The organism is Amycolatopsis sp. FDAARGOS 1241 (genome assembly GCF_016889705.1).
In the GTDB taxonomy this organism is placed as follows: Bacteria; Actinomycetota; Actinomycetes; order Mycobacteriales; family Pseudonocardiaceae; genus Amycolatopsis.
Map to the genome: position 1 here is coordinate 6,223,022 of NZ_CP069526.1, position 57,671 is coordinate 6,280,692.

The window sequence follows — 57,671 nt, forward strand, 5'->3', positions numbered from 1 at the left end:
GCCGAGGAGGCCGCCCACGCGCGGAGCCTCAACATCATCACGTGCAACAGCGGCCAGCGGGTGGAGACGGAGGCGTCGTACCTCTCGATGCTCGCCGAGCAACGCGTGCGCGGGGTGCTGCTGAGCCCGGTCGACACGGCCGGCGACGCGATGCAGGCGTTCCGCCGCAGCGGCATCCCGTACGTGTTCGTCGACCGCAAGGTGTCGGCGGACGACGCGAGCTCCGTGTCGGTCGACGACGTCGCCGGCGGCGCGCTCGCGGCGCGGCACCTGCTCGAGACCGGGCACCGGCACATCGGGTTCGTGAACGGTCCCATGATCCTCACGCAGTGCCGCGACCGTGACCAGGGCGTGCGCTCGGCGCTCACCGGCTCGGGCGCGCAGCTGTCGGTGGTGGAGGCGATCGGCCTCGACGTCGCCTCCGGCCGCGACGCCGGTGCGCGCCTGCTCGGCATGAGCCCCCGTCCGACGGCCGTGTTCTGCGCCAACGACCTGCTCGCCCTCGGCGTCCTGCAGGCCATGGTCGGCGCGGGCATCCGCGTCCCGCACGAGATGGCGATCGTCGGCTACGACGACATCGAGTTCGCCGGCGCCGCGGCCGTCCCGCTCACGTCCGTGCGCCAGCCGGCGCTGCGCCTGGGCCGCACGGCCGCCGAACAGCTGCTCGCCGAGACGGAAGAGGAGCCCGCGCCGCACCGCCAGGTGGTGTTCACGCCGGAGCTGGTCGTCCGGGAGTCCACGCGCGTCCGCCCCGCGTGACCTACCCCGACGTCGGTCGCTTCGACGCGCCAGGACGTACGACAACCCGGCGCTGCAAGGGTTCTGCGGCGCGGTGCATCGCGCCACACTGGCGGCCGTCGCTGGCTTGGCGCCCGCCCGCGTGCTCGACGTCGGCGCCCGCACGGGTGAACTGCTGAGGCTCACCCACGCCCGCTTCCCCGGCGCCGAATTGCACGGCGTGCATCCCGCCGCGCGCATGCTCGCGCGCGCCCGGGCTGAGCGCCGCGCCGGAACTGGAACGCATCGTGCACCTCGGCGGTCCGGGTGGACCCGGCCTTGCGTGCCGTGCTGACCGATCGCCACGGCCGAAGCCCTCCCCTACCCCGACGGCTGCTTCGACCTGGTCCTGTCGACGATGTCCTTCCACCACCGGACGGACCCCGCGCGCGGCCTCGCGGGGATCCACCGCGTCCTTGCCCCGGGCGGCACGGCGCTGCTCACTTCGCCCGCGGCCGGCTGCGCGTGCTGTTCCGCGTCCTGCCCCGACGCAACCGGACGGAGAACCTGGCGCACGTCGCTGCCCTCGCCCGCGCGGCCGGCCTCCACCCCACCGCGCGGACGAGCCCGCACTACCAGGCCACAACGTCGGAAAGCCCTGACGGTCGCACCGAAAATCGGCACCGCCCTCGGAAAGTGGGTGCCGGAGGTCGGGGCACCGGCACGCCGCCGGGAGTCCGTAGGCCGAACCCGGACCAGCACCCGGGCCGGAGGAAAACCGAGGGGCGGCACCGAAAACTGCACCGCCCCTCAGAAAGTGGGTTCCCCGCGGTGTGAGGGGGGAAGCGGGGCCCCGGCGGTGTGCCGGAGGTCGGGGCGCCGGCACACCGTCGGGAGTCTGTCAGCCGGAACCCGAACCCAGGTCAGAACCCGGTCCCAGAGCCAAAGCCACCGCGCCCAGCAGCGACGCGTCCTGGTCGAACCGAGCCGCCACGAGTTCAGGCGGGAACGGCACCGCCGCAGCCAGGCGGTCGCGCAAGGCGGGCAGCAGGACGTCCGCCGAACGCACCAGCCCGCCGCCGACGGCGATGCGCTCCGGGTCGAGCGCGATGGCCAAGTTGGCCACGTGCATGGACAACTCGTCGAGTGCCGCTGTGATGAGTTCCTCGGCTTGCGTGTTCGTCCGGGCCAGGGAGAACAGCTCCGCGGCCGTGACCGCGCGGCCCAGGAGCGAGCGCGCGCGGGTGGCGAGGCCGCGGCCCCCGACGGCTTCCTCCAGCGGCGCGGCGCCGCTGGCGAAGGCGTCGGTGTCCTGCGGGGCGCGGAGGTTGTAGCCGATCTCGCCGGCCGCCCCGTTGGCGCCGCCGAGCAGCACCCCGCCGACGAGGGCGGCGGCGGCGATGCCGGTGCCGAGCGAGAGGAACACCGCCGGGTCGGCGCCGGCGAGGGTGCCCCACCTCCACTCGGCCAGGGCGGCCGCCTTCGCGTCGGTGCCGGTGGTGATGGGCACGTCGGCGAATTCGGCGGCCACGAGCTGGGCCAGGTGCAGCCGCTCCCAGCCCGGCACGTTCGGCGCGAGCAGGATGCGGTCGGGCAGGACGATCCCGGGGCTGACGACACCGATGGCCCCGACGCGCGCGCCCTGGTCGGCCACCAGGGCCCTGGCCCCGGCGAGCGCGCGCGTCACGACCTGCTCGGCCCCCGCCTCGGCGTCGGTGTCCAGCCGGCGCGTGGCCAGCAGGGTTCCGGCGCGGTCGGCGAGCCCCAGCGCCACCTTGGTGCCGCCGAAGTCGATGCCCAGGGTCAGCTCTCCGTCCGTCACTCGCGAGTCCCCTCGACGAGCGGCGGGCGCACGCCGTGGTTGCCCCGCGAGGCGGGCACGACCACGCTGCCGGTGTTGAACCCGTCGACGGTGATCACGGCCGGCGCGCCGTGCAGGTCAGCCGAGCGGTAGGTCACCGTCAGCGTCTGCGACTCACCGGGCCACAGCGTGATGTCGTTGTCGTCCCATGTCGCCGCCGCCAGCTGGTTGTCCCCGAGCGCCACACCACCGGAAGCGGTGCCCCGGCGGACATCGGCGCGCAGGAAGAACCCGACAGTCGGCGTCTTCGACGTGTTCGTCACCGTCACGGTGGTCGCCGTGTCGGCGCCGTCCGGGCCGGCGACGCGCTTGGTCGAGGACTGCACGCCGACCTGCGCCTCAGGCAGGTCCCGCAGCGCGGACAGGTTGCTGTACTGGCTGAGCGTGGCCTGCGGCTCGCCCAGCGTCCTGTTCCAGTCCACGACGTCCTTCTGCGTCGAGAGCCAGTAGACGTTGCGGTCCACGACCTTCCCGCCCCGGCTCACCTGCAGTTCCACGAAGTACACCTGCGCCTTGGCCGGCGGCTTCGTCTCGGCGGGCACCTTCGGCTTGAGCAGACCGGTCACGACACCCTGCGAGTTCAGCGACACGTTCTGCGCCGTCTGCTCGTCGAGCACCTTGCCCGCGGTGTCGTAGACCTTGGCCTGCACCGAAAGCCCGGACTGCGTGCCGGCGCCGAGGTTGGCGACGGTCACCGACCCGTTGTCGTATCCGTAGCTCGCGTGCACCGGCTCGTTGGCCTTCTTGGCGCCGAAGAACGCACCCGGCTGGTCACCGTCGTCGTTGTAGAGCGACCACAGCAGCGTCGGCCAGCCCTTGTTCAGCTGCCAGTACACGACCCCGGTCGACGGGTTGTCCTTGTCCGTCGAGTGCGCGATGAACGACTCGAACTGCGAGCGCGTGTTCTCGTAGTTCGCGATCTGCGCGGACTCCACGTAGGACTCCAGCGAATCCCACTTGCCGTAGCGCTGGGTGATGGAGTTGTCCAACGTGTACAACGTCCCGAACGCGTAGCCGCCGTGGCCGGGCTCGAAGTTCGCGTGGTACTGGTTGTACTCCGGGTCCTGCCACAGCTTCGCCTGCTCCTCCGGGGAGAGGAACCGCTTCAGCGAGTCCAGAGTGGGCACGGTGTGGCCCGCGCTCTGCTCGCTCGCGAAGCCCCACGAACCACCCGCGTTGGTGCGGCTGGAGTCACCGGAGTCGAAGTGCGCCGTGTCGTACCAGTACGCCGGCGGAACCCAATCGTAGGGCCCTTCCTTCTCACCGGAGACACCGAGCGCCGGGGTGCTCTTGTACTCCGCCGATGCGATCACCGGCACCTGGAAGTCCGCGTCCGTGAACGCGGCGAGCGTCTCGCTCTCCTGCCGCGGGACCGGCTCGTTGTCGCTCCAGCCGTAGTTGAACACGCTCGGGTGGTTGCGCTCGCGCTGCGCGATCGAGTACGCGGAGTCGTGCATGATCCGGTAGTCGCGGTCGGTCAGCTTCGACGCGTCCTCGGGCTGCCAGGCGTCGCAGCACAGGAAGCCGCCGATCACCAGCAGACCCGCGCGGTCGGCCTGATCGTAGAAGTCCTGTGGCATGTCGTGGCCTTCGAGCCGCACGCCGGTGAGGCCCATGTTCTTGATGAGCGCCAGCTGGTGCGCGGTGTCGGCCTTGTCGTAGCGCAGGAACAGGTCCGGGGCGAACCCGCCGCCGCGGAACACGAAGTCCTTGCCGTTGATGGCGAACAGCCGCGCGCCCTGCGGCAGCGGCGCCGACTTACCGACCAGCTTCGAAGTCACCGTGCGGATGCCGAAGGTGTCCGAAGAGGACGTCGACACCACCCCGCCCTGCGTCACCGCGGTGTCCAGTGTGTACAGCGGCTGCGCGCCCATCGAGTACGGCCACCACACCTGCGGCTTGCGGATCTTCAGCGCGCCGAACGTCGCCGGCGTGAACGTCACGGTCTGCTTGGTGTGCGCCGGGACCGTCACCCGCTGTGCGACCACGATCGGCGAACCGGCGGACGGCGGGGTGATCGTGGCGGTCACGTCACCGGTCTGCGCGGACGCGGCGTCGTTGGTGACGTCGACCTTCACCGTGAGCGACGACGTCGACAGGTCGGCCGCGTTGTCCTGTACCACGTGGGCGTTGTCGCCGCTGAGCGCGTCGGACAGCTGCAGAGTGGGCGCATACTGGATGCCGGTGTTGTTGTCCGGCGGGATCTGGCCCCAGTCGACCTGGTCGAGGGTGTACATCGTCAGCGGGTTGTTGGGGTACACCTTGATCGCCAAGGTGTTCTCGCCCGGCTTCAGCAGCTTCGTGACGTCGAAGGTGTGCCCGGCGAACGCGCCACTCACCACGTCCTTGCCCGCGACCAGCGTGCCGTTGACCCACACGTCGCCCTCGCCGACGATCCCGGGGATCGTGAGCTTGGCGTTCTTGCCCTTGGTGAAGCCGGGATCGAAGTCCGTGCGGTACCACCACGGGTCGGCGAACGGCTTCGTGATCACCGGGCCCAGCTTGTCCACGTACCCGAAGCACTTGCGCAGGTTGTCCGAGTAGAACACGTTGGGACACTTGCCGTTCTGCACCAGCGCGGTGATTTCGGTGCCCGGTGCGCCCGCGTCGTCCGGCTTGACCGGCAGCCAGCCCTTCGTGGAGTACCGCGGCTGCGAGACGCGGTCACCGCCGTCCTTGACGCTCGCGGTGGTCAGCACCTGCCAGCCGGCGGTGCCGATCGTGGACAGCCCCTGCTCGCGGGGCTGGTGGTGCTGCGGCTGCGCGCCGGGCGCCTGCGCGGACGCCGTGGCGCTCACCACCCCGGGCACCAGGACCAGCGCGGCGGCCGCCGCGATCCCGGCGACGAGCGGTTTCTTCATCCCTCACGCCCCTTCGGTCTGCTGCTGCGCGAGGACGAACGCCTCGCGGATCTCCTTGGGCCCGAACGGCCACGTCTTCTCCGCCGCCGCGTAGATTCCGAACGCGATGACGCCGAGCACGATCCACGCGATCGACAGGATGATCGAGAGCGTCGTGGCCGAGACGTAGATGTAGACCCACCCGGCGAGCGCGATGATCGTCGGGATCGGGTAGAGGAACTGCCGGTACGGGCGGCGCAGCCGCGGCTGACGGCGGCGCAGCACCCAGATCGCGGCGACCTGCGCGAGCGACTGGATGATGACGAGCACGGTGACGGCCGCGTTGATCACGTCGGTCAGCGTGAACAGCGAACCGATCGCGGTGATCACCCCCATCGTCAGCACGCCGGCGGTGGGCAGGTTCAGCTTGGGGTGCAGCTTGCCGAACACCGGCAGGAACACCTTGTCGCGCGCGGCTTCGAACGGCACGCGCGAGCCGCCGAGCAGGCCGGCGAACACCGAGCCGATGGCCGCGATCACGATGAAGACCGTGATCACCTTGGCGGTGACCGAACCCCACGCCTGCTCGAGCACCGTCGAGGCGACCGACGTCGCGTTCTTCAGCTCCGCCAACGGGATCGAGCCGAGCACGCCCACCTGCAGCAGGAAGTACAACGACATGATGCCGAGGATCGAGAAGATGATCGACCTCGGGATCGTGCGGCCCGGGTCGCGCACCTCACCACCGAGGTACGCGCTGGTGTTGTACCCGAGGTAGTCGTAGATCGCGATCACGAGGCCGGCGCCGAGGCCGGTCCAGAACGCGCCGCCCGAACCGAACGCGCCGGGTGTGAAGGCGAACGCCTGGCCGCCGCTGAAGTGCGAGAAGGCGGCGATGATCACCGTGAGCACGGCGAACAGCATGATCACGAACAGGACGGTGGTGAGCTTGCCGATCTGGCCGATGCGGCGGAACAGGGCCAGCACGATCACGGCGATGATGACGATGCCGATGATCTTGCCGAGCGGGGTGACGGCGCCGTCGTCGACCACACCCGGGACCAGGTAACCGAGGTACTGGACGAGGCCGATGATCCCGGTGGACATGATCAGCGGGATGAACAGCACGGCGCTCCAGGCGAACAGGAACGGCATCAGGCGGCCGGTGCGGTACTGGAACGCTTCGCGGAGGTAGATGTAGGTGCCGCCCGCCCCGGGCAGCGCGGCGCCGAGCTCGGCCCAGACGAGGCCGTCGGCGAGCGCGATGATCGCGCCGACGATCCAGCCGAACATCGCTTGCGGGCCGCCCATGGTCGCGACCATCGCGGGGATCGTCACGAACGGGCCGATGCCGCACATCTGCGTCATGTTGATCGCGGTCGCCTGCAGCGGCCCGATCTTGCGTTCGAGGCCGGTGCGGGGCAGATCCGCCGTCCCGGAACCCCCCGAACGGGTGGGTGAGCTCACATCGCGCCTCCGTCCACTAGTTAGTAAAGATTCTTAACATAAGATGTGCGGGGCCGGAAGGGCTCCGTTCGCAAAGTTGTGGAAACACCGTCCGGGCGAGCGGTAGCACCATCGGCGGTCTCCGGTGACCATGCGCGAGCAGAACCAGCGGTTGGTGCTGCAGCGGCTGCGCGCCGGCGGTTCGGCGACGCGGCCGCGGATCGCCGCGGGCACCGGGCTGTCGAAGCCGACGGTGGGCCAGGCGTTGCCCGATCCGGAGCAGTGCCGGCTCGTCCGCGCGGTGGGCCGCCGCCCGGCCCATCCGAGGCGCTCCGCCGCCTCGTGTACCGCGCGGCGCCGGAGGCCAGCCACGTGGCGGGCGTGGACGTCGGCCGGCGCTCGATCCGCGTGGCGATCGCGGACCTCGGTGGAAGGGTCGTCGCGCGACCGGACGAACTGGACCGGTGCCGTTCGGGCAGCGCGCTCGTCCGGACGGTCGCCGACGTGGTGGCCCGCGCGGTCTCCTCGGTCCGGGGCTGTGCACCGAACACGCCCGGCTGGGACCGCACGGACCTGCCGCACGAACCGGCGGCGCGCCCGTGGACGGATCCGAGCTCCCGACGCGAACCTGTGGGCCGTCGGCGAGCACGGGCTGGGTGCGCTGCTCGGCGTGGAGGTGCTCGTGAGCCTCACGGTCGGGACGGGCATCGGGATGGGCGTGCTGGTGGGCGGCAAGCTGTTCCGCGGCGCGCACGGAGCGGCGGGCGGGCTCGCCGACCTCCCGACGGGCCATTCGACGAGCACCGCCGCGCCGGGCGCGCGGGCCCACCGCCTCGGCCCGGTGGAGGACGTCGCTTCGGAGCACGCGATCGTCGGGCACGCACACGCGCTGGCGTGACCGCCGCGCGGGCCGCCCAGGACGTCTTCGCGCCTCGCGCAGGGCAGCGATCCGGTGGCGATTGCGCGTGCTCGAGGACCAGGTGCGGCACCTCGCACACCTGGTCGCCGCCGTGACGGTGGTGCTCGATCCGGGGATGATCGTGCGGCCGGTGGCATCAGCGGCGACGAGCCGATGCGCCGAGCGCCAGTGTGCCCGCGGGCCGGCCGGTCTACAGCGTAGATCGACGAGGGGAACCCGATCGAGGGACACGCCGCAGCCAGGCCGTGGTGCCGACCGTCCACTGTGGCCGGTGGGAGGCTTCGATGAACACGGTTCACCCCGGCGCGCGGCGGAGGCGGTTGCCGATCGCGATCACGGACCCCATATCGTTGCGCGGCAGTCATCCGGAGGTGGAACGCGAACGTGCCCGAAGTCGACTACTACGCGGTGCTCGGCGTGGGGAAGACGGCGTCGCCCGCGGACATCAAAGCCGCCTACCGCCGGCTGGCGAAGACGCTGCACCCCGACGCCGGTGGCACCGTGGGCACGTTCCAGCTGCTGCGCGAGGCGTACGACACGCTGAGTGATCCCCGCGCTCGCGCTGGGTACGACGCGGGCATTCCGGCCGTGCACACGCGCCCGCCGGCCAAGCCGAAGCGCCGCCGGTTCAGCGAAGAGCCCGGGTTCGTGCCGGAGCCGCTGGACCTGGTGCCGGACGAGCTCGAGTGGTGGGAGTTCGCAGCACAGGATCCGCGCATGCGCCACGGGCGCCGCCGCGGGCCGGGGCACACGCCGGTCGTCGCGGCGGTCTCCGGGCTGGTGCTGGTGCTCGCGCCGCTGGTGTTCGGCGTGGACTTCACGCCGCCGGTGCTCGTGGTGTGGCTGCTGCTCACGGCGGGCACGGCGCTGCTCGTGCAGCGGCTGGCCCGCGGCTACCTCGCCGCGCGGCGCGCCCGCAGGGAGTTCGCGGCCGAGTTCGGCGGCGGTGCGGTGTTCGGCAGTCCGGGCGTCGAGGCCGACGAGCTCGCCGAACGGCTCACCGCCGACCTGCTCGAGCGGTACCTGACACGCCTGCCCGGCGCCCGCATCTTCCACGGCCTGGCCTGGCCGGGCTCCGTCTTCGCCGACGTCGACCACGCCGTGCTGTGCGGCAAGCGCCTCGTGCTCATCGAATCGAAGCAGTGGCTGCCCGGCCACTACGAAACCGCCGACGACGGCCGCCTGCTCCGCAACGGCCGCCCGTTCCGCGGCGGCGGCTCCCGCCTGGCCGAAAGCCTCGACGCCTACCGCACCCTGCTCCCCGGTGTGGCCCTGCGCGGCGCGATGATCGTCTACCCGAGCCACACGGGCGCCCTGACCACGGCCGAGCCGGGCCCCGAACCCGGCCCGCCGATGACGCCGGAGCAGTTCCTGCACGAGATCGGCACCTGGCTGTCCGCCGAACCATCCACTGTGGACCACGACGCGCTGCGGACGATGCGCGCGCAGGTCGTCGGGAGCGGCCGGGCCGCCTGACGGCCGGCAGCCGGGGCGTTGGTGCGCGAGCGCGGTGGCGGTGGCCGGAGCGCAGGAACCGATGACTTTCGCACAGACCGTAGCGAACCGATGCACGTCAAGCGCCCGCCCACGATCACCAAACCGTGCCCGAAACAACAGCACCCAACCGGCTTCCCCCATGCGGGGCCCGAACGGCCACCATGCTCACCGCCGCAACCGCCGCTGTCACCGAATGACGCCGACAGCGGCGATTCGAAAGTTGTTCAGCCACCACCCACCGCGCTCTCCGCCGTGCTGGGTGGCGGCGCGAGCACCCGAACCGGTGACTTTCGCACAGACCGTGCGGGGCAACGCACGTCGAGCGCCCGCGAACAGCCGGCGTTCGCAGAGCCGCGACGCGCACTTGCGCCGGCTGGACCCGGTGCCCACGGAGACCGGGCGCGCACCGCGACCGCCATACTCGGCACAGTGCTCCCCCATCACCTCACCAGGCCGGTGACCGCGTGAACACCGTGGCCACGCTCGGCACCGTGCTGCTCGGGCACGCACCCGCGGCCCTCACGCCGGGGCCGAACTTCGTGTTGATCGCGCACACGGCGGCCGCCGGGTCGAGGCGGGCGGCCCTCGCGGTGGCGTTGGGCGTAGTAGCGGCCGGCGGTTTGCTCGCAACGGTCGCGGTGTTCGGCCTGGGGACGTTGCTCGCGGCGACGCCGTGGCTGGCGACGGCGCTGCGCGTCGTCTGCGGGCTGTACCTGGCGTGGCTGGGCGTCCGGCTGTGGCTGAAAGCCCGGACGCCCGACGGGAAACCGCCGCCGGAGCGGGGGAACGCGTTCGGGCAGGGAATGCTGAGCAACGTCACCAACCCGAAGGCCGCGGTGTTCTTCGGGAGCGTCCTCACGGCCACGCTGCCCCCGACGGAACCCACCGCGACGAAGGTCGCGGCGATCTGCCTGATCGTGCTGGCCTCGGCGACGTGGCACCTGTCCGTGGCGCTGCTGTTCTCCTCCCCCGCCACGCAGCGCTGGTACGACCGGGCGCGGCCGGCGCTCAACCGCGTGGTCGGCACCGTCCTGGTCGTGCTCGGGGTGGCGCTGGCGGTCGCGGGGTGAGAGCGGCGCCCCCACCCCGCGAGTCGCGTCAGCGCCGCTTCGCCGCGCGTGCCGAGTCGGTGCAGACCTCACCGACGTCGACGGTCTGGCCGCGGTCGAGGTAGACGTCCGCGATGCCGGCCAGCTTGCCCTTCGGCGTGGTGCAGGTCAGCTGGTAGGCCTCCTTCGGCCCGTACGTCGGCGGCACCGGCGAAGCGAACGAAACGCCCCCGGTCCAGTCGTCCACCTGCGCCGGGTTGGCCTGCGCGTAGTTCACCATCACGGCCCGGTAGTCGCCGGCGGGCGGGTCGAACAGCACGGCGTGCTCGGACGTCGTGCCGCCGTTGGCCGACGACGTCACGAGGTTGCCCGCGGCGTCGTACACGTACAGGTCCCAGTCGGTGTCCGGGTTCACCCAGTTCACGTCTACGCTGAACCGCCCGTTGTCCACCTTGGGCAGTCCGTCGACGTGGAACGTGAAGCTCTCCGAGGCCAGGTCGTCCGGGTACGACTGGTTGATCGGCGGCACGCCCGCCGGGTTCGCCACCGCGTACCCGGCCTGCGCCGGGCCCTGCGGGTCGCGCCCGTAGCGGCCGGCGACGTACGGCCGCGTCGACGGGTTCACCGACCACGCGAACCGCCCGCCACGGGACGTGTACGTGGAGTTCAGGTTGTCGGTGACGTACAGCGGCGGCTTGGTCGAGCCGTCGGGTTGCACCACCGGCGACGTCGGGGTCTGGAACGTCTTGTGCAGCTTCAGCTGGTAGCCCTTCGGCGCCGTGCCGATCAGCGTCGAGTGCGCGGCCGGATCGGCGGTGTTGCGCAGCATTTCCACCAGCGCCGCGCTGTTGCCGCCCTTGCCCGCGCCGGACGACGGGGCCAAGCCCTCGTACTCGGCCACCACACCCACTTCGTACGGCGTGTGGAACCCGGCACCGCCGATCTCGATGGTGAAGCCCCAGCCTCCGGTGGCCCAGTAGGACCAGTCCTCCGTGGTGCCGGTGGTGTCGTACAGCATCCAGCTCGGTTCGTTCGTGTACCCATTGTGCGCGGCCAGCTTCGCACCCAGCGCCTCGTACGCCGGATCTTCGAGCGGCGGGCGGACGTCGGCCACACCCGGCGGGCGCAGGACGAGCGCCGCGTTGGTGTGGAACGTGATCAGGTTCGTGACCTGCTGCGACGACACGACCGAGCGGATGTTGCGCGACTCCGGTTCGCTGAACGGCGCCGAACCGCGGAACGTCTCACTGCTCCACGTCAGGCCCGCTCCCCCGCCGCCCCAGAAGCCGGCGTAGTTGCGGTTCGGGTCGGTGCCGCGCTGCGCGCCGCCGGGGTTGGCCTTGCACACGCCCGTCGCGTACTGCGGCGGGGAGTCGGCGGCGTTGCAGTTCTTGCGTTTCATCTCGTAGTCGAACCTCGTGAAGTCCCCACGGGGTTCGGCTTCGCGGGAGATCGAGAAGCCGTCGGGGTTCACGATCGGGACGACGATGTTGCGCGTCTTGCTGACCAGGCCGCGCAGCTCGCTGTCGTGGGCATAGCCGTTGATCAGCTGGTAGGCCCACTCCATCGCGGTCTCGCCGGCCGGCCATTCGCGCGCGTGGTGCACACCCATGGTGAAGTCGACCGGCTTGCCGTCGGCGGTGTTGGCTACGTCCGTTCCGATCTCGAGACCGACGACGTCACGGCCTTCCCACGTGGGCTCGGGCAGCGTGAACGCCTTGACCAGCTTGGGGTTCTTGCGCGCGAGCTCCTTCATCTCGTACTCGTAGTCGTAGAGGTGGCGGTAGCTCGTCCGGCCGGACGGCAGCGCCGACGCGGCCGTCTTGGCGGCGTACTCGCGGTCGGCTTTGGCGTCACGGATCGACTTCGCCGACAGGTCCGCCTCGACGACGGTGGATTTGAGCCCGCTCGCGGCGAGCGTGCGGCGGTCGGCGTCGCCGGCGAGCACGACCTCGACGCCCGTGGCGTCGCCCTTCTCGGTGACGTCGAGGCCGAGGCCGAGCAGCTTGTCCTTGTCCGCGCGAGACGGGGTGTGCACGCGGACGAGCTCGGCCTTCTCGGTCGGCGCCCCCTGCGGGGTCAGGGCGAGGAAGTCGACACCGAGGGTCACGTTCTTGCTGTTCCCGCCGTAGCGGCACCCCTGGACCACGAGCTGCTGGCCCTTCTTCACGAAGCTCTCGGCGAGCTCGTGGCTGCGCAGCGCCGCCGAGGCCGCGACGAGCGCCCCGGTGGACTTGTCGAACACGGCGAGATCCCAGTCGCCCTCGGCGCCGGCACTCGGTGCCAGCCGGGCCTGGACCAGGCCGTCGACCGTCGAGGCGAGCTCGCGGCGGTCGGTACCCGGTGCGCCCTGCGGCTGCAGGGCGGCGAAACACGACCGCGTCACGGCGCGGTCGGCGTGCAACACGTTCTGCGCGGCTGTCGCCGACGTCGGCAGGGCGACGACCGCCCCCGCCACGACGCCGGCCGCGGCCAGCAGGACCAGCGGTCTCCGTCTTCTGGCTGTAGGTGAACTCCCCACGATCACGGACCTCCCAGGGCCGAGCCGGGGCCGGGACGCTCCGGCAGCGAACGACCATATCGGCGCAAAACGCCCCAGGTAACCTTCGGAAGTACTGGACCAATCGGCTCACAGCGGGCGCACGGGCCCGCTGGCTAATCTCGAAGGATGACGACCCTCGCCGAGGACCGCCGCCCCGCGATGCTGTCGATCGCCGGCATCACGCTGTTCGCGGTCGGCGCCGCCCTGGTCCTGCTGCTGCAGCTCGTTCCCCCGACGGACGAGATCAGCGTGACCAGCCGCACGATCAGCGAGTACGGGCTCTCGGACAACAAGTGGGTGTTCAACCTCGCCGTGGTCCTGGTGGCCGTCGGGTCCGCCGTGACGCTCGCCGTGCTGCGCCTGCAACGCCGGCTGCCCGTGGTGTCGGCCGCCTTCGGTGCACTGTGGACGATCGGCCTGCTCGTCATCGTGGCCTTCCCCAAGACCAACTGGGCCAGCGCCACCGGCTCCGGCGCCGGCGGCACGCTGCACCGCGTCGCGAGCGTTGTCGCCTTCGTCTGCCTGCCGCTGGCCGTGCTCATCGCCGCGCGCACCACGTTCCCGCGCTCGCCCCACCGGCGCTTCGCCGCCCACCTGCTCGCCGCGCTGTCCCTCGGCTGGTTCGCGATCATCCTGGGCGCCGTGGCGGTCGCCGCCGTGAACGACGAGCGCTGGTGGCAGCTCATCCCGCTCGGCATCGTGGAACGCGGGATGGCCCTGACGGAACTCGTCGCGCTGGCCGCGCTGGCCGCGCCGGTCCGCGCTAAGGCCAGGGGTCAGGCGCCGGACGAACCGGCAACCGTCACGCCCTGACGCGGCCGGCTCCCCGCACCGCTCCAACTCCGTGGCCCGCAGCGGTCAGAACTCGTCGCCCTGGCCCAGTTCGCGTTCCAGCTCATCGGCACGAGCCACGAGCGTGCGCAGGGGCTGGTCCAGCTCCTCCGCGATGTCCAGCGACGCGAGCGGCACGGTGTGTTTGATCAGCGCCACCCCGTCCACGATCGCGGCACCGCCGACGCCCTCGGCGCCGACCAGCTCCAGCAGCCGGCGGAGGTCGACACGGTCGGCCCAGCCCACGGGGGACGACAACTCGGCCCACGCGACGCCGCTGTGGTCGGGCAGGAGGTGGACGGTCGCCTGCTGGGTGCGGCCGTCCTCGGTGGGGAGCCGGAAGCGCAGCCAGCCGTCGTGGTCTTCGAGCACCTCGTAGCGCAGGCGCACGAAACTGGTCACGTCGTTCCAGATGGTCACGGTCGACACCTCTCGCCCCTCGGACACGGGCGCCAGCTTATCGGGCCTGCGGCAGCGGGCGCCCGCCCGAGGTCACCCCGCCGAGACGGCCGCGAGCACCGCGTCGAGCGCGCCCGGGTCCTCCATCGCGCTGGTGTCGCCGCTGGGCCCGCCCTCGACGAGGACGTCGCGTAGCAGGCGGCGCATCGTCTTGCCCGTGCGGGTCTTCGGCAGGGCGGTCACGGGGTAGACGCGGGCCAGCCGCGCGTACCCGCCGAGCTCCGCGCCCACCCGGTGGATCAGGTCGTCGGCGACGGTGCGGGCGTCCGCGCCGGGCAGGAGCGTCACGAAGGCGACCGGAACCGTGCCCTTCGTCGCGTCGGGCACGCCGACCACGGCGGCCTCGGCGACGCGGTCGTCGGCGGTCACCACGCCCTCGATCTCCATCGTGGAGATCCGGTGGGCCGCGACGTTGATGACGTCGTCCGCCCGCCCGAGCACCCACAGGTGCCCATCGGCGTCGAGCACCGCTTCGTCGTTCGTGCAGTACTTGCCCGGGTAGCGCGTGAAGTACGCCGAGAGGTAGCGCTCGTGGTCGTGCCACACGGTGCGCGCCAGCGTCGGGAAGGGCCGCGTGATCACCAGGTTGCCCTTGGTCCCGGCCGGCACGGGCACGCCGTCGTCGTCCACGACCTCGCAGCCGTGGCCCGGCAGCGGCCGCCCCGCCGAGCCGGCCTTGAGTGCGTCGACGCCCGTCACCGGGTAGGTCCAGGTCGAGCCGGTTTCGGTCTGCCCGTATGCGTTGACGATCGGCACGCCGAGCCGCGTGAGCCCCCAGGTGAACGTGTCCGCGTCGAGCGGCTCGCCCTGCACGGTCACCAGCTGCAGCCGCGGCAGCGGGTGCGCCGCGCGCAGCTCTTCGCCGAACGACCGCAGCATCCGCAGCACCGTCGGCGCCGCCAGCACTTTCGTGACCTCGTGGCGTTCGCAGAACTCGTAGAACCGCGCGTTCGTCGGGGTGTCCAGCGCGCCCTCGTAGCACGCGATGGTCGTCCCGCAGGCCAGGCCACCGATCACCGCCTGGATCGGAAACGTCAGCCAGCCGACGTCGGCGGCCACCCAGTAGACGTCGCCCTCCTCGAGGCCCGCTTGCCAGTACGCGTTGGCCCACGTGCCCACCAGGAAGCCGGCGACGGAGTGGACCACACCCTTCGGGGTCGATTCCGTGCCGCTGGTGAAGATCAGGAACGCCGGGTCGTTCGCCTCCAGCGGCACGGCCGGGGTGCCCTCGGGGTGCCGGGCGACCAGGTCCGCGTACCGGACCTCACCGGATTCCAGCTCCACGTCGCGCCCGGTGCGGTCGAGCACCACCACGCGCTCGAGCGAGGGCAGGCCCGCCCGGGCCGCCCGCAGCGTGTCCAGCAGCGGCACGAGCTTCCCGCGCCGGTACGACGCGTCCGCGACGACCACCGCCTTCGCCCCGGACACCTTGAGCCGTGCGGCCACGGCGTCCTTGCCGAACCCGGAGAACAGGACCGTATAGATCGCGCCGATCCGGTTGCAGGCGTGGATCGCGGTGAACGCCTCGACGAGGTTCGGCAGGTAGATCGCGACGACGTCGCCTTTGCCGACCCCGAGTGCGAGCAGCCCCGCGGCGAGCGAGGACGACTCGCGGGCGAGTTTGGCGTAGGTCACCGTGCGCGTGTCGCCCGGCTCGCCCTCCCACACCACGGCCGGCCGGTCGGCCGTCGCGGGATCCTCGGCCCACCGGTCGACGCAGTTGTCCGCGACGTTGATCAACCCGCCCGTGAAGTACCGGAAGTTCGGCAGGTTCCCGGAGCGCACCTCGTCCCACGGCCGGATCCACCGCTGCCTGCCCGCGACCCATGCCCAGTACTCGTCCGGGTCCCGGTCGTGCATCGCCCGCGCCCGCGCGATCTCCGCGGCCCGGCCCGGTGACCGCCACCGTTCGGGAAGCTCCTGCACCGGAACGGAGATCAGCTGTTCCACGCTGTCGGCCACGGTCACACTCCTTTGTGTGTCGGGTTGTGGGTCGGGGTTCGTCAGACGGCGAGCCCCAGCGAGCGGGCGATGAGCATCCGCTGCACCTCCGACGTGCCTTCGCCGATGGTGAGGATGCGGGCGTCCTGGTGGTGCCGTGTCGCCGCGGTTTCTTCGATGAAGCCGTACCCACCTTGCAGCTGGGTCGCGATGTACGCAGCCTTGTTGGCCGCTTCCGACGCCACGAGCTTCGCGGTCGCGGCGGCTTCGCGGATGGGCAGCCCGTGGTCGTACTTCCACGCGCCGTCGTAGGTCAGCGTCCGGGCGGTGGCGGCGAGCGCGGCGATGTCCGCGGTCTGGAACGCGACCGCCTGGTGGCGGCCGAGCGGCCGGCCGAACGACGAGCGTTCCGAGACGAACCGCAGCGTGTCGGCGAGGCAGCCACGAGCCAGCCCGGCACTCATCGCGGCGATGGGCAGCCGCGCCCAGGTGAGGAACTCCAGCGCGTCGTGGTACCCGTGTCCCGGTTCGGACAGCAGCGCGTCGGCCGGCACCCGGACGTCGTCGAAGAACAGCGGGTGCGTGTCGGACGAGCGCCAGCCCAGCTTCGGGTAGGCCTTGCCGACGGTGACGCCCGGCGCGTCCAGCGGGACGAGGAACGCCGACACCGGCGGCCGGCCGCGTTCGCTGTCCCCCACCGCGGCCATGAGGATCACGTACCGCGAGAACGGGGTGCCGGAGTTCGTGATGAACTGCTTGGCGCCGTTGACGAGCCAGCCGTCACCGTCCTGCCGTGCGACGGTGCTGATGTTGCCGGCGTCGGACCCGCCCGAGGGCTCGGTGAGACCGATCGAGATGAACGTTTCGCCGGTCGCGGCCGACGGCAGGATCTCGCGGCACAGCTCGGGCCGGTCGGCCGCGAGGTGGGCCAGCAGTGCCGCGCAGATCGCCTGGACGTGCACCGTCACCGCGAGCGAAGAGTCCACCGTGGCCAGCTCCTCGATCGTCAGGCACAGAGTGCGCAGGTCCGCACCGGCGCCGCCGAACTCGGTGGGCACGAGCAGGCCGAAGACCCCGAGCTGTCCGGCCCGCCGCACCAGGTCCGCGTCGAAGCGCGATTCGATGCTGCGCCGGCCCGCCTCCGGAGCGACCACCTCGGCCGTGAACTCCCGCACGGTGTCACGCCACTGCAGATGCTCCGGCGTGAACGCCCACGGCAGTTCGTACCCGTGGTCCACGACGTGGCCACCCCGCGCGGAGTTCGTGGTGGTCGCGGTCATTCGGCATCACCCGTTCTTCCGATCCTGCGGCCGCGCTGGGCCATCCGGAGCAACGGTAGGTCCGGTCCGCTCACCGCAGATACCCACGAGTGGGGGTGGTGAAGCAGCTCAGTCCCGCTTCGCCAGGAACGGCTCGACGAGCAGCCCGGCGAGGTCGTCGGCCAGCTCGCCCGGCCCGACCTCGCCCTCCGGGTCGTACCAGTCCGGCAGATAGGCCAGGGTGCCGTACGCGATCTCCAGGCACAACCTGGTCCTGGTCCGGTCGGTGCCGGTCTGCCGCGCGAGCTCGCGCGCGGTCTCCTCGAACAGCCGAGCGTGTTCGCGGCGCAACGTCAGCACCGCGTCGGCGAGCCGGTCGACGCTCACTCGCGCCTTGAAGAAGAGCGGGACGTACTCGGGGTAGTCGCGGACCTCGATCAGCACCTGTTCGCGGAACAGCAGGTGCAGCCGCCGCGCCGGGTCGGGCTCGGCTTCGGCGATAGCGCCGAGGCGCGTGGACACGTCCGCTGCGGACTTGCGCAGGCAGCGCAGGAACAGCTCCTCCTTGGAGGAGACGTAGTAGTAGAGGCTGGCGCCCCGCAGGTCGAGTTCGGCCGCGATGAGGTCGAGGTTCGTACCTTCGTAGCCGTGGCGCGCGAAGACCCGCGCCGCGACGCGTTCGAGGCGCGCCAGGCGTTCGGCGCGCTTGCGCCCGGCCCGGGTCACCGGCTCGTCTTCGGTCCGCCCGGCCATCGGCTGCCTCCTGCCCCGCGCGAGCGCCGTCACGGTAGCAAGCCGGCTCGCCGGGCGCGGTAGACGGCTTCGCCGCGGGTGTGACTGTCCAATTTGGCCATCGCGCTCTTGAGGTACGACTTCACGGTCTGCACGGTCAGCCCGAGCCGTCCGGCGATCTCGACATTGCCGTCCCCCATCGCGACGGCCGTGAGCACGTCCAGCTCGCGCGGCGACAACCGCACCGGCAGGTCCTCTTCGGCCGGCTGCCCGGACAGGCACGCGCCCAGCTCGCGCAGCCGGCGGCCCACTGCGGGATCCGGCACCGCCGCGGCGAGTTCCGCGAGTTCCGCCGCGACTTCCCGCACCGTCAGCTGCTTCGGCCGGTCTTCGCGCACCGGCGCGGCGGCCGAACGCTTCACGAGGTCGACGGCGCGGTCGATGAGGCGTTCCCCGAACACCACCGGGGTGCGCGCGGCGCCGTATACGACGAAGCGCACCGCGCCGCCGCTCGTGACGGGCACGGCGAACATCGCGCTCAGGCCTTCGCCGGCCACCGCGCCGTCGAAGCGGTGCGTGATGCCGCGCGCCGCCACGTAGTCCTTGACGAACACGGGCCGCCCGAGCGCGATGCAACGGCCGCCGACACCGTCGCCGATCGGGATGACCAGGTTCCGCAGCAGGTCGGTGCGCGCGCCGTCGAACCGGTCGAGCACGAAGGTCCCGGCAGTGCCGTCGACGGAGGCGGCGAACGCGACGTCGACGTGGTCCAGGGACCGCACCGCCCGCAGCAACCCGGCCACCCGGCGCCGCTCCTCGCCCGGCATCCGCGCCTCCTTCCCCGCGCTGACCGCCGGCAGCTGAGACCCAGCTCACTTTACGGAGCCGTGCCTAGGTTTTCTAGCCGAGCCTTGAAAAACCAGGCGCCCGTCCGGGCGAACATGAACCGGGTCACAGTCGTGCCGCCGACCGGCAGAGGTATCTTCCTGAGCGGGCGCTTAGTCAGGCAGACTGCGTGCCCGACCGCTTCTTGCTCAACGACGAGAACGACGAGGAGGTCCTCGTGACCGATTCCCCCTCCCGAGTTGCCATCGTGACCGGCGCCGGCCGCGGCATCGGCGCCGCCGTGGCCCGCCGCCTCGCTGCCGACGGGTTCGCCGTCGGGCTGCTGGACCTCGACGAGTCCGCGGTGAAGGCCGGCGCCGAGGCGATCGTCGCCGAGGGCGGCAAGGCTGTCGGCGTTTCGCTGGACGTCAGCGACGCCGACCAGGTCGAGGCCGCCGTCACCCGCGTCGCCGAGGAACTCGGCGCGCCGACCGTGCTGGTCAACAACGCGGGCATCACCCGCGACAACCTGCTGTTCAAGATGACCGAGAACGACTGGGACTCCGTGCTCGGCGTGCACCTCAAGGGCTCGTTCCTGATGACCCGCGCGGTGCAGAAGTACCAGACGCAGGAGAAGTGGGGCCGGATCGTCAACCTGTCCAGCACCTCCGCGCTGGGCAATCGCGGCCAGGTCAACTACTCCGCCGCCAAAGCCGGCATGCAGGGCTTCACCAAGACACTGGCCATCGAACTCGGCAAGTTCGGGATCACCGCCAACGCGATCGCCCCCGGGTTCATCGCCACGGACATGACCGCGGCCACCGCGGAGCGGCTCGGCATGGACTTCGAGGACTTCAAGGCCGCGGCCGCCTCGCAGATCCCCGTCCAGCGCGTAGGCACCCCGGACGACATCGCGCACGTGACGTCGTTCCTCGTGAGCGAAGGCGCGGGCTTCGTCTCGGGCCAGGTCATCTACGTCGCCGGCGGACCGAAGGACTGATGGCCATGCGCGTGTTCACGAACATCGACGAGTTCGCCGCAGCGGCGGGTGAGCACCTCGGCGAGAGCGAGTGGCTCACCGTCACGCAGGAGCGGGTGCAGCGGTTCGCCGAAGCCACGGACGACTACCAGTGGATCCACCTCGACACCGAGAAGGCCGCCGCGGGCCCGTTCGGCACGACGATCGTCCACGGGTTCCTCACGCTGTCGCTGCTGCCGCACTTCGGCTCGCAGGTGTACCGGGTGGACGGCCTGAAGATGGGCATCAACTACGGCCTCAACAAGGTGCGCTTCCCGCAGCCGGTGAAGGTCGGTGCCAAGGTGCGCGGCAGCGCGGACCTGCTCGAGGTGACAGATGTGGCCGGTGGCAAGCAAGCTGTGGTGCGGTGGACCGTCGAAATCGACGGCGAGGCCAAGCCCGCCTGCGTCGCCGAGTTCGTCGCCCGCTTGATCGCCTGAGCCGCCGGCCCGGGAACGCCCCGGGCCGGTGGCTGTACGACATACCGACTAGTCGGTAGCGTGATTCGTCGAACCCCGAGGAGACCCGATGACCCCGTCCGACCCGCCCGGTCTCGACCTGGCCCGCCTGCGCGCGTACCTCGACGAGCAGCGGCCCGGCCTGGTCGCCGGCGAGCTGACCGGTGAAGTGGTGCAGGGCGGCCGCTCGAACCTCACGTACATCGTGGACGACGGCGCGAGCCGCTGGGTGGTGCGCCGCCCGCCGCTCGGGCACGTGCTGCCGACCGCGCACGACATGGCGCGCGAGTTCACGGTGATCTCCGGCCTGGCCGGCACGGCGGTCCCGGTGCCGGGCACCGTCCTGCTGTGCCAGGACCCGGATGTGCTCGGCGCGCAGTTCTACGTCATGGAGTTCGTCGAGGGCACGCCGTACCGCACCGATGCCGAGCTCGCGAAGCTGGGCACCGAGCGCACGCGCGAGATCGGCTACCGGCTCGTGGACACGCTCGTCGACCTGCACGCCGTGAACCCCGGCGACGTCGGGCTCGGCGACTTCGGGCGGCCGGACGGCTTCCTCGAACGCCAGCTGCGCCGCTGGAAGAAGCAGCTCGACGGCTCCCGCAGCCGCGACCTGCCCGGTGCGGATGAGCTGCACGACAGCCTCGCCGCGAAGCTGCCCACCTCGCCGCCGGCGACGATCGTGCACGGCGACTACCGCCTCGACAACGTGCTCGTCGACGCCGACGACCGCATCACCGCCGTGCTCGACTGGGAGATGTCCACGCTCGGCGACCCGCTCACGGACCTCGCGCTGCTGGTGGCCTACGCCGAGCGCGACAAGGTTTCGCTGCAGATGGTGTCGAACGCCAGCTCGGCACCCGGCTACCCGAGCCCCGACGAGGTGATCGCCCGCTACGCCGAACTCTCCGGGCGCGACGTGTCGGCGCTCAACTGGTACGTGAGCTTCGCGTTCTTCAAGCTCGCGGTGATCCTGGAAGGCATCTACTTCCGCTACCGCAAAGGCCAGACCGTCGGGGCCGGGTTCGAGAGCATCGGCGATGCCGTGGCCCCGCTCGTCTCGCACGGCTACGAGACGCTCAAAGAGGAGAAGTAGTCATGGACTTCGCGTTCGACTCCCGCACCGAGGAGCTGCGCGGGCAGCTCCTCGAGTTCATGGACTCGCACGTCTACCCCGCCGAACCGGTCTTCGAGGAGCAGCTGGCCCAGCGGGAGAACCCGTGGACGTCGGTGCCGATCGTCGAGGAGCTCAAGGCCGAGGCGCGCAAGCGCGGCCTGTGGAACTTCTTCCTGCCGGGTGAGGACGGCGCGGGCCTGACCAACTTGCAGTACGCGCCGCTGGCCGAGATCACGGGCCGCAGCCCGCGGCTCGCGCCGACGGCCGTGAACTGCGCCGCGCCGGACACCGGGAACATGGAAGTGCTCCACATGTTCGGTTCGGAGCAGCAGAAGAAGCAGTGGCTGCAGCCGTTGCTGGACGGCGAGATCCGCTCCGCGTTCGCGATGACCGAACCCGACGTGGCCTCGTCCGACGCGCGCAACATCGCCACGAGCATCCGCCGCGACGGCGACGAGTACGTGGTCAACGGCCGCAAGTGGTTCATCTCCGGCGCGATGAACCCGAACTGCAAGATCATGATCGTGATGGGCAAGACCGATCCGGACGCCCAGCCACACCGGCAGCAGAGCATGATCCTCGTCCCGCGCGATACCCCGGGCGTCACGATCAAGCGCGGCATGCACGTGTTCGGCTACACCGACGGCGACCACGGCGGTCACGCCGAGGTGCTCTTCGACGGCGTGCGCGTGCCGGCCGAAAACCTCATCGCCACCGAGGGCGCCGGGTTCGCGATCGCCCAGGCCCGACTCGGCCCCGGCCGCATCCACCACTGCATGCGCGCGATCGGCATGGCCGAGCGGGCGCTGGAGCTCATGTGCCGCCGCACGCTCTCGCGCGAGACGTTCGGGAAGCCGATCGCCGAGTCCGGGGTGGTGCAGGACTGGATCGCCGAATCGCGCGTGAAGATCGAGCAGCAGCGGCTGCTGGTGCTCAAGACCGCGTGGCTGATGGACACCGTGGGCAACCAGGGCGCGCACACGGAAATCCAGGCCATCAAGATCTCCACGCCGATCACCGTGGAGTGGATCCTCGACAAGGCCGTGCAGGCCCACGGCGCCGGTGGCGTGAGCCAGGACTTCCCGCTGGCCGAGCTGTGGGCGGGCGTGCGCACGCTGCGCCTGGCCGACGGGCCGGACGAGGTGCACAAGCGGTCGCTGGCGCGCCGCGAGCTGAAGAAGTACCGGGCGGAGGCAGGCCGATGACCGTGACCGCGGACGACCTGCGCGGGCAGGTGGAACAGTTCCTCGCCGCGCACGACCCGAAGACCACCGAGCGGCTGGAGTTCCTGCGCGCCCGCTACGACGCGGGGCTCGCGTGGGTGCACTTCCCCGAGGGCCTCGGGGGCCAGGCCGCGCCGCGGGCGCTGCAGCCGGTCGTCGACGCCGCGTTCGCCGCGGCCGGCGCGCCGGACAACGACCCGCGCCGCATCGGTATCGGCCTCGGCATGGCCGCGCCGACCATCCTCGCGTTCGGCACCGACGAGCAGCGCAAGCGCTACCTGCGTCCACTGTGGACGGGGGTGGAGGTGTGGTGCCAGCTGTTCAGTGAACCCGGCGCCGGCTCCGACCTCGCCGCGCTCGGCACGCGCGCGGTGCGCGACGGCGACGACTGGGTCGTGACCGGGCAGAAGGTGTGGACCTCGGGCGCGCACAACGCGCAGTGGGCCATCCTCGTCACCCGCACTGACCCGGACGTGCCCAAGCACCAGGGCATGACGTACTTCATGTGCGACATGACCGCCCCGGGGGTCGAGGTGCGGCCACTGCGCCAGATCACCGGTGAGGCCGAGTTCAACGAGGTCTTCCTCACCGGTGTACGGATCCCCGATGCGCAGCGGCTCGGCGCCGTCGGCGAAGGCTGGAAGGTCGCGCAGACCACGCTGATGAACGAGCGCGTGGCCATCGGCGGCAACGCGCTGCCGCGCGAGGGCGGCCTGGTCGGCATGGTCGCGAAGACCTGGCGCGAGCGGCCCGAGCTGCGCACGCCGGAGCTGCGCGACCGGCTCGTGCAGCACTGGGTGGAGGCCGAATCGTTGCGGCTGGCGGGTTCGCGGCTGCGCCAGCAGCTCGCGGCGGGCGCGCCCGGGCCGGAGGGCTCCGCGATGAAGGTGGCGTTCTCCGAGCTGAACCAGAAGCTCACCGGCCTGGAGATCGAGCTGCTCGGGGAAGAGGGCCTGCGCTACGACGACTGGACGCTGCGGCGGCCGGACAAGGTCGACTTCCTCGGGCGCGAAGCGGGGTACCGCTACCTGCGCGCGAAGGGCAATTCGATCGAGGGCGGGACCTCGGAGATCCTGCGCAACATCATCTCCGAACGCGTGCTCGGGCTGCCGTCCGAGCCGCGGGTGGACAAGGACGTCGCCTGGAAGGACCTGCCGCGATGAGCGAACTGCCCACCCCGGACCTGCTGTACTCCGACGTCGAAGAGGACCTGCGCGCGTCGGTGCGCGACCTGCTCACCGACCAGGTCTCCCCCGCCGCGCTGCTCGCCCGGGTGGAGACGAGCGAGCCGTACGACCTGAAGCTGTGGCGCACGCTCGCCGCCGACCTCGGCGCGGCCGGGCTGATGGTGCCCGAAGAGCTCGGCGGGCACGGCGCTTCGGCGCGCGAAGTGGCCGTGGTGCTGGAAGAACTGGGCCGCAGCGTGGCGCCGGTGCCCTACCTCGGCAGCGCGGTGCTGGCCACCTCGGCGCTGCTGGCCGCGGGCGGTGCCGTCGCGGCCGAGCTGCTGGGCCGCCTGGCTCCCGGTGAGCTGATCGGCGCGCTGGCCGTGCCGCTCTCGACCGCGCCGGGTTCGCCGTTCCCCACCTCCGTTTCGGTGAGCACCGACGGCACGCTGAGCGGGCGCGTGGGCACGGTCGCCGACGGGTCCGTTTCCGAGGTGTTCGTGGTGCCCGCGACCGGTCCGGACGGACCCGGGCTGTACGCGGTCGAAGCGCCGGCAGCCCAGGTGACCGAGCTGGTGTCGCTGGACCTCACGCGGCGGATCGCCGACGTCGAGCTGGCCGGCGCTCCCGCGCGGCTGATCGTCGCCGGCGCAGCGGCCGAAGCGGCGCTGGACACGGCGTTGAGCACGGCGGCGGGCCTGCTCGCCTCGGAGCAGACCGGGCTCACCGAATGGGCGCTGACCACCACCGTCACCTACCTCAAGGGCCGCTACCAGTTCGGCCGTCCGGTCGGCGGGTTCCAGTCGCTCAAGCACCGCCTGGCGAACGTGTACACGGACCTGGTCAACGCGCGCGCCACCGCCCGGTACGCCGCCGACGCGCTCGCCGGCGGGTACGACGTGCCGATCGCGGTGGCCGTCGCCCAGGCCCGGTGCGCGCCGATCGCGGTGCACGCCGTCGAGGAGGCGATCCAGCTGCACGGCGGGATCGGGATGACGTGGGAGCACCCCGCGCACCTGTTCCTCAAGCGCGCCAAGAGCGACGAGCTCGCATTCGGCACGCCGGGGCGCCACCGCGCGCGGCTGGCAGATCTCGTGGACCTGCCCGCCTGAATCGGGGTCCGGAGCCCCGCCGGCCGCTCGTCTGACGGGGCTCCTGCACGTCGTGGACACTGTGGACACTGCGGACACTGTGCGCGGGGCGCGCAGGCGTAAGAACAGGCGGCAAGAGTGCACTTTTTCCTGTGCAGCGGGGAGCTTCGGCTTCCTAGCCTGGTGATCATGGTGACGGACCCCGAGCAGCTGACGCTCACCGTCGGCACGCACCGGCACAGTGCGCTCGCGGCCGGACCCGAGTCCGGGGAGCTCGTCCTGTTGCTGCACGGATGGGCCGAGTTCGCCGATTCGTGGACCGCGGAGCTTGGCGCGCTCGGCGCGGCCGGTTACCGCGCCGTCGCCGTCGACCAGCGCGGGTACGCCGCCGGCGCGCGCCCGCTGGACGTCGACCAGTACTCGGTGCGCCACCTCATCACCGACGTGATCGCCTTCGCCGCGGCGCTCGGCCACGACCGCTTCCACCTCGTCGCCCACGACTGGGGCGGCATGGTCGGCTGGGCGTTCGCCAGCGCGCACCCGGACCAGCTCCGCTCGCTGACCGTGCTCACCACCCCGCACCCGGCCGCCCTGCACCGCGCGGCGACCGACGACCAGCGGCAGTTCCGCGACCTCGGCTACGTGCGCTTCTTCCGAAACCCCGACGGGCGCGCCGAGGCCTCCCTGCTGGCCGACGACGCCGCCGGACTGCGCGCCACGTACGGCGACCGCGTGCCGGCCGAGCTGGTCGAACGCAACATCTCGCGCCTCACCGAACCGGGTGCGCTGACCGCGGCCCTCAACTGGTACCGCGGCGGCCCGGCCACCGACGAGTTCGACATCCCCGCCGGCCGCATCTCCGTGCCGACGCTGTACCTGTGGGGCAGCGAAGACCCGTACCTGGGGCGCACGGCCGCCGAGCTGACGCGCTCGTACGTCGACGGGTCGTACGAGTTCGAGGTGGTCGAGGGCGCGAGCCACTGGCTGCCGGAGGAGGCCGCGGACTTCATCGTGCCGCGCATCTTGGACCACCTGCGCCGGCATTGATTCGCCCGCCACCGCGACCCCCTCGCATGGCTCGCCGTTTCGGCCCCCATGGCCCGCCCCGCACCCAGCCACAAACCGAGAGAACCCCGGCTACCGGACTCAGCGGACTTCATCACGCCTTGTACCTCGGACCACCTGAGCCGGCACTGATTCGCCCGCCACCGCAACGCCCTCGCATGCATCCCCGGTCCGGTTCACCTGACACCCACCCACAGCGCGAGATCGCGCCGGCTACTGGACTCAGCGGACTTCATCACGCCCCGCACCTCGGGACACCTGAGCCGACATCAATTCGCTCCCCACCGCGCCGCTCGCATGCCTCCCCGCTCCGCTCCCCATCGCCCGCACCCACACCCAGCCACACCGCGAGATCGCTCAAGAGCGATCTCGCCGTCTCGGCGAAGCCGAGACAAACAACACGGAAATGTGTTCGCAATTTCCGAAAACGTCTTGGCAATCATCGGGTCTTAGCGTCGCGCGTGCCCCTCCCCACTTGCTCGGAAGCGAGGCAGTACGTGGCAAGACCCAGAAGACTCACCCGGCGATCCGTGCTCGGCGGCGCCGGGGCGGCGGTCGCCGGTGGCACCCTTTCTCTCACCCTGGGTGCGGCGCCGGCGAGCTCGGCGCCGTCCCCCGCGGCCGGCGGGCCGGCTCTGCCGTCGGTGAACCAGATCCCCCACCGCAGCCGGCTCGTGGACTACGAGATCACCGAGCTCGCCGCGCTGCTGCGCGCGGGCCGCACGTCGAGCGTCGAAATCACCCAGGCCTACCTCGACCGGATCTCGAAGTTCAACGGCCCCTTCGAGAAGTACGGCGACAACGGCGCGTACAACGCGTTCGTGCGCGTCGACACCGCGAGCGCGCTCGCCGCCGCGCGAACTGCCGACCAGCGGATCTCGAACTGGCACCGGCACGGCGGCGACCTGTCGCCGTTGTGCGGGATCCCCATGGGCATCAAGGACTCCGTGGGCATCAAGGGCCTGAACGCGCAGGACGGCAGCCCGGCGTTCGAGGGCAACAAGGCGCTGCAGGACGCCACGGTGGTCGCCCGGCTGCGCGCGGCCGGCGTGGTGCTGCTGGGCAACACCATCTGCTCGGCGTTCTCGGGCTCGATCACCGGCACGTTCGCGGGCAACGCCTGGAGCCCGGCGCACGTGCCGGGCGGATCGAGCCAGGGCTCAGGAGTCGCGCCCATCGCACGGCTGGCCGCGGGCTGCATCGGCGAGGAGACCGGCGGCAGCATCATCATGCCGTCGGCCGCGAACGGCGCCAGCGGGATCAAGCCGTCGCTGGGCACGGTGTCGATCGCCGGGCTCATGCCACTCTCACCGGGTTACGACGTGCTCGGCCCGATCTCCCGCAGCGCACGGGACTCCGCGCTGATCCTGAGCACGATCCTCGGACCGGATCCGGTGAACGACCCGCAGACGCTCTCGGCACCCCTGCCGTTCCCGGCGATCCCGTCGTCGCCGCGCCCCGGGCGGACTCCGTTGCAGGGCCAGACGATCGGCATTCCGCAGACGGACTGGATGAACGTGGGCGGCACTATCAAGACCGGGGTCAGCCCGCAGGACACCTACGGCGCCGAGCACCTGAAGGCGTTCAACCGGCTGGTGGGCCAGCTGAAGAGCCTCGGCGCGCAGGTGAAGGAGTTCCCCGGCCTGGACATGACCGACCCCGCACGAAACCCGTACTTCGCATCGGCGGACGTGCTGGCGACGGTGGACGGCTCGCCCGTGTCGCCCTCGGCTGCGGTGGTGAACGCGAACCGGTACGAGGTCCGGTTCGTCGCGGCGGTGGCGGACTTCTGCGCGAGCGGCATCCCGACGCCCGACGCCGTGGCGACCCTCACCGGCCAGTACGGCCGGCGCGCGCCCGGCGAGACGGCGGCGAGTTTCGCGAGCGCCGACCGCTTCAACGGCGGCATCCCCGCCTCCGTTCGCTACGAGGGCGAACAGCGGCGGCGCCGGCTCATCGCCAACTACACGCGAGCGCTGGAAGACGCCGGCGTCGATTTCATGCTCGTGCTGGCGCTGGGCGACGTGATCGGCGAACGCGCCGGCGGTGGCCTCGGCTTCCCGGTTTACCGGGCGTACTACCAGGTGCCGAACGCGCTGGGCTGGCCGATGGTCAGCTTCCCCGTCGGCTACACCGCGGGCCTGCCGATCTCGGCCCAGTTCTGGGGACCGCGCTTCGCGGAGCCCGCCCTGGTCCAGTCCATGGTGGACTACCAGGCGCACTTCCCCGAGTACCACACCGCGGCCCCACCGGACCCGGTGTTCGGGACCCTCACCCCGAAGACAGCGCCGCGCGCTCTCACCACCCCGGCCTTCGAGGACCCGACCAACGACCCGATCCTGGGCGAAGAAGCGATCAGGAGGGCTCTCTCATGAGCGTCGCCGAACCCGCCCGGTTCCTGACCGTGGACTTCTCGACCCCGGTGGACATCGGGTTCCTCCCGCAGCACGCGGAGAACCCGGCCGTGCCCCCGCTGACGATCGGCTGGGCTCCCCGGATCGGTACGACCTACCTCCCGTTCGACCCGGCGGACGAAACGGTGCCGGGCAGCAGGACGTCCCCGCGCCCGTGATCCCCGGCGGGCACCGGCAACCGGCGGGCGCCGGAAATGTCGGTGCCCGCCGGTAGCGTCCGACCATGACCGAACCCCCGGCCTGGGCCCACGAGAAACCCCACATCGCCGCCCCCGACCCCGCGTGGGCCGCGCGCGGCGCTGCTCTGTGCGCGCGTGTGGCATCGCTGCTGACGCCGTGGCTGGTCGACGGCGTGGTGCACGTCGGCTCGACGTCTGTGCCGGGTCTGGCGGCGAAACCGGTGGTGGACGTAATGGCTTCGGTGCGGGACGTCGACGAGGTGGTGACTTCGGCCGGCGCGGCCCTGTCTGCCGACGGCTGGTCCTATGTCCCGCCTTCACTGGACGTCGGCGCGCCCTACCGCCGCTTCTTCGTCCTACCCGACTCCACCGCTGAGCACCGGCTGGCCCACCTGCACGTCCTCCCCGCGAACCACCCGCGCTGGCACGCCCAGCTCACCTTCCGCGACGCCCTCCGCGCCGACCCATCGCTGGCCGCGCAGTACGCCGACCTCAAACGCCGCCTCGCCACGTCCGAAACCGACCGCGAACGCTAACAGCCGGCAAAACGACGTTCGTCACGAGCGTTCTGGCCCAGCATGGGGTGGTGCTCCCCACAGACTGAGGAACCCGACCACAGCGCGAGATCGCGCCGGTTTCCGGATTCAGCGGTGCGATCGCCGCCGGCCGATCCGACCGCTGAATCCAGAAGCCGGCTCAAAGGCGATCTCGCCGCCTCGGCGAAGCCGAGGCAGACAACACAGCCAACAGCATGTCGGCGAAGTGGTCGCCCACTTCGCGGGCCGAGAGTGGGCCGCCGCGGCGGTACCACGTGCCCAGGTGGTGCACTGCGCCGAAGAAGAAGTCGACGACCAGGTCGGCAGGTTTGTCGCTGCGGAATTCGCCGGAGGCCTGGCCTTCTTCGATGAGGCGGCGGAAGCGTTCGTGGTACTTGCGGCGCTCGGCGCGCACCATCTTGCGCTTTTCGGCGCTGAGCTGATGCATGGACTGCAGGAAGATGGTGTTGTCGTCGAGGTTGTCGATGCTGCTGACGACCACGTCGGACGCGGCGGCGGCCAGGCGTTCACGCAAGGGCGCGGCGCTGGAGGCGACGCGTTCGAGCTGGGAGGTCTGCTCGCGCAGCACGCGGGCGTAGATCTCGTAGAGCAGGTCGTCCTTCGAGCCGAAGTAGTGGTACAGCGCGCCCTTGGTGACGCCCGCCGCCTCGACGATCTCCTGCACCGACGTGCGGTCGAAGCCCTTTTTGGCGAAGAGCTTCGTCGCCTGCTTCAGCAGGCGCCGGGGCACGGCAGCCTGCTCGTCGGGAGCGGTTTTCGCTCGCGTCACCACCCCACCCCTCCCCTCGCGGCCCGCCGAGAAAGCCCAGCGTACCGTTCCGTCAGTACGCGCCGCCGTGGTCGAGCAAGCGGCGTGGGTTGTCCACGAGCATCGTCGTGAGGTCGGCTTCGCTGACGCCGCGTTCACGCAGCGCGGGCAGCACATCGTTGGTGATGTGCAGGTAGTGCCAGTTGGGCAGCACCGCTTCGCGCGTCGGCGCCTCGAGCCAGTCGAAGTAGCACGACGCGTCGTGCGAGAGCACCATGCTGCGGGCGTACCCGCGCTCGCACAGCGCCGCCACGGTCGCCACGCGCTGCTCGAAGGGCAGGTAGACATCGATGCCGAAGCGGTCCATGCCGAGCAGCGACCCGCGGTCGGCGATCGCCCTGAGGTAGCCGAGGTCGGCCGAGTCGCCGCAGTGCCCGATCAGCACGCGGGACAGGTCCACACCCTCGGCCTCGAACACGTCCTGCTGCTCGAGCCCGCGCCGCGTGCCCGCGTGCGTGTGGGTCATGATCGGCACGCCCGTGGCCCGGTGCGCTTGCGCGACCGCGCGCAGCACCCGCTCCACCCCCGGCGTCATCCCCGGCTCGTCCGTCGCGCACTTGAGCACACCGGCCTTCACGCCGGTACCGGAGATGCCGTCGGTGATGTCGCCGACGAACAGCTCGACCAGCGGTTCGGCCCCGCCCAGCAGCGTGCCCGGTCCGCGCAGGGACAGATAGTGCGGCAGGTCGTTGTAGGTGTACAACCCGGTCGCGACCACGATGTTCAGGTCCACCTCGGCGGCGACCTTCTGCACGCGCGGCAGGTAGCGCCCGAGCCCGATCACGGTCGGATCCACGATCGTGTCGATCCCGGCGTCCTTCAGCGTCCGCAGCTTCGCGATCGCCTCCGGCACGTGCACGGTCTCGTCGAAGCCCTCGTGCTCCGGGTAGTTGGCGACGAACTCCGGGCTCAACACGAAGATGTGCTCGTGCATCAGCACCTTGCCCAGTTCGGCCGGCTCAACCGCGCCGCGGACCGTCTCGACCATCGTCCTCCCTAACATCGGGCGCGCAGCTCGCGCCTCAGGATCTTCCCGCTGGTGGTCTTCGGCAGCTCGGCGAGCACCTCGACCGATCGGGGGTACTTGTAGGCGGCCAGCCGCTCCCGGCAGTACGCCACGAGCTCGTCCGGATCCGGCTGCGCACCGGGCGCCGGGCTCACGTACGCCTTCACGGTCTCGCCGCGGTACGCGTCGGGCACCCCGACCACCGCGGCTTCCCGCACGGCCGGGTGCGTGTACAGCACGTCTTCGACCTCACGCGGCCACACCTTGAACCCGGCCGCGTTGATCATGTCCTTCTTGCGGTCCACCACGTAGACCCAGCCGCGCTCGTCCATGAACCCGACATCGCCGGTGAGCAGCCGGCCACCGGGCAGCGCCTCGGCCGTCGCGTCCGGCCGGTTCCAGTACCCGGGCACGACCATCGGCCCCTCGACGGCGATCTCCCCCGCCTCGCCGAACGGGAGCTCTTTCCCGTCGTCGGAGAGGATCCGCACCACGACACCGGGCACCGGCAGACCGATCGACAGCGTGCCCGAAGCCGGGTCGACCGGCGCTTCCATGCCGCTGGGCACGACGACGCAGCCGGCCGTGGTCTCGGTAAGGCCGTAGCCGTTGTGGATGTAGTGGCCGAAGCGGTCGCGGAACGTGCCCACGACCGCGGGCGGCAGTGCCGCGCCGCCGGAATACAGCGCCTCGAACGACGCGAAGTGCTCCGGCGTCACGTCCGGGTGCGCCATCAGCGCCATGTACGCCGTCGACGGCCCGACCATGTACGCCGGCTGGTGCTCCCGCAGCGCGGCGAGCACCACGCCGGCCTCGAAACGGTACGCGAGCGCCAGCGTGCCCGCGATCTCGATGGCATAGGCGATCTCGCACACCATCCCGGTGATGTGGAACAGCGGCGCGAGCGCGAACACCGTGGCACCGGCGCGGACCTCGCCCGAGCGGGCGAGGATCACCGCGTTGGTCCCGATGTTGCCGTGGGTGTTGGTGGCGCCCTTGGGTTTCCCGCTCGTGCCCGACGTGTAGCTGATCAGGGCGACATCGTCGAGGCCGAACCCCGGGTCGGGCGGCGGGTCGCCGGGTGTCGAGCGCGCGATCTCGAGCAGATCGGCCGCGCCGGGCGTCGCCTCACGCCGGATCTTGCCGAGCACGCGCTCGTCGTCGCGGGTCTGCAAGTCGAGCTCGCTCGTGGTCAGGGCGATGGCCAGGCCGTGCTCGGCAGCGAGCGCGCCGACGTACTCGTGCCACGCGTGCTGCGAGCAGACGATCGCCGTGACACCGGCATCGGTGAGCACGTGGGCCAGTTCCCCCGTGCGGTACATCGGGTTCACTGGCACCACGATCCCGCCGGCCTTCCACGCGGCGAGCAGCGTGAGCACGAACTGCGGCACGTTCTGCAGCACCAGCGCGAGCCGGTCGCCACGGCCGAACCCGGCTGCCGTGAGGTGGCGCGCGACCGCGTCGGACAGCTCGTCGAGCTCGCGGTAGGAGACGCGGCCGTCGAAGTACGCCAGCGCGGCGGTGTCCGGGGCCTGCGCGACGCTCCGGCGGAAGGTGGCCAGCGGCGTGGCCGGCGCGAACTCCTGGGCGGCGGCGCGGCGCTCGTCGTAGCTCGCGACCCACGGCTTCGCGTCGTACCAGCTCATCCGAGTCCTCCCTTGGACACCGACCAGTCGGTATGACGACGCTAGAGATCCGCCCGGTCACGCGTCAAGACCCGGGAGGCGGTCGTCCACTGTGGGGGGCACAGAGGGGCACTGAGGAGCACGGGCGGGCACCGCGAAACCGGTGCCCGCCCGTGAGTGCTCAGCCCTCGGGCAGCTGCTCGATCTTGCGCTGCAGCTTGTTCATCCCGCCGAGCCAGCGGTCGGTTTGCGTGGCGCGCAGTGCGTAGTACTCCGCGACCTCCGGGTGCGGCAGCACGAGGAACCGGCCCTCGTCGATGGCGGCGAACAGCGCGTCCGCCACCTGCTCGGGCTCGATCGCGGACGCGCCCATGATCAGCTCGCCGCGCGGGCCGCTGCTTTCGAGCATCGCCGTGCGCACGCCCTGCGGGCAGATGGCCTGCACGGTGATCCCGCGGTGGCGGTAGGTCGCCGACAGCCACTCGGCGAAGGCGAGTGCGCCGTGCTTGGTCACGGAGTAGGGCGCCGAGCCGAGCGTGGTCAGTAGGCCCGCGGCCGAGGCCGTCGCGATGAAGTGGCCCTTGCCGCGCTCGAGCCACGCGGGCAGGAGCTGCTTCGCGGCGCGGACGTGGGCCATGACGTTGACGTCCCAGGTGCGGGCCCAGTCTTCTTCGGTGGACTGCTCGTCGCCGAAGGGGGCGATGCCGGCGTTGGCGCAGTAGACGTCGATCTCGCCGAGCGTCTCGCGGGCCGAGGCGAGGAGCTTGGTGACGCCGTCTTCACTCGCCACGTCGCCGACGTACGCTGTGCCGCCGACCTCGGCCGCGACCTCCGCCACGCGGTCGCCGTCGAGGTCGGCGACGACCACGCGCGCACCGTCGGCCGCGAAGCGCCGGGCCAGCGCGCGGCCGATCCCGCCGCCACCACCCGTGATGACGACCCCGGCGCTCACAGGCCACCGCCGAGGGTCACACCGCCGTCGAGGACCACGGTCTGGCCGGTGATCCAGCCCGCGTCGTCGGAGAGCAGGAACGCCACCGCGCCGGCGATGTCCTCGGGCACGCCGAGGCGCTTCATCGGGTAGGCCGAGGCGACCTCCTCTTCCTTGCCCTCGTACAGCGCCGTCGCGAACTTGGTCTTGACCACAGCCGGGGCCACGGCGTTCACCCGGATCTTCGGCCCGAGCTCAGCGCCCAGCTCCTGCGTCAGCCGGATCAGCGCCGCCTTGCTCACGCCGTACATGCCGATGCCGAGCGACGCGCGCAGGCCGGCGATCGAAGCGACGTTGACGACCGCGCCGCCGTGCTCGCCCATCCACGCATCGCGGGCGCGCTTGGTCCACGCGAGCGGCGCCAGCACGTTCACGGCGAGGATCTTGGCGGCGGCAGCCGGATCGACGTCGAGCGAGGGACCGTAGACCGGGTTGATGCCGGTGTTGTTCACGAGCATGTCGAGCCGGCCGAACCGCTCGATCGTCTTGGCGACCGCCTCGTCCTGGTGCTCGGTGTCGTCGGCCTTTCCGGCGACGAACATCGCGTGGTCCTCGCCGCCCAGCTCGGCGACAGCCTCGGCCAGCGGCTCGGGCTTCCGCGCGGTGATGCACACCTTCGCGCCCCGCTCGACCAGGCCCTTCGCGATGGCGAGGCCGATCCCGCGGCTGGCGCCGGTCACGATCGCCACGCGGTCCTTGAACGAGTTCACAGCACTGGTCTCCTGTTCTGCAGCGGACGGCGGCTAAGCGCTTGCTTAGAGGAAAGGGTAACGGCGATCCGGCCGGACTCAAGCCACCGGCCCTGAGCTCACCCGTGAAAACACGGGATGTGACGAACCCGGCCACGCTCCGTACCGACCGAGACCCTTCGCGCACGCTGGAAAACCACGCTCCCGAGCGGGACGCCGGACCCGCGTCCCACCAGGCCACCAGTCCGACCCCGGGCGGGGTCACCCGGCCGGGGTCACTTGTCCGCTGGTCACCCGTCAGCGCGAGAGCACCCGCACCAGCCCGTGGTCGGCGTCGACCTCGACCACGTCTCCGGTAGCGATGCGCGCCACCGGGTCGTCGTCGAGATCCGTGATCGCCGGGACCCGGGTCACGATCGCCCCGAGCGCGGCTTTCGTCGTGAGGTGGGTGAAGACCATCGCGAGCGGCGCGGTGCCGAGCAGCCGCGTGGACTGGAAGAAGCCCGACCACCCGGAGGATCCCTTGGCACCCGGGAACACCAGGACTTTCCCGGTGAAGCAGACACCGAACAGTTCGTGCCGGCGTTCGATGATCGTGCCCGTCGCCGGGTCGATCCCGCCCCAGCCCGAGATCGTTTCGTGCGAGACCAGCGCCTCACCGACGACCCGGCCGGGAACGATGCCGCGGCCGTGCAGCAGCACGCCGCCGGCCTGCTCGGCCGCGGTCACCGGAGCACCTTCTCGGCGCGCGCGAGCGAGCCGCGCCACCGGCCGGTGACGGCTGCGTCGACACACTCCTCGAGAGTGCCGAACCACGCCTCGATCCCGAGGATCGCGGGCAGGTAGTGGGCCTGCTTCGCGGAGTCGGTCGCGAACACCTTCGTGCCTTCCGGAGCGACGCGCGACATCGCCGGGCAGGAGTCGGTGAGGACCCGCCCGCCTGCCCGCTGGATGGTGCCGGTCCAGCCGTTGCGGTCGGCGACCGTGCGCAGCGCGCGAGGGGTCATCAGCCACAGCTCGCACCCGGGCGAGATCGTGCGGCCCTCCAGCGCGCGGGCGACCCGGCCGATCTGCTCCAGCGAAGCGTGCGGACAGCCGATGAGGACGAAGTCGACGTCCTCGCTCTCCCCGATCGAGTTGAGCGATTCGTACACAGCGCGGCGCTCGGCCTCGCCGTACCGGATCGGCGCGGGGATCGAGCGGCCACCGAAAGCGGCCTCGAGCGTCGGCGCGTCGGGGGTCCGGCCCGGCAGGTGGTACATCTCCACACCGCCCGAGGACGCGGCGGCAGCACCGAAGTGCTTGAGATCGGCCAGATCCGGCGTGCCGAGCTCGCCGAGGATGACCGGTCGCTCCTCCTGGACGACGTCGCCGGCGAAGTAGCCGAGCATCCCCCAGTCCTGGAACCCGTTCATCGCCAGCGTCGTCTCGATGAGGTGCGTGCCGTAGCGGTTTTCCACGTGGTGGTTGCCCCAGCACGGGATCCGCCCGGTCAAGCTCGCGGCGCCCGTCGAGGCGCCACCCTCGCAGTTGGTGCGAGCGCCCAGCACGGAATTGGCGTAGACCACCGCCGAGGATTCCATCCAGGCGACGTGTTCCCCGTAGGTCGGGAGGTTGCCGACCTGGTACGGCGTGCAGGTGGCGAGCACGTTGACGCCACGGCTGCTCGCGAACGACTCGGCCTCCGCCTGCAGGTCGATCTTGTGCTCGGGGTAGGGCATGATGCCGCGGGCGTCTTCGCCGAAACCGTGCTGCAGCTGGCAGGTCGGGACCCGCATCGGCGGGATTTCGAGGTCGTCGTCGCAGTCGAGGCTGATCACCGAGAACGCCTTCGCCCAGCCGCCTTCGGCGACCAGCTTCTCCTTGGCGGGCGAAGGCTGTGTCGTCGTGCCCGCGACGTTGCGGGTCTCGCACAGCCGCTCGGCGCCGAGCGCGTCGGCGTACCGGATCAGCAGATCCATCGCCGCCGCGACCGCGTCGCCTTCCGCACCATCGCGCATCCGCCGCTCTTCGTCAGTGAGCCGCACCACCGCTCAGCCCTCCACGTTGTCGCGGATCCGGTCGCGCAAGGCGGTCAGATCGACGTCGTGGACATCGCCACCGAGGGTCAGGTCCAACGCGTGCGCGGCGGCGCTGCCCATCGCCGAACACGGGCCCATCACCCGGACGCTCGACAGCGCCGCCGCGTCGCCGTCGACGCACCGCCCGGCAGCGACCAGGTTCCGCGCGTCCGGGGAGGTCAGGCTCCGCAAGGGGATGTAGTGGACGTGGTCGGGCCCGAAGGGTTCCCACGCGTAGCCCGATGCCCGGTCGTGCAGCTCGACCGGCCAAGCCGTCCGCGCCACCGCGTCCGCGAAACCGGTGCCCCGCTGGACTTCGTCGAGCGTGAGCTGGTGATCGGCGGCCAGCCACCGGGTCTGCCGTCGCCCGGGCAAACCGTAGGCCAGCACGGAGGCTTCCTTGAAGGCCGCCGGGAACTCGGTGCGCAGGAACTCGACGACCCGGTCTGCCTGCGCCCGTCCGCGCAACTGCGCCTCGGTCGCGTCGACCGCGGTCAGCGGTGCCTCCACGTGGGTCATGTTCATCACGGCGGTGTTGCGCCCGGGGAAGAAGAAGGCGAGTCCGTCGCGGCGGATGAGGCCGTACTCATCGGCCTTCTCGTCGATGCGGGCAACCAACTCAGCCGCTTCCGGCTTGGCCGATTCGACGAGGCCGGTGAGCCGGATCTGCTGCGATCCCCACACCGTGCGCTCCGGTACGCGGCACGGCAGCCCGGCTTCCCACGCCAGCGCCGCGTCGCCGGTCGCGTCCACGAATCCCTTCGCGCGCACCGCGACCGGACCGTAGCGGCTCGAGAAGTCCACCTGCTCGAGCACTCCGCCGTCGCGGCCGACCCCGCTGATCGAGGCGCCCAGCACCACCCTGATCCCGAGCTCGGAAACGAGGTTCTCGAACCACCGGCCCAGCGCCACCTCGTCGTAGGGCACGGTCTGGGTGTGGGTGCGGTTGTACGCGAGGTCGCCGGAGCGCTCCAGCGCCGGGAACATCTCGTCGAAGATCCCGTGCGTCAGCTGGTGGTACTCGGGAGCGTTTCCATAGATCCCGCAGAACAGCCCGATCATGGAGTTCACGCACTGTCCACCCAGGACGGGGAGCGCGTCGACGAGCACGACGTCACGGCCGAGCCGTTTCGCGTCGATCGCCGCGGTCAGACCGGCGATCCCGGCGCCGACGACGAGGAGGTCGGCCTCGAGCCGTTCTACGGAGCGGTCCGTGGGCCGGGTGACGGTGTTGACGCGCAGCTCGGTCAGTGCGTGGGGCAAGAGAACTCCTCAGGACGAAGTGGACGAACGGCGCAGCGTCGCGCCTTTGTCGAGCGGTTCCACGGCGCCGGCGTAGACACCGAGCCACGAACCGCGCCGGGCAGGCCAGGTCTGCGGGGGGCGCGTGGCCGGGTACTCCGCGAGCCGCCGGTCGAGTTCGGCTGGATCCACGAGCAGCTCGACGGTGCGGGCCGGCACGTCGATCGCGATCTCGTCCCCGGTGCGCACCACGCCGAGCGGGCCGGGGACCCCGCCTTCGGGGGTGACCTCCCCGACGACGATGCCCTTGTTGACGAGCCCGGAGAGCTGCCCATCGGTGACGAAGGCGACCTGCTCGCTCAAGCCGGCGCCGTTGAGCGCGAAAACCACGCTCGAGGCCATGCCCATGCCCGGCGTGCCGGTGACGCCGAGCCCGCGGAGCACGAGCACCTCGCCGGGCTGCACCCCGCCGCTCTCGATCGCCGCGGTGGCCGCGGGCGCCGACTCGTAGACCCGCGCCGGGCCGCGGAATGCCCGGGCGCGCGTCTCGGTGACCGAGAGCTTCACGATCCCGGTGCCGGGGCAGAGACTGCCCCGCATCACCACGATCGTCGATTCCGGCCGGATCGGTTCGGCTCTGATCACGGCCGGGTCGACCACCACGCCGGCGAGGTTCTCCGCCATCGTCCGGCCGTTGACCGTCACGACCGAGCCGTCGACGACGTCGCCGAGCTGGGCCAGCACCGCACGGGCACCGCCGGCGTCGTCGAACTCCTCGATCGACGACGGCCCGTTGGGCCGCACCGCCGCGAGCGGGCCGACGTGGCGGCCGAGCTCCTCGAACAGGCCGTGCACGTCGAGGTCGCCGGGGAGTTCGGCGGCGATCGCCTCGAGGTGCTTCACCGCGTTGATCGACCCGCTGACGGCGATCACCGCCGCCACCGCGTTGCGGACCGCACCCCGCGTCATCACGGTGCTGGGCCGCCGATCGGCCTCGACCGCGGCCATGATCGCGGCACCCGAAGCCCGGACCGCCGCCCACATGGTGTCGCTGTTGGCACGGGTGGGCGCCGTGCCGGGCAGTGCCATGCCGAGAGCTTCGGCGACGATGTGCATCGTGTTGGCCGTGCCCATGCCGGTGCAGACTCCGGGGCTGGTGATGGCCCGGTCCGACGCGGCGCACAGGTCTTCGAAGCTGATCGCGCCCGACGCCAGCTTGCCGGCATCGACGAACACGTCCTCGATGTCCACCCGGCGGCCGCTCTCGAGCGCTCCGCAGCTGTGGTAGCCGCAGGCGATGACCAGCGTGGGCACGTCGGTGCGCGCGGCGGCCATCAGCTGACCGGGCGTGGTCTTGTCGCACGAGGCCAGGCAGACCATCCCGTCGAGCTGCGCCCCGTCGACCACGGCTTCGATGTCGTAGGACACCAAGTCCCGGCCCGAAAGGACGTAACCACCACCACGGCCGGCGGCCATGATGAAGTCGGTCGGGGCCACCGTCCGGATTTCGAACGCCAGCCCGCCGGCGGCATCGATCGAATCCCACACCGCGGTGGCGATCGCGTCGAGGTGGGAGAAGCAGGGGGCCAGGCCGGAGGAGGAGTTGACCACGGCGATCTTGGGGCGCCGGATCTGCTCGTCGGTGTAGCCCATCGACTTCCACTGCGTCCGCGTCGTCGCCCATCGGGGCGAGCCGACCGGGTGGTTGCTGCGCAGTTCGGGTCTGGTGATCGTGACCTCCTGGGTTTCGGGCGGGATCATTCGGACGCGGTGTCCGCGCGCGAGGCCGCCGGCTCGGCCGGCGCACCCAGGAGCACGGTGCCCCGGGTCTCCGGGCCTATCCACGCTCCGGCGAAGAAGAGCACACCGCCGAGAACGATCAGGACCACCGCGGTGTACTCGTACGGCATCACGGTCTGCAGGACGGTGATCCAGACGCTGTAGAGGGCGGGCAGGATGAGGCTCAGCGTGTAGACGCTGCCGTAGCCCGAGGAGCGGACCCCGGCGCCGAAGCGTTCGTTGAGGTAGACGACCAGGCACCCGAGCGGGGCGTTGGGCAGCACGAAGGCGACGAACGCGATCGGCAGGAACCCCGCCCCGGACCGCGCGAGCAGCACGAGGACCAGGTAGGCGAGGCTCGCGCCGACGGTGATGGCGACGGCGCAGCCGAGCAGCAGTTTGCGGCGGCCGATCCGCTGCCCCAGCACGCCGGCGAGGATCATGCTGATGATCGTCGCGACGTTGGCGACGATCTCCAGGGTGCTGACGTTGGAGGGGTTCTGGTGAAGCACCCCGACCAGCAGCCCGGGCATGAAGGAGAGCACGACCTGGGCGGCGAACCACATCCCGGTCATGAGAAGGAACACCTGGCCGAAACCGCGGATGTTCCGTCGGCTGAACAGCTCGAAAATCGGCGCGCGATTTCCTTCCCGCGATTTCTTGAGTTCCTTGAGGTCGACCTCGGGCACGCGTGAGTAGTAGGCGATGTAGGCAATTCCGAGCAGGAATCCGAAGAAGAACGGAATCCGCCAGCCCCAGGACTTCAGTTCCTCGTCGGGAAACCGTTCCAGCACGACGAGCTGGATGATGCTGATGAGCGTGATGGCCGCGGGGGCACCGGCGGCCATCACCCCGCCGACCAGGCCGCGCCGGCGCATCGGCGAGCGCTCGATGGCCAGCGGGACCGGCCCCGCGTACCCGCCGCCGAGGAAGATACCGCCGATGAGGCGGAGCAGGATCAACCCGACGATCGACCCGTAACCCCAGGTCGCGTAACCGGGCATGAGGCCGATCAGCAGTGTCACGACGGTGAAGCCGACGCCCGTGATCAGGGTGACCCGCCGTCGCCCGATCTTGTCGGCCAGGTTGCCGAAGATCGGGCCGCCGATCGGCCGTCCGAGCAGGGTGACGACGAAGATGACGGTCACGAGGGTGACCTTCGTCGTGGCCGACATGGAGTCGGGTTCGAAGTAGTCCATCACCGCCGGCAGCACGAGCGCGGGCAGGTAGATGTCGAAGCTGTCAACGAACAGCGAAAGGATGCCGCCGACGACTGATCGTCGTGCTTCCGGTGTCAGTCGCTCGTCTGTTACGGGTGCGTTCGTCGACATCCAGGGAATTCCTTCCGATCACGAATATCGCACCGATGCGATATATCGCTTGTCGCGAAAGAGTCTAAGAATCCTCGGGGTTACCCGGAAGTCAGAAATCCTGATCCTGAGCATCAGTCCAGGTTATGATCACGCAACCGCTCACCGAGGCCGCGCAGCGCCTCGCGCAGCCAGGCGTGCGCGGGGTCGGGATCGAGATCTTCGTGCCACCACAAGCTCTCCACGATCCCCTCCGGCTCACCGGGGCACTCGAGGACCTTGAGGTCGAACCGCTTGGCGAGCTCGACGGCCAGGCGGCGTTGCACCAGTGCGATCCGGTGGGTTCCGGCCACCAGCGCGGGCACCGCCTGATAGCTCTCGACGCTCATCGCGACCCGTGGCGCGAGTCCCAGCGCGGCGAGCCGGCGGGACACGGGCGGCAGGGCCACCCCCGGCTCACGGTGGTACGGCACCACCCAGTCCAGCCGCTGCAAGTCGGTCAGGGTGAGCCCCGCGTCGCCGATCTCGTGGCCGGCCCACAGCACGCACACCCACTCGTCGCGGAACAGCTCGGCGGACCGGAGCCGGGGCAGCTCTTCCAGCTCGATCGGCGGCGCGATCACCCCGTCGACGAACCGGACGATCCGGGGCAGATCCGCGCTCAGCGACTCACGGACGAGCCGGATCCGCAGCCGGGCGCGGGGCGCCTCGCGCTCGAACAGCTCGGCGAGGGGCTGGCCGATCACCGCGAGTGTGTAGTCGGCCATCAGCAGCGTGAACTCCCGCACCGACGTGCCGGGAGCGAAGCTCGAACCGGTGGCGAACAGCTGCTCGGCGGCCGCGCACACGTCCTCGACCTGGCGCACGAGCTGCCGGGCCAGCGGTGTCAGCACGTACCCGCGGCCGGCCCGGACCAGCAGCTCGTCCTCGAAGTGCCGCCGCAGCCGGGCCAAGGCCGCGCTCAACGCCGGCTGGCTGACGCCGACCCGCTCCGCGGCGCGGGTCACGTTGCGCTCGCGCAGCAGCTCCCGAAGGACGACGAGCAGGTTGAGGTCGAGCCCGGCCAGGTGCGTCGTGCGGCGGCTCACCTGGATCCACTCTCTCTGCGCCCGGCCATTCGTGCACCTTACGGCGCCGCGGCGAGCCCCTCTCGGACCGCACCCGGACCGAAGCGCCGGACGCGTGCTGAGCGAGCGCTTAGAATGGGCCGACGGTCCACGCCCGCGGAGCCTGGGCCCGCAGATCTGGGAGGATCGCCGGATGACGACTTCGCTCTCGGCCGAGCTGTGGCCCGACGTGCAGCCCGAAACCGCGCGCCGGCTCATGCTCGCCGGTGTGGAGTCCTTTGCGAAGCGCGGCTACCACGCCACGACCACGCGCGACATCGCGGGCGCCGCGGGCATGAGCCCGGCCGCGCTGTACGTGCACTTCCCCTCGAAGGCGGCGCTGCTGTTCGCGATCAGCCGCAGCGGGCACGAGCAGACGCTCGCCCTGGTCGAGAACGTGGTCGCCAACGTCGAGGACCCCGTGGACCGCATCCGGCTCGTCGTCGAGGACTTCGTCGCCTGGCACGCCCGGCGGCACACGGTGGCGCGCGTCGTGCAGTACGAGCTCAACGCCCTGCCGGAGAAGGAGTTCGAAATCGTCACGGAACTGCGCCGCCGCATCGAGCGCATCGTCCGCGACGTCATCTCCGCCGGCGCCGCCTCCGGCGCCTTCACCGTCACCGACCCCCACACGGCCGCCCGCGCGGTGCTCTCGCTGGGCGTCGACGTGGCCCGCTGGTACAGCGAACGCACCCGCCAGACCCCCTCCGCGCTGGGGAAGGAGTACAGCGAACTGGTGCTTCGCATGCTCGGCGCGCGCTCATCCTGACCGCTCAGCCTGACCGCGTCAGCCGGTCCCGGTGCGGCTGTTTTCGGAACCCGCAGCACCGGCCGATCAGCGTCACGGCGCCCACGGACCGTTCTCGGGCGTCTCGCGCGCCCGTCAGGGCACACCGTGGTGCGTGGCCCGAGGTGTCCGGCGAGCAGACTGCCCTCTCGCTGGGGCGGCTTCTGACGAAAAGCCGATTCCCCCGGCTTCGCCCGGATCCGTCGGACGCCGATGACGAACTCATCCTCGACAACGAACGTCCGCTACCGGTGCGGCGAGCCCGGCACGCTCGGCGCGCCCACCGCCTGACCGCTCAACCGCTCGCGGCCGCCGCCGCGGTGAAGCGGTCCGCGATGCGCGCCAGGCGGTCCAGCAGGCCGGGCGGTGGGTCCTCGACGACGAAGTCGTAGTCCCACTGCGCGAGGTAGAAGGGGACCGTCTCGAGCTGGTGGGAGCCGGTGCGCAGGCGGCACGTGTGCTCGTCCACGGGTTCCACCACGCCGACCGTCGGGGGCACCCGGGCGGCGAGGACGTCGGCGGGCACGGAGACGCGCAGGGTGAGCTGGTGGGCGTACGGCGCGGCCGAGATCTGGCGCGACACGTACGCGGCCAGGTCGTCCGCGGGTGGTTCGCGCGGGGTGAAGCGGAAGCCCGGCCGCGGGACGCCGCCGATGCGGTCGACGCGGAACGTGCGCCAGGCTTCGCGGCCGAGGTCGTACGCGACGAGGTACCACCGGCGCCCGGTGCAGACCAGGCGCAGGGGCTCGACGTCGCGGTCGGTGACCGTGCCGGTGTGGTTCGCGTAGCTGAAACGCAGCCGCTCGTGGTCGCGGCAAGCGGCGGCGGCGACGGTCAGCGCCTCCGCGTCGACGACCGGTCCCCCGCCGCCGAGTTGCAACATCGCGGAGCCGACAGCGCTCACGCGGTGCCGCAGCCGCGCCGGCAACACCTGTTCGAGCTTGGCCAGGGCTCGCACGGACGTCTCCTCGAGGCCCGACACCGTGCCGTTCGCGGCGGTGCGCAGGCCGACGGCGACGGCCACGGCCTCGTCGTCGTCCAGCAGCAATGGCGGCAGCGCGGCCCCGGCGCCGAGCCGGTAACCACCGGCGACGCCCGGGGTCGCGTGCACCGGGTACCCGAGGCCGCGCAGGCGCTCGACGTCGCGGCGGACCGTGCGGACGTCGACGCCGAGACGATCGGCCAGGTCGGGACCCGGCCAGTCGCGGCGGGCCTGCAGCAGGGACAGCAGGCGCAGCAGCCGCTCCGAGGTTCCGTACATGCGCCTCACTGTGCCAGACCTCGCGGACAGAATCGGTCCTCGATCCGCGAGAACTTGCCAGCGGCCGCCCCGGCCGGTGAAGTGGGCGCATGCAGATCGATCCGCACGCGTTGCTCGCCGTGGCCCGCGAGGAGGCCGAACTGGGGAAGGCCGAGGGCGGGGTGCCGATCGGCGCCGCGCTCTTCGACCGCGACGGCACCCTGCTCGGCCGCGGCCACAACCGCCGCGTGCAGGACGGCGACCCGTCGCTGCACGCCGAGACCACGGCGTTCCGCAACGCCGGGCGGCGCCCGCACTACCGCGACACGATCATGGTCACCACGCTCTCGCCGTGCTGGTACTGCAGTGGGCTCGTGCGCCAGTTCGGCATCCCGCACGTGATCATCGGCGAGGCGGAGACGTTCGGCGGCGGCCACGGCTGGCTCGCGGAGCACGGTGTGCGGATCGAACTGCTCGACGACCCCGCGTGCACCGCGCTGATGAAGGAGTTCATCGCCACGCGTCCGCAGCTGTGGTTCGAGGACATCGGCGTTCCGTCCACTTCGGACTGACTCACTCCGGGCAGACGGTCCGGTTGCGCCCCGCGGCTTTCGCGCGCCGCACCGCCATCGAGGCCACCCCGAAGACCACGGCGAGCGTGTCCCCGTCGACCGGCCGCGCGGCGACGCCCACGGACACCGTGGCCCACGCGAACTGCGGGCTGCCGTACGGCGCTTTCACCGCGACCGCCGTCGAAGCGACCCGCAGGCGGATGCGCTCCGCGATCGCCAGCGCGTCGAACCGGCTGGTGCCGGGCAGCAGCACGGCGAACTCGCCACCACCCGAGCGGCCGACGAGGTCGGCCGAGCGGACTTCGGCGCGCAGGGCGCCGGCGATCGCGCGCAGCACCGCGTCGCCGATGGAGCGGCCGTGGTGGTCGTTGACGTCGCCGAAGCGGTCGAGATCGAGCACCAGCACGGAAAACACCGGCGCCGCGAGAACGCCGGCGCGCGCGGCGTCCCAACAGGCGGACGCGGTGAGCGCACCGGTCATCGCGTCGGCCGGCGACCCGGCTTTTGCCGTGACCGCGGCACTCCCGCGGTACAGCACCACGAGCGCCGCCGCGAGCAGCGGCACGATGAGCGGCGAGTCGACGACGGCCCACGCGAGCGCGATGCCCAGCGCGGCCATCGCGACGTCGAACAGCACAGCCGAGCGGCCGACGCGGTAGCCCCGGACAGCACCGGTGAGCACCGCGTCCGCGCCGGCGAAGACGAGCGCGGCCACCATGAGCAGGCCCATGAGCCGCAGGTCACCGAGCGAACCCGGGTGCTCAGGCACGGTCGCGGCGAGGAAGGCCCCGGCGAGCAGCACGGCGAGCGCCGTCGCGGCGACCTCGAACACCTGCCGGTACGGCGGCCGGCGCCGCACGCGCAGCCACCCGTGCGCGCCCGACACCACTGCGAGCACGACAGCGGGCACCGGCGGCAGCACCACCGCGCCCGCGAACACCCACGGCGTGCCGAAACCCGGGCCGAGCAAGGTCTCCCCGCGTTCCCGTTCCGCTGACCGGCACAGTTCCGCGCACACCAGCAAGCCCGCCCCGAGCACCGCGAACCCCGTGACACCCGTCAGCGGACGCGGCAGCAGCACGGCCACGAGCACGGTCGCCCCGAGCGCGAGCACGTCCACGCACAGCACGAAAGCCAGCAGCGCGCGGGTCCGCACCCGCCACAGCGCCCAGTTCGCGACGACGCCGGACGACCGGCGCCGCGGACCCCCTCCGGCCGTCGCCGGATCCCCGACCATTTCGGCAAAATAGCCGGTTCCGCGCTTCGTCGGCACCACCTTAAGTGGGCAGGTATTTCGGACTCGGCGGTCCGGGCGGATGGGTCGCGGAACCGGTGACGGTGATCACCGGCACCAGCGCGATCAGGCCGGGCCCGCGTCGGAAAACCGGCCGCCTGAAGCCGATCGGGGCTTCGCACCTTCGAGAAAGAGGAGCTTCCATGAAGACCATTCGCCGTGTCGTGGCCGCCGGAGCGATCGCCCTGCCGCTGACCCTCGGGGCCGCCGGCATCGCGTCCGCGGACACCTACGGCAGCGCGAACGTGGCCGCGGGACCCGATGGCGTGAGCACGAGCAGCACGCACGCCGCCACGGGTGGCCGAGGCGGTGGCTACGCGTCCGACCAGCAGGAGAACACCACCGCCGGGCCGGACGGGGTGAGCAACGACCACACCACCGCCGGGACCGACGGCAACGGCGGCGCAAGCTTCGAGCAGGGCCAGAACTGGGCCGGCCCGGACGGCGCCGGCTCGAGCACCACGAGCACCGGCACCTCGGGCCACCACCACGAGAACGGCGTGCTGGGCGACCTCCTGGGCCTCTGATCCGGGCACCGGCGGTGGCCGGCCGAGAGATCCGGCCGGCCACCGCCGCGCTGTCCCCCTCCCGGTGGGCGCCGGCAACCCCGGCGACCACCGCCGTGCGGTCCCAGCAAGTGTGCGGCCGGCAGGATCACCCTCCGCTCGACGCGGGCGATTGCGCGAGGGCCTTCGCCCGGCGGCCCGTCGCGCCTTCACCCCGCCGATCCAGGTGGCGGGAGCCAAGATCCCCAAGCCGGCACGGTATTCCCACTCACCGGGAACCCGCGAATTCACCGCTGCGACACCCGGCGGCCCGGATCGCGTCACGGATGCCCTGTCTACTAGGCGCTCCTTCCACCGTGACCAGACTGCGGGGTTAACTCGATGAGACGTGTTGTGGCCGGCCTCGGCGGGGTAGCACTGGCGTTGTCCGGGCTGTTCGCCCTCCCGGCGGACGCCCACTCCGGCAACGCCGATGCCCTCACCACCAAGACCGCGTACGAGCCGCAGGGCACCCTGAACTCGTACGAGCGGCTGCCGTCGTCGTTCCGCCCGGTGTTCACCGAGAACGTCTCCCGCCACGGCGCGCGGACCCTCTCCGACAGCGACGACGGCGACGCCTTGCTGGCGCTGTGGAACGAGGCGAAGTCCGAGGGCGCGCTCACGGGCGTCGGCAGGCAGCTCGGGCCGGACGTGCGGACGCTGCTCGCCGCCAACGCCCACGACGGGTACGGCCTGCTCACGCAGGAAGGCCGCGACGAGATGCGGACGACCGCGCAGCGCATGGTGCGCCGCCTGCCGTCGCTGTTCGCCGACGCGGCCACCGGCACCACGCCGAAGATCGACGTCGTCGCGTCGAGCCAGCAGCGCACGGTGGACAGCGCGAACGAGTTCGCGGCGGGCCTCAAGGCGGCGCAGCCCGGCCTGCAGGTCACGCCGACCCGAACCGACGACACGTTGCTGTACTTCCACAAGTCCAACGTCGAGTACAACGACTACGTCGACAACGACCCGCGCGTCGCCGCCGCCGAGAAGGCCGCGACCGACCAGCCGCGCACCCACGCCGTCGCGCAGTCGGTGCTGGAGCGCAGCTTCTCGAAGAAGTTCGTCGACGAGGTCGTGGCCGGCAAGCACGCGGAGTTCAAGGACGAGATCGCGGCCGCCGACGCGGTGTACGCGCTGGACCAGGTGACCGCCGACCTGGCCGGCGAAGGCCAGTGGCACTTCGACCGCTACCTCACGCCCGACGAGGCCGCATGGTTCGGCTACCTCGACGACGTGACGTCGTTCTACGAGAACGGCCCCGCCTTCTCCGGCGGCGACATCACGTACAAGATGGCCGGCGGCCTGCTCGACGACCTGTTCGCGCAGCTGGACGCCAAGCGCGCCGGCACCACCACGCGCGACGCCGAACTCCGCTTCACGCACGCCGAGGAGATCTTCCCGCTGGCGACGCTGCTCGGCCTGCCGGGCAGCACCCGGCAGCAGCCGGTGTCGACGCTCTACACCTACGCGAACAACCCGTTCCGCGGCGCCCGCGTGGCCCCGATGGCGGCCAACATCCAGTGGGACCTCTACAGCGACGGCCACACGTACCTCGTGCGCATGCTCTACAACGAAAAGCAGACTGCCTTCAAGTCCTCGTGCATCCCGGTGCACCCCGGCAGCTACTTCTACCCGCTGGACGAACTCGAGCGCTGCTACGGCCGCGCCTGACCTGGCGCCGACAGCCCGGAAACCGGGGCCGGCCTGATTTCTCGGGCCAGCCCTTCGGTTTCCGCCCGCGCTGCCGCGACAACCAGCCCGCGGCACGTCCCGGCCGCACCCACCACGCCAGACCTGGAACACCAGCCCGATCGCCGCCCCGCTCGCTACGCCGCACCCTGCATACGACACCGCAGCGCGAAACCCAGACTGCCAACGCCAACCAACCCGGCGGCGCGTCCCAGCCGCACCCACCACGCCAACCCAACCAGCCGCCGCGTCGCCAATCCGATCGACCGCGCCACACCCCGCAAACGAACACCGCAGCAACAAAACCCAAGCTGTCAGCGACAACCAGCCCGCAGCGCGTCCCAGCCGCACCCACGACACCAAGCCGAACCAGCCGCCCGGTCGCCGCTCCGATTGACCACGCCACACCCCGCAAACGAACACCGCAGCGCGAAACCCAGACTGCCAACGCCAACCAACCCGGCGGCGCGTCCCAGCCGCACCCACCACGCCAACCCAACCAGCCACCGCGTCGCCGCTCCGATCGACCACGCCACACCCCGCAAACGAACACCGCGGCAACAAAACCCAAGCTGTCAGCGACAACCAGCCCGCAGCGCGTCCCAGCCGCACCCACGACACCAAGCCGAACCAGCCGCCCGGTCGCCGCTCCGACCGCGCCACACCACACGCGAGAGCGGGACCGTCCGCGAAGTTCCGCGAACTCCGCTCCACCGACCGAAACCGCTCTGCGGCAGCCAACCCGCCCAGCTGTGCCACCAGCTCGACGAGCGCTCTGGCGGGACCACGCCGCACCACAAGCGAGCACCACCGTGCGAAGCCCGCCGCGAAGTTGCGCTCACCGCGCCGCCTCGAAGGCCCGCCGTTCCCGCTGACCGGGCCGCGACGCGCGTGTGAGCGCCGGCGGAGCGGATCTCTTCTCGCGGCACGGCCCCCTCGCCGCGCCGGCGAGATCACCGCGCCGTTTTCCTTGCCACGCCGGGTTTCCCGCCGCAGCAACCCGTTTCCGGGCGCCACGAAAGAACCCCGGGCCGCACCCATGATCGTCACGGCCCGACGTTGCCACCACCGACTTTCGGTGGTTTTTTTCCTCCCGCGACCAGACCTTGACACTGACCAATGGTCTAGTCCATTGTGGCGGGCACACATCCCCACCGAGCGCCCCTTCGCGTTGATCCCGCCGCATCAAGCATCGGAGGTGCTCCACACCAGCACGTTTCAGCGTGTTTCCTGGAGGACCCATGAAATCCCTGCGTCGCATGGCCACGCTCGCGCTCGCCGCGGGCGCGGCGCTGGCCACGACCATCAGCCTCGCCCCGACGGCGCTCGCCGCGCCGGACCCCGTGGTCGCGTCGCCGTACCTGTACCAGTGGGGCGGCCAGACCGACCCCGCCGCCGCGATGCACGCCACCGACGTCAAGGCGTTCACGCTCGCGTTCATGCTGTCCGACGGCGGCTGCAACCCGAAGTGGGACGGCAACCGCGACCTCACCGGCTCCGACTCCGCCCTGATCCAGAAGATCCGTTCGGCCGGCGGCGACGTGATCCCGTCTTTCGGCGGCTGGTCCGGCACGAAACTCGGGCCGAACTGCAGCACGCCGGAAGACCTGTCGGGCGCGTACCAGAAGGTGATCGACGCCTACCAGCTCAAGGCGATCGACCTCGACATCGAGAACACCGACGAATTCGAGAACGCGACGGTGCAGGACCGCATCCTGAACGCCGTCAAGATCACGAAGCAGAAGAACCCGGGCGTGCGCGTGGTCATCACCATGGGCACGAGCCCGCAGGGCCCGACCGAATGGGGCAGCCGCCTCATCACCCAGGCGAAGGCGATCGGCGCGAACGTCGACGTCTGGTCGGTCATGCCCTTCGACTTCTCCGCCGGCGGCGACATGGCCGCGATGACGAAGTCGGCGGTCGACGGCCTCGAGAACCAGCTCAAGTCCGCGTTCGGCTGGAGCGACGACGAGGCGTACCGCCACAGTGGTCTCTCGTCGATGAACGGCAAGACCGACAACGCCGGCGAGACCGTCACAGTCGACAACTTCACGTCGATCCGCGACTACGCCACCCGCCACCACCTCGGCCGCTTCACGTTCTGGGCCGCCAACCGCGACTGCGGCGGCGGCGGCGAGTGCAGCGGTATCGACCAGGAGAAGTACGCGTTCACCAAGGTCGTGGCCGGCTACCGGGGCTGACGCACCGACGACCCGGCGGGGACCCCGCACCACGGGGTCCCCGTCCTTCGCCGAGATAGTAGCCATGGACATTATGTCCATGTACTGTATTCGGCGTGCGCCTCACCACCCCGACCACCGGGCACCTGGTCTGGCGGCTCTCGCTGAAGTGGCGGGCGGCCGTCGACCGGACCGTGAAACCGCTCGGGCTCACCCAGGCCCAGTACTCGCTCCTCGCGACGCTCACCGGCCTCGTGCGGCGCGGGGTCCGGCCGAGCCAGCGCGAACTGGCCGACCACATGGGACTCGAGCCGCTGCACGTGTCGAAGCTGGCGCGGGCGCTCGAACAGGCCGGCCTGCTCACCCGTCCCCCGGACCCGGACGACCCGCGCGCCGTGCGGCTCGACCTCACCGAGCGGGGACACGAGGTGATCACCGAGGCCATCAAGCTCGTGCGCGACCTGCACGAGGACCTGACCGCGAACATCGGCGGCCCGCGCAGCGACGGGACCCGCCGGTTTCGCGCCACCCTGCAGACCCTGCTGGGTGACCAGCCCACCGGAGGAGAAGAAGCCATGACCACAGCCAGACCCGTCGGCGGCCGCGATCTCAACCTCGCCGCCGCGGCGGCGCGTTCCCTGCTCACGACCCTGCTGGACCGCGAAGGCCTGGACTTCACCGACTACGTCGTCCTGCGCACGGTCGCCGACCAGTCCCGCAGCGCGGACGCGCTGATCTCGGCGATCACCGCGTCGGCCATCGCCTCCCCGGACACCGCGCGCTCGGTGATCACCAAGCTCACCGAAGCGGGCCACCTCACCGCCGACGGCGGTCTCGTCGACGTCACGCCCGGCACTCGCGAGCTGGTCGAACGCCTGACCACGGACTCCACCCGAGCCGGCGACCAGCTGTTCGCGGGCATCGCCCCGGAAGACCTCGACGCGGCGAAGCGCGTGCTCGACACGATCACGGCTCGCGCCGCGGAAGTCCGCGCCACGCTGTGACCTGCCCAGGACCCGCCGGCGCTTGACCTTGACACCGTGACAAGGTCTTCACTGAGGTGCAGGAGGTGGTTCCCATCAACTCGCCACACCGCACCTCACCGGACCCGCGCCTGGTCGACGCGCTGGGCGCCGGGAACTCGTCGACGCGCCTGCAGGCGGCGCTGAGCGCCGGCACGCAGGCCGACCCCGCGCTGGCCGAGGTGCTCGTGGCCCGGTGCGCGATCGAGCCGGACTTCTTCGTGCGCGACATGCTCACCTGGGCATTGACCCGGCTCCCGGCGGAGCTCACGGTGCCCCGGCTGCTCGGCCAGCTGCGGTCCGACCGCTTTCAGGCCCGCAGCCAGGCGTTGCACACGCTGGCCAAGATCGGGGACGGGAGTGCCTGGCCCGCGATCACGCGGTCGCTGCTGCACGACGCCGACGACGAGGTCGCGCGCAGCGCTTGGCGTGCTGCCGTCGTGCTCGTGCCCGCCGGGCATCGCCGCGAGCTGGCCACCGCGCTGACCGCGCAGCTCGGTCGCGGCGACCGGATCGTGCAGCTGAGTCTCAGCCAGGCCCTCGTCGCCCTCGGCGACGTCATCGAGCCGGTTCTCCGGACGGCACTGGCAAGCGCTGACCCGGCGGTGCGGGCGCACGCCCGCGCCACGGAGCGGCTGCTGCGCGACTCGGACGCCGGTTTCGACCTGGCCGTCGACGAGGCGAACCGGATCGTCGCGCTCGGCCCGGAACGGGTCGGGGGCGCCACGTGCTGATCGGCGAGGTGGCGCGCCGCTCGGGGGTGAGCACCCGCATGCTCAGGCACTACGACTCCCTCGGGCTGGTGCGCCCCACCGGCCGCACCGTGGGCGGGTACCGCGAGTACTCCGAAGAGGACATCCGCCGGATCTTCCACGTCGAGAGCCTGCGGTCACTGGGGTTGTCGCTGCGGCAGATCAGCCGGGCGCTGGCGGATCCCGCGTTCGCACCGGCCTCGCTGGTCGGTGACCTCATCCGGCGGACCGAGGAACGGCTGAAGCGGGAGCAGGAGCTGCTCGACCGGCTGCGTGCGGTCGACGCCTCGGCGCCGTTCGATTGGCGGGGTGTCCTGCGCATCGTGGAGCTCCTGCACGGGCTCGGCTCCCCCGACGCCGCGCGCCGGCAGCAGACCGTCCTGACCCCGGCCGAGGACGCGCCGGTGCCCGCCGAAGTGCTGGCCGAGGCGGTGCTCGCCGAAGCCGATCCGTACGTCGCGGGCGCACTGCGGTGGGCTCTCGCGCGCGCGGGCGCCGACGGCGTGGCGAGCCTGGCGGCCGGCGTGCGCTCAGAGCACGCCGAGATCCGGCGGCGCGCCGTCCGGGCCCTCGCCGAGCTGCCCGGCGACGAGGCGACCGCCGCGCTGGCGGACGCCCTCGGCGACTCCGACCCGGCCGTGCACCGGCACGCCGCACTGGCCCTGGGCGCACGCGGCACGACCACGGCCGTGCCCACGCTCGTCCGCATGATCGTCGAAGGCACGAACGACGTCGAGGCGGCCGAGGTCCTGGGCACGCTCGCCGCGGACCCCGAGCGTACGGATCGGCTCATGAGCGCGCTGGCCGCCGAGCTCGCCGCGCCCACCGCCGACTCCGCGGTGCGGATCCGCCTGGCGCAAGCACTGGCCGAGATGCCGGCAACCAGCGCGCACGGCCTCCTGCGGCAGCTGGCTCACGACGAAGATCGGGCCGTGGCCGCCATCGCCTCGGCCCTCGTGCGAGCCGCGGAGCAACGACCGCAAGGCTGAGCCCAGGGCACGGCGGCCGGCCGGTGAGGGACGGCGACCCGGCGGGTGCACAGCCGCGCCAGGATATCGACGAGCAACACGTCCTGCGGGAACGCATGAGGAGCGGCCCGAGCTGAGCTCGAGGCACCAGATCACCGGCCGGCGCGACCGGTCACAGCCTCGTGGTGCCCGCGGGACGACGGCGGTGCCACCGATCGAGGGTGGATCCCGACCGGCACGCACGCGGCCACCAGCCACTCCACCGCCGGCACCGGGGGTGGCTCAACCACTGCGTGGTCACCGCACCCGCACCCGAACGTACGAGCGAAAGAACTCACCCGGCCGGCAGGCCGAATGGCCGCCTCAAGCGGCGACGGTGATCTCCAGCGCGGCGTGCCCGGCTTCCGTCAGCTCGGCGGCGACGCGGCCGGCGGCAGAGTCGGCGGCCGGGCGGATGAAGCCACCGTGGGCGAGGGCGTGGGCGGTCATCTGGTCGCAGCACGCGAAACCGTCGATGAACAGGTCGGGCTCGCTGCTGGTGGTCATTTCCGCGCGGTGGGCGGCGACCGCCCTGAGCATCGCCATCGCGCGGTGAGTCAGCTCGACTGCAGCGCCTTCTGAACCGGACACCGGTACCGACCTTCTTCCTGATGAAGCCACTTACTCGGAGTCATCGTCCGTTGGGCCGAATGTGTTAACACCCACATCGTATTACTCCGAAGTTGTGATGTTGTGCAGGCCTCGCCGGTTCCGGTGCGTCGCGACCCCACCGCCGCGGATTCACGGCTGGGTGGCACCTCCGTCCACGACGAACTCGGCGCCCGTGGTGTACGTGGCGTCGAACGCGAGGAACGCGGCCGCCCTGGCGATCTCGGCGGCGGTGCCGAACCGCTGCATGGGGTTGTCCCCGGCCCGCTCCGCCTTGTACTGCTCGGCGGCCTCCGCGGTCATGGCCTTCTCCAGAGCTCCCGTGTCGATGGGACCGGGGCTGACCGCGTTGACCCGGATGCCCCGCGGGAGCAGTTCGCGGGAGGCTGCGCGCCAGCGAGCGCAGCGCCGCCTTGCCGGCCGCGTACACGCTGGTGTCCGGCAGGCCCGTGACGTTCGCGACCGAGGTGGTGAGAACGACGCCGGCGCCCGTGCTCAGCAGCGGCGCGAGCTTCTGCACGGTGAACAACGCGCCTTTGACGCTGGTCGCGAACAGCTCGTCGAAGACCTCGCCGGTGGTCGACTCGAAGGGCGTGGTCACCGCGATGCCGGCGTTGACGAACAGGGCCTCGACCGCGCCCAGCTCGCGCTTCACGCGGTCGGCCAGAGCGTCTACGTCGGACAGTTCCGCCACACTTGCCCGTGCGGTCAGGACGTTTGCGCCGAGCCGTTCGCGCGCCGCGTCGAGCGTGGCCTGAGAGCGGCCGGTGATGAGCACGCGGACGCCGTCGTCCGCCAGCAGCTTCGCCGGGGCGAACCCCAAGCCGCTGCCGCCACCCGTGATCACCACGTTCTTGTCGCTGTACTTGCCCATTCCTTCGTTCTTCCTCTCGTTGCCGGGGCGGCGTCAGCCGCGGGGGAACTCGCCGCCGTCGACGAACAGCGTGCTGCCGGTCAGCCAGCTCGCCTGGTCGGACACGAGGAACAGCACGGCGTTGGCGATGTCGTGGGGCTCACCGTCGCGGCCCAGCGGGGTGGTGTTGTCCGCGCCCGGCCCGGTGTCCAGGCGGCCCACTGCTCCCGCGTCGCTTCACCGCCGGGGGGGTGGCGACCCGGCCCGGGGAGACCGCGTTGACCCGGATGCCGGACGGAGCCAGCTCCGCGGCCAGCCCCCGGCTGTAGTTCTCCAGCGCCGCCTTCGCCGCCGTGTAGTGCAGGAACGGCGGTGCCGACGTGGGGACCGCGGCCGAGGAAACGTGCACGATCACCCCCGAGCGCCGCTCCGCCATCCCCGGCGGCAGCAGCGAATCCAGCCGCACCGCCGCGAGGAGGTTCAGCTCCAGCGCGTCCAGCCACTCTTCGTCGGGGATGGCAAGCGCGCCCCGGTGCGGGCGCGCCCCACCCGCGTTGTGGATCACGACGTCCACCCCACCGAGCACCTCCCGCACGGCCGCGGCGAGCGTCTCCGCTCCGGCCCGCGTCCGCACGTCGGCCTCCACGAAGGCGGCCCCGTCCGGGACCGTGCTCGTCGCCGACCTGGCCGTCGTGAGCACTGCGGCGCCCGCGGCCACCAGGCGACGCACGAGGGCCGCGCCGATTCCGCGAGCCACCCGTGACCAAAGCCCGTTTTCCCTTGAGCTCCAGCGCACTCGATCCGTTCTCGATCACCGTCATGCCCACGACTCTTCGGCAGTCCGGATCCGCTGTCCAAGAACTGGTCGGCATCCCGTCATCGCGAAACGGCATGACGGCGGGCGCCGGTCGCTCGGTACCGTTCATCCGGTGAACGATCTCGGGACCGACCTCGAGCTCCGCCTGGTGCGGTACTTCACGGTCGTGGCGAAGCACCTGAACTTCGGTCGGGCCACGGCCGAGCTGCACCTGGCGCAGCCGGCGCTGAGCCGCCGGATCCAGCGCCTGGAAGACCGGCTCGGCGTGCGCCCGCTCGACCGCATTCGGCAGGGCAGCCGGCTCACCGAGGCCGGCGAGGCGTTCCTCTCTCCGGCGCGGGCGCTCCTGGAGGCCGCGCGGCAGGCGGCGCTCACCGCCCGCGCCTTCGCCCCGGCCGGCAAGGTCCTCATCGGGTACGTCGAAGACCTGGTCATCACCCCCGCCGTCCGCGAGCTGCGCAGCCGGCACCCCCGGGCCGAGATCGGCACGCGCCACCTCGAGTGCTTCGACGAGCGCGCATTCGCCGAAGGCCAGGTGGACGTCCTGGTCGTGCGGGACCCCCAGTTCGTCCCGGCCGGCGAGGCCCGGGCGACCGTGCTCTACGAGGAGCCGCGGATGCTGGTGGTGCCGGCCGGCCACCACCTGGCCGGCCGCGCGTCGGTGACCCCGGACGACTTCGCCCCCGGCGAGTCGCTGCTCTGCCCGCACGGTGGCACCCGCGCGATCTAGCCGACCGACGCCTACCGCCGGAGCGATCCGGGCCCGATCTCGGCCGGGCCGGTCACCGAGAGCTTCGCGGACCGGCTCGAACTCGTGGCGAGCGGCCAGGCGGTCGCGGTCCTGCCGGTCGGCGACCGGCGCAGCTCCCTGCGCACCGACCTTGCCACGGTTCCCGTCTGGGACATCCCCGCCAGCAAGGTCGTGGTCGCCACGCGGGCCGGCGATCCGAATTCGCTGGTCGCCGGGTTCGTCCAGGCCGCTCGGGCCCACCTCACCGGCACCGCGGCCTGATCAGCCGGCCGGCCCGGTGAGCCGGGTCTCCAGGGTGTGGGCCCACTCGCGGACGATCTGCCGCCGGCGGCGGGTGTCGTCGGTGAGGAGGTTGGCGAGGCCGAGGCCGCGGGCCAGGTCCAGGGTGGCTTGGACCAGTTCGCGGACCCCGGGCCGCGACTCGTCGACGCCCAGCAGCTCCACCGTCACCCGGTGCGCCTCGCGCCCGACGCGCGCCTCCAGCGGCACCAGCCTGCCGCGCAGCTGCTCATCGGTCGACGCCACGACCCACAGCTGCAGCGCGGCGCGGAACATCGGCCCGGTGTAGAGGTTCAGCACCATCTCCACCACGCGTTCGATACGCGACGGCCCGGTCGGCAGCCCGGCCGCCTGCGTGCGCAGCTCGGTGATCTGCGCTTCGCCGAGCAGCTCGACGGCCGCCGCGACGAGGTCCTCGCGCGTCGGGAAGTGGTGTTGCGCGGCGCCGCGCGACACGCCGGCCCGCTCGGCGATCACGGCCACGGTCACACCGTGCCAGCCGAGCTCACCGAGGCAGTCGATGGCGGCCTCGATGAGCCGCCGGCGCGTCGTGCGGCTGCGCTCCTGCTGCGGTTCGCGGAGCATCAGGCCGGATCGACCCAGAAGTCGAGCTGCAGGTCGTCTTCCGCCGGGCCGATCCGGTACTTCGCGAAGTCCGTGACGCCTTCCGCGCGCAGCACCTCGTCGTCGAGGAAGAAGTTGCCGGTGGTCTCGCGGCTGGGGCGAGTGAGGATCGCATACGCGGCGTCGGCCATGATCTCCGGCGTGCGGCTGCGGTTCGCGAGCTGGGCGCCCACGACGTTGCGAATCGCCGCGGTGTCGATCGTGGTGCGCGGCCACAGCGAGTTCGCAGCGATGCCGTCGCCCTTCAGCTCCGCCGCGAGCCCGACGGTCACCAGGCTCATCGAGTACTTCGCGATGCTGTACGCGAGGTGCCCGGCCGTGAACCACTTCTCGTCCAGGCTGATCGGCGGCGACAGCGTGAGCACGTGGGGGTTGGCCGACTTGCGCAGGTGCGGAATCGCGAGCTTGGAGAGCAGGAAGGTGCCGCGCGCGTTGATGTCCTGCATCAGGTCGTAGCGCTTCATGCTGACCTGCTCGGTCGGGGTCAGGTCGATGGCGCTCGCGTTGTTCACCGCGATGTCGAGGCCACCGAACTGCTCGACCGTCTTGGCCACCGCGGCCGCCACGCCCTCGTCGTCGCGGACGTCGCCGACGATCGGCAGCGCCTTGCCGCCCGCTTTCTCGATCGCCTCCGCGGCGGTGTAGATCGTGCCGGGCAGCTTCGGGTGCGGTTCGGCGGTCTTGGCCAGCAGCGCCACGTTGGCACCGTCTGCGGCCGCGCGCAGGGCGATGGCCTCGCCGATGCCGCGGCTGCCGCCGGACATGATGATCGTGCGGCCCGCGAGAGTTCGTTCAGCCATTCCGGACACTCCTAGTAGGACTTCG

Annotated in this window: 53 protein-coding genes and 1 pseudogene (2 of these 54 running past the window's edge); 25 read left to right on the forward strand and 29 right to left on the reverse strand. The window is 71.4% G+C overall.

The features are described 5' to 3' along the window. A protein-coding gene (locus I6J71_RS30490) for a LacI family DNA-binding transcriptional regulator (RefSeq protein WP_204090017.1) crosses the window boundary here: on the forward strand, positions 1-759 show its 3' portion. Its footprint begins 240 nt before the window's first position; the window shows 759 of its 999 coding nt (coding positions 241-999); the start codon falls outside the window, past its left edge; it ends in the stop codon at positions 757-759. 859 nt (positions 760-1,618) lie between these two features. Here the strand turns inward: I6J71_RS30490 and I6J71_RS30500 are convergent. The 3 genes from I6J71_RS30500 to I6J71_RS30510 are packed head-to-tail and all read right to left on the reverse strand — an operon-like array spanning position 1,619 to position 6,885. Beyond that, entirely contained in the window at positions 1,619-2,539 is a 921-nt protein-coding gene (locus tag I6J71_RS30500) for an ROK family protein (protein WP_204090018.1), read from the reverse strand. Further along, positions 2,536-5,439, reverse strand: a complete 2,904-nt coding sequence (locus I6J71_RS30505; RefSeq protein WP_204090019.1) for a beta-mannosidase — start codon at positions 5,437-5,439, stop codon at positions 2,536-2,538. The genes I6J71_RS30500 and I6J71_RS30505 overlap by 4 nt, the downstream gene beginning before the upstream one ends. A gap of 3 nt (positions 5,440-5,442) precedes the next feature. Beyond that, positions 5,443-6,885, reverse strand: a complete 1,443-nt coding sequence (locus I6J71_RS30510; RefSeq protein ID WP_204090020.1) for an APC family permease — start codon at positions 6,883-6,885, stop codon at positions 5,443-5,445. A 130-nt stretch (positions 6,886-7,015) separates the two neighbouring features. Here I6J71_RS30510 and I6J71_RS30515 point away from each other — a divergent pair, with 130 nt between their 5' ends. The 3 genes from I6J71_RS30515 to I6J71_RS30525 all read left to right on the forward strand — a co-directional run bounded on the left by I6J71_RS30515 (position 7,016) and on the right by I6J71_RS30525 (position 10,350). Next, complete coding sequence (locus I6J71_RS30515) at positions 7,016-7,762, forward strand: ROK family protein (RefSeq protein ID WP_239154011.1); 747 nt, start codon at positions 7,016-7,018, stop codon at positions 7,760-7,762. Positions 7,763-8,167: 405 nt separating this feature from the next. Beyond that, the gene (locus I6J71_RS30520) at positions 8,168-9,259 is read left to right on the forward strand and encodes a DnaJ domain-containing protein (protein ID WP_204090021.1); all 1,092 of its coding nucleotides are present in this window, start codon (positions 8,168-8,170) and stop codon (positions 9,257-9,259) included. Between the two features lie 485 nt (positions 9,260-9,744). Then, positions 9,745-10,350 carry a LysE family translocator gene (locus I6J71_RS30525; protein ID WP_204090022.1) on the forward strand — a complete coding sequence of 202 codons (606 nt, stop codon included), beginning with the start codon at positions 9,745-9,747 and terminating at the stop codon, positions 10,348-10,350. A gap of 28 nt (positions 10,351-10,378) precedes the next feature. Here the strand turns inward: I6J71_RS30525 and I6J71_RS30530 are convergent, their stop codons facing one another. Further along, positions 10,379-12,850: a M14 family zinc carboxypeptidase gene (locus I6J71_RS30530; RefSeq protein WP_370541995.1), complete on the reverse strand. Its 2,472-nt coding sequence runs from the start codon at positions 12,848-12,850 to the stop codon at positions 10,379-10,381. A gap of 147 nt (positions 12,851-12,997) precedes the next feature. On the opposite strand from I6J71_RS30530, the gene I6J71_RS30535 reads away from it, so the two are divergent. After that, positions 12,998-13,684 (forward strand): DUF998 domain-containing protein, encoded by a 687-nt coding sequence (locus I6J71_RS30535; RefSeq protein ID WP_204090023.1) that lies wholly within the window; start codon positions 12,998-13,000, stop codon positions 13,682-13,684. Between the two features lie 45 nt (positions 13,685-13,729). Here the strand turns inward: I6J71_RS30535 and I6J71_RS30540 are convergent, their stop codons facing one another. The 5 genes from I6J71_RS30540 to I6J71_RS30560 form a co-directional block, all read right to left on the reverse strand. Further along, the gene (locus I6J71_RS30540; protein ID WP_204090024.1) at positions 13,730-14,122 is read right to left on the reverse strand and encodes a hypothetical protein; all 393 of its coding nucleotides are present in this window, start codon (positions 14,120-14,122) and stop codon (positions 13,730-13,732) included. A gap of 72 nt (positions 14,123-14,194) precedes the next feature. After that, positions 14,195-16,123, reverse strand: a complete 1,929-nt coding sequence (locus tag I6J71_RS30545; protein WP_204090025.1) for an AMP-binding protein — start codon at positions 16,121-16,123, stop codon at positions 14,195-14,197. Positions 16,124-16,164: 41 nt separating this feature from the next. Beyond that, positions 16,165-17,382: an acyl-CoA dehydrogenase family protein gene (locus I6J71_RS30550; RefSeq protein ID WP_204090026.1), complete on the reverse strand. Its 1,218-nt coding sequence runs from the start codon at positions 17,380-17,382 to the stop codon at positions 16,165-16,167. 108 nt (positions 17,383-17,490) lie between these two features. Next, complete coding sequence (locus I6J71_RS30555; RefSeq protein WP_204090027.1) at positions 17,491-18,114, reverse strand: TetR/AcrR family transcriptional regulator; 624 nt, start codon at positions 18,112-18,114, stop codon at positions 17,491-17,493. Positions 18,115-18,143: 29 nt separating this feature from the next. Continuing rightward, entirely contained in the window at positions 18,144-18,920 is a 777-nt protein-coding gene (locus I6J71_RS30560; protein WP_204090028.1) for a LuxR C-terminal-related transcriptional regulator, read from the reverse strand. A gap of 236 nt (positions 18,921-19,156) precedes the next feature. Between I6J71_RS30560 and fabG the strand changes: the two genes are divergently transcribed. The 10 genes from fabG (at position 19,157) to I6J71_RS30610 (ending at position 29,185) form a co-directional block, all read left to right on the forward strand. Further along, a complete protein-coding gene (fabG, locus tag I6J71_RS30565) occupies positions 19,157-19,918 on the forward strand; it encodes a 3-oxoacyl-ACP reductase FabG (protein WP_204097307.1) in 762 nt (253 codons plus the stop codon). A 5-nt stretch (positions 19,919-19,923) separates the two neighbouring features. Then, positions 19,924-20,376 carry a MaoC family dehydratase gene (locus tag I6J71_RS30570; protein WP_204090029.1) on the forward strand — a complete coding sequence of 151 codons (453 nt, stop codon included), beginning with the start codon at positions 19,924-19,926 and terminating at the stop codon, positions 20,374-20,376. 88 nt (positions 20,377-20,464) lie between these two features. After that, positions 20,465-21,490, forward strand: a complete 1,026-nt coding sequence (locus I6J71_RS30575) for a phosphotransferase family protein (RefSeq protein WP_204090030.1) — start codon at positions 20,465-20,467, stop codon at positions 21,488-21,490. A gap of 2 nt (positions 21,491-21,492) precedes the next feature. Next, positions 21,493-22,716, forward strand: a complete 1,224-nt coding sequence (locus tag I6J71_RS30580; protein WP_204090031.1) for an acyl-CoA dehydrogenase family protein — start codon at positions 21,493-21,495, stop codon at positions 22,714-22,716. Then, a complete protein-coding gene (locus I6J71_RS30585; protein ID WP_204090032.1) occupies positions 22,713-23,897 on the forward strand; it encodes an acyl-CoA dehydrogenase family protein in 1,185 nt (394 codons plus the stop codon). Before I6J71_RS30580 ends, I6J71_RS30585 begins: the two co-directional genes overlap by 4 nt. Then, a complete protein-coding gene (locus tag I6J71_RS30590; RefSeq protein ID WP_204090033.1) occupies positions 23,894-25,012 on the forward strand; it encodes an acyl-CoA dehydrogenase family protein in 1,119 nt (372 codons plus the stop codon). Before I6J71_RS30585 ends, I6J71_RS30590 begins: the two co-directional genes overlap by 4 nt. Positions 25,013-25,180: 168 nt before the next feature. Next, positions 25,181-26,038 (forward strand): alpha/beta fold hydrolase, encoded by an 858-nt coding sequence (locus tag I6J71_RS30595; protein ID WP_204090034.1) that lies wholly within the window; start codon positions 25,181-25,183, stop codon positions 26,036-26,038. Positions 26,039-26,700: 662 nt separating this feature from the next. Then, a complete protein-coding gene (locus I6J71_RS30600; RefSeq protein ID WP_204090035.1) occupies positions 26,701-28,431 on the forward strand; it encodes an amidase in 1,731 nt (576 codons plus the stop codon). Next, positions 28,428-28,628, forward strand: coding sequence for a hypothetical protein (locus tag I6J71_RS30605; protein ID WP_204090036.1), 201 nt, complete (start codon positions 28,428-28,430; stop codon positions 28,626-28,628). The genes I6J71_RS30600 and I6J71_RS30605 overlap by 4 nt, the downstream gene beginning before the upstream one ends. 65 nt (positions 28,629-28,693) lie before the next feature. Further along, complete coding sequence (locus tag I6J71_RS30610) at positions 28,694-29,185, forward strand: GrpB family protein (protein WP_239154012.1); 492 nt, start codon at positions 28,694-28,696, stop codon at positions 29,183-29,185. 160 nt (positions 29,186-29,345) lie between these two features. On the opposite strand, the gene I6J71_RS30615 is transcribed toward I6J71_RS30610, so the two are convergent. From I6J71_RS30615 to I6J71_RS30665, 11 genes are all read right to left on the reverse strand, one after another. After that, on the reverse strand, positions 29,346-29,975 hold the full coding sequence (locus tag I6J71_RS30615; RefSeq protein ID WP_239154013.1) for a TetR/AcrR family transcriptional regulator: 630 nt from the start codon (positions 29,973-29,975) through the stop codon (positions 29,346-29,348). Between the two features lie 52 nt (positions 29,976-30,027). Next, a complete protein-coding gene (locus tag I6J71_RS30620; protein WP_204090037.1) occupies positions 30,028-31,002 on the reverse strand; it encodes a phosphotriesterase in 975 nt (324 codons plus the stop codon). 8 nt (positions 31,003-31,010) lie between these two features. Continuing rightward, a complete protein-coding gene (locus I6J71_RS30625; RefSeq protein WP_204090038.1) occupies positions 31,011-32,666 on the reverse strand; it encodes an AMP-binding protein in 1,656 nt (551 codons plus the stop codon). Between the two features lie 160 nt (positions 32,667-32,826). Continuing rightward, positions 32,827-33,597: an SDR family oxidoreductase gene (locus tag I6J71_RS30630; protein WP_204090039.1), complete on the reverse strand. Its 771-nt coding sequence runs from the start codon at positions 33,595-33,597 to the stop codon at positions 32,827-32,829. Then, entirely contained in the window at positions 33,594-34,346 is a 753-nt protein-coding gene (locus tag I6J71_RS30635) for an SDR family oxidoreductase (protein WP_204090040.1), read from the reverse strand. The genes I6J71_RS30630 and I6J71_RS30635 overlap by 4 nt, the downstream gene beginning before the upstream one ends. Positions 34,347-34,622: 276 nt before the next feature. After that, the gene (locus I6J71_RS30640) at positions 34,623-35,054 is read right to left on the reverse strand and encodes an aconitase X swivel domain-containing protein (RefSeq protein ID WP_239154014.1); all 432 of its coding nucleotides are present in this window, start codon (positions 35,052-35,054) and stop codon (positions 34,623-34,625) included. Beyond that, a complete protein-coding gene (locus tag I6J71_RS30645; RefSeq protein ID WP_239154015.1) occupies positions 35,051-36,325 on the reverse strand; it encodes an aconitase X catalytic domain-containing protein in 1,275 nt (424 codons plus the stop codon). The genes I6J71_RS30640 and I6J71_RS30645 overlap by 4 nt, the downstream gene beginning before the upstream one ends. A 33-nt stretch (positions 36,326-36,358) precedes the next feature. Then, positions 36,359-37,648 (reverse strand): FAD-dependent oxidoreductase, encoded by a 1,290-nt coding sequence (locus I6J71_RS30650; protein WP_204090041.1) that lies wholly within the window; start codon positions 37,646-37,648, stop codon positions 36,359-36,361. Positions 37,649-37,657: 9 nt separating this feature from the next. Then, entirely contained in the window at positions 37,658-39,388 is a 1,731-nt protein-coding gene (locus tag I6J71_RS30655) for a dihydroxy-acid dehydratase (RefSeq protein ID WP_204090042.1), read from the reverse strand. Beyond that, positions 39,385-40,737, reverse strand: coding sequence for an MFS transporter (locus tag I6J71_RS30660; protein WP_204090043.1), 1,353 nt, complete (start codon positions 40,735-40,737; stop codon positions 39,385-39,387). Before I6J71_RS30660 ends, I6J71_RS30655 begins: the two co-directional genes overlap by 4 nt. Positions 40,738-40,850: 113 nt before the next feature. Next, entirely contained in the window at positions 40,851-41,804 is a 954-nt protein-coding gene (locus I6J71_RS30665; RefSeq protein ID WP_239154016.1) for a LysR family transcriptional regulator, read from the reverse strand. A gap of 172 nt (positions 41,805-41,976) precedes the next feature. On the opposite strand from I6J71_RS30665, the gene I6J71_RS30670 reads away from it, so the two are divergent. Then, complete coding sequence (locus I6J71_RS30670) at positions 41,977-42,591, forward strand: TetR/AcrR family transcriptional regulator (protein WP_204090045.1); 615 nt, start codon at positions 41,977-41,979, stop codon at positions 42,589-42,591. Between the two features lie 313 nt (positions 42,592-42,904). On the opposite strand, the gene I6J71_RS30675 is transcribed toward I6J71_RS30670, so the two are convergent. Further along, a complete protein-coding gene (locus tag I6J71_RS30675; RefSeq protein WP_204090046.1) occupies positions 42,905-43,870 on the reverse strand; it encodes a YafY family protein in 966 nt (321 codons plus the stop codon). Positions 43,871-43,959: 89 nt separating this feature from the next. Here I6J71_RS30675 and I6J71_RS30680 point away from each other — a divergent pair, with 89 nt between their 5' ends. After that, a complete protein-coding gene (locus I6J71_RS30680) occupies positions 43,960-44,421 on the forward strand; it encodes a nucleoside deaminase (RefSeq protein ID WP_204090047.1) in 462 nt (153 codons plus the stop codon). Position 44,422: 1 nt separating this feature from the next. Here the strand turns inward: I6J71_RS30680 and I6J71_RS30685 are convergent, their stop codons facing one another. Beyond that, positions 44,423-45,658, reverse strand: coding sequence for a diguanylate cyclase (locus tag I6J71_RS30685; RefSeq protein WP_204090048.1), 1,236 nt, complete (start codon positions 45,656-45,658; stop codon positions 44,423-44,425). A gap of 200 nt (positions 45,659-45,858) precedes the next feature. Here I6J71_RS30685 and I6J71_RS30690 point away from each other — a divergent pair, with 200 nt between their 5' ends. The 6 genes from I6J71_RS30690 (at position 45,859) to I6J71_RS30715 (ending at position 52,895) form a co-directional block, all read left to right on the forward strand. Next, positions 45,859-46,242 carry a hypothetical protein gene (locus I6J71_RS30690; protein WP_204090049.1) on the forward strand — a complete coding sequence of 128 codons (384 nt, stop codon included), beginning with the start codon at positions 45,859-45,861 and terminating at the stop codon, positions 46,240-46,242. 360 nt (positions 46,243-46,602) lie between these two features. After that, positions 46,603-47,934: a histidine-type phosphatase gene (locus tag I6J71_RS30695; RefSeq protein ID WP_204090050.1), complete on the forward strand. Its 1,332-nt coding sequence runs from the start codon at positions 46,603-46,605 to the stop codon at positions 47,932-47,934. A gap of 1,259 nt (positions 47,935-49,193) precedes the next feature. Further along, entirely contained in the window at positions 49,194-50,153 is a 960-nt protein-coding gene (locus I6J71_RS30700; protein WP_204090051.1) for a chitinase, read from the forward strand. 95 nt (positions 50,154-50,248) lie between these two features. Further along, positions 50,249-51,136 carry a MarR family winged helix-turn-helix transcriptional regulator gene (locus I6J71_RS30705; RefSeq protein ID WP_204090052.1) on the forward strand — a complete coding sequence of 296 codons (888 nt, stop codon included), beginning with the start codon at positions 50,249-50,251 and terminating at the stop codon, positions 51,134-51,136. A gap of 65 nt (positions 51,137-51,201) precedes the next feature. Further along, positions 51,202-51,888, forward strand: coding sequence for a HEAT repeat domain-containing protein (locus I6J71_RS30710; protein WP_204090053.1), 687 nt, complete (start codon positions 51,202-51,204; stop codon positions 51,886-51,888). Next, positions 51,882-52,895 carry a HEAT repeat domain-containing protein gene (locus tag I6J71_RS30715; RefSeq protein WP_204090054.1) on the forward strand — a complete coding sequence of 338 codons (1,014 nt, stop codon included), beginning with the start codon at positions 51,882-51,884 and terminating at the stop codon, positions 52,893-52,895. The genes I6J71_RS30710 and I6J71_RS30715 overlap by 7 nt, the downstream gene beginning before the upstream one ends. 342 nt (positions 52,896-53,237) lie before the next feature. Here the strand turns inward: I6J71_RS30715 and I6J71_RS30720 are convergent, their stop codons facing one another. The 4 genes and pseudogenes from I6J71_RS30720 to I6J71_RS30730 all read right to left on the reverse strand — a co-directional run bounded on the left by I6J71_RS30720 (position 53,238) and on the right by I6J71_RS30730 (position 55,132). Continuing rightward, positions 53,238-53,459: a hypothetical protein gene (locus I6J71_RS30720; RefSeq protein WP_204097311.1), complete on the reverse strand. Its 222-nt coding sequence runs from the start codon at positions 53,457-53,459 to the stop codon at positions 53,238-53,240. A 195-nt stretch (positions 53,460-53,654) separates the two neighbouring features. Beyond that, positions 53,655-54,396: pseudogene (locus I6J71_RS51225) on the reverse strand (SDR family oxidoreductase). Between the two features lie 33 nt (positions 54,397-54,429). Next, the gene (locus I6J71_RS49980; RefSeq protein WP_255570031.1) at positions 54,430-54,597 is read right to left on the reverse strand and encodes an SDR family oxidoreductase; all 168 of its coding nucleotides are present in this window, start codon (positions 54,595-54,597) and stop codon (positions 54,430-54,432) included. Further along, entirely contained in the window at positions 54,536-55,132 is a 597-nt protein-coding gene (locus I6J71_RS30730; protein ID WP_255570032.1) for an SDR family NAD(P)-dependent oxidoreductase, read from the reverse strand. The genes I6J71_RS49980 and I6J71_RS30730 overlap by 62 nt, the downstream gene beginning before the upstream one ends. A 172-nt stretch (positions 55,133-55,304) precedes the next feature. Here I6J71_RS30730 and I6J71_RS30735 point away from each other — a divergent pair, with 172 nt between their 5' ends. Both I6J71_RS30735 and I6J71_RS30740 read left to right on the forward strand, forming a co-directional pair. After that, positions 55,305-55,922 carry a LysR family transcriptional regulator gene (locus tag I6J71_RS30735; protein WP_204090055.1) on the forward strand — a complete coding sequence of 206 codons (618 nt, stop codon included), beginning with the start codon at positions 55,305-55,307 and terminating at the stop codon, positions 55,920-55,922. A gap of 84 nt (positions 55,923-56,006) precedes the next feature. Then, positions 56,007-56,204, forward strand: a complete 198-nt coding sequence (locus I6J71_RS30740) for a hypothetical protein (protein ID WP_204090056.1) — start codon at positions 56,007-56,009, stop codon at positions 56,202-56,204. On the opposite strand, the gene I6J71_RS30745 is transcribed toward I6J71_RS30740, so the two are convergent. The 3 genes in view from I6J71_RS30745 to I6J71_RS30755 are tightly spaced (at most 11 nt apart) and all read right to left on the reverse strand, a layout consistent with a single transcriptional unit that may run on beyond the window. Next, positions 56,205-56,807 carry a TetR/AcrR family transcriptional regulator gene (locus I6J71_RS30745; RefSeq protein WP_204090057.1) on the reverse strand — a complete coding sequence of 201 codons (603 nt, stop codon included), beginning with the start codon at positions 56,805-56,807 and terminating at the stop codon, positions 56,205-56,207. Then, a complete protein-coding gene (locus tag I6J71_RS30750) occupies positions 56,807-57,646 on the reverse strand; it encodes an NAD(P)-dependent oxidoreductase (protein WP_204090058.1) in 840 nt (279 codons plus the stop codon). Before I6J71_RS30750 ends, I6J71_RS30745 begins: the two co-directional genes overlap by 1 nt. 11 nt (positions 57,647-57,657) lie before the next feature. Continuing rightward, positions 57,658-57,671, reverse strand: partial view of an acyl-CoA dehydrogenase family protein gene (locus I6J71_RS30755; protein ID WP_204090059.1) — the end only. Its footprint extends 1,153 nt past the window's final position; 14 of the gene's 1,167 nt are visible here — the last part of the coding sequence; the start codon falls outside the window, past its right edge — the gene reads right to left on this strand; it ends in the stop codon at positions 57,658-57,660.

Bases quoted from the DNA above. Each gene is read 5' to 3' on its own strand.
- I6J71_RS30505 (WP_204090019.1), bottom strand. From the start codon at position 5,439: ATGAAGAAACCGCTCGTCGCCGGGATCGCGGCGGCCGCCGCGCTGGTC.
- I6J71_RS30515 (WP_239154011.1), top strand. From the start codon at position 7,016: ATGCGCGAGCAGAACCAGCGGTTGGTGCTGCAGCGGCTGCGCGCCGGC.
- I6J71_RS30535 (WP_204090023.1), top strand. From the start codon at position 12,998: ATGACGACCCTCGCCGAGGACCGCCGCCCCGCGATGCTGTCGATCGCC.
- I6J71_RS30550 (WP_204090026.1), bottom strand. From the start codon at position 17,382: ATGACCGCGACCACCACGAACTCCGCGCGGGGTGGCCACGTCGTGGAC.
- I6J71_RS30555 (WP_204090027.1), bottom strand. From the start codon at position 18,114: ATGGCCGGGCGGACCGAAGACGAGCCGGTGACCCGGGCCGGGCGCAAG.
- I6J71_RS30560 (WP_204090028.1), bottom strand. From the start codon at position 18,920: ATGCCGGGCGAGGAGCGGCGCCGGGTGGCCGGGTTGCTGCGGGCGGTG.
- I6J71_RS30570 (WP_204090029.1), top strand. From the start codon at position 19,924: ATGCGCGTGTTCACGAACATCGACGAGTTCGCCGCAGCGGCGGGTGAG.
- I6J71_RS30575 (WP_204090030.1), top strand. From the start codon at position 20,465: ATGACCCCGTCCGACCCGCCCGGTCTCGACCTGGCCCGCCTGCGCGCG.
- I6J71_RS30580 (WP_204090031.1), top strand. From the start codon at position 21,493: ATGGACTTCGCGTTCGACTCCCGCACCGAGGAGCTGCGCGGGCAGCTC.
- I6J71_RS30585 (WP_204090032.1), top strand. From the start codon at position 22,713: ATGACCGTGACCGCGGACGACCTGCGCGGGCAGGTGGAACAGTTCCTC.
- I6J71_RS30590 (WP_204090033.1), top strand. From the start codon at position 23,894: ATGAGCGAACTGCCCACCCCGGACCTGCTGTACTCCGACGTCGAAGAG.
- I6J71_RS30595 (WP_204090034.1), top strand. From the start codon at position 25,181: ATGGTGACGGACCCCGAGCAGCTGACGCTCACCGTCGGCACGCACCGG.
- I6J71_RS30605 (WP_204090036.1), top strand. From the start codon at position 28,428: ATGAGCGTCGCCGAACCCGCCCGGTTCCTGACCGTGGACTTCTCGACC.
- I6J71_RS30610 (WP_239154012.1), top strand. From the start codon at position 28,694: ATGACCGAACCCCCGGCCTGGGCCCACGAGAAACCCCACATCGCCGCC.
- I6J71_RS30620 (WP_204090037.1), bottom strand. From the start codon at position 31,002: ATGGTCGAGACGGTCCGCGGCGCGGTTGAGCCGGCCGAACTGGGCAAG.
- I6J71_RS30625 (WP_204090038.1), bottom strand. From the start codon at position 32,666: ATGAGCTGGTACGACGCGAAGCCGTGGGTCGCGAGCTACGACGAGCGC.
- I6J71_RS30645 (WP_239154015.1), bottom strand. From the start codon at position 36,325: ATGCGCGATGGTGCGGAAGGCGACGCGGTCGCGGCGGCGATGGATCTG.
- I6J71_RS30655 (WP_204090042.1), bottom strand. From the start codon at position 39,388: ATGATCCCGCCCGAAACCCAGGAGGTCACGATCACCAGACCCGAACTG.
- I6J71_RS30660 (WP_204090043.1), bottom strand. From the start codon at position 40,737: ATGTCGACGAACGCACCCGTAACAGACGAGCGACTGACACCGGAAGCA.
- I6J71_RS30670 (WP_204090045.1), top strand. From the start codon at position 41,977: ATGACGACTTCGCTCTCGGCCGAGCTGTGGCCCGACGTGCAGCCCGAA.
- I6J71_RS30675 (WP_204090046.1), bottom strand. From the start codon at position 43,870: ATGTACGGAACCTCGGAGCGGCTGCTGCGCCTGCTGTCCCTGCTGCAG.
- I6J71_RS30680 (WP_204090047.1), top strand. From the start codon at position 43,960: ATGCAGATCGATCCGCACGCGTTGCTCGCCGTGGCCCGCGAGGAGGCC.
- I6J71_RS30685 (WP_204090048.1), bottom strand. From the start codon at position 45,658: ATGGTCGGGGATCCGGCGACGGCCGGAGGGGGTCCGCGGCGCCGGTCG.
- I6J71_RS30690 (WP_204090049.1), top strand. From the start codon at position 45,859: ATGAAGACCATTCGCCGTGTCGTGGCCGCCGGAGCGATCGCCCTGCCG.
- I6J71_RS30695 (WP_204090050.1), top strand. From the start codon at position 46,603: ATGAGACGTGTTGTGGCCGGCCTCGGCGGGGTAGCACTGGCGTTGTCC.
- I6J71_RS30700 (WP_204090051.1), top strand. From the start codon at position 49,194: ATGAAATCCCTGCGTCGCATGGCCACGCTCGCGCTCGCCGCGGGCGCG.
- I6J71_RS30720 (WP_204097311.1), bottom strand. From the start codon at position 53,459: ATGGCGATGCTCAGGGCGGTCGCCGCCCACCGCGCGGAAATGACCACC.
- I6J71_RS30745 (WP_204090057.1), bottom strand. From the start codon at position 56,807: ATGCTCCGCGAACCGCAGCAGGAGCGCAGCCGCACGACGCGCCGGCGG.
- I6J71_RS30750 (WP_204090058.1), bottom strand. From the start codon at position 57,646: ATGGCTGAACGAACTCTCGCGGGCCGCACGATCATCATGTCCGGCGGC.